The 45,161-nt window shown below is 56.5% G+C and carries 44 protein-coding genes, 3 tRNA genes and 1 pseudogene; 38 read left to right on the forward strand and 10 right to left on the reverse strand.

Going from position 1 to position 45,161, the window contains the following annotated elements; genetic code table 11:
• Positions 1-803, reverse strand: an 803-nt coding sequence (locus V7Q41_RS11425) for a CorA family divalent cation transporter (RefSeq protein WP_333845989.1), incomplete at its 3' end; no start/stop codon positions are given.
• A 149-nt stretch (positions 804-952) separates the two neighbouring features.
• Here V7Q41_RS11425 and hpf point away from each other — a divergent pair.
• From hpf to hprK, 3 genes are all read left to right on the forward strand, one after another.
• Positions 953-1,282, forward strand: coding sequence for a ribosome hibernation-promoting factor, HPF/YfiA family (gene hpf / locus V7Q41_RS11430; RefSeq protein WP_333845990.1), 330 nt, complete (start codon positions 953-955; stop codon positions 1,280-1,282).
• An 88-nt stretch (positions 1,283-1,370) separates the two neighbouring features.
• Positions 1,371-1,835, forward strand: coding sequence for a PTS sugar transporter subunit IIA (locus V7Q41_RS11435; protein WP_333845991.1), 465 nt, complete (start codon positions 1,371-1,373; stop codon positions 1,833-1,835).
• On the forward strand, positions 1,832-2,779 hold the full coding sequence (gene hprK, locus V7Q41_RS11440) for an HPr(Ser) kinase/phosphatase (protein WP_333846032.1): 948 nt from the start codon (positions 1,832-1,834) through the stop codon (positions 2,777-2,779). The genes V7Q41_RS11435 and hprK overlap by 4 nt, the downstream gene beginning before the upstream one ends.
• Before the next feature lie 3 nt (positions 2,780-2,782).
• Here the strand turns inward: hprK and fur are convergent, their stop codons facing one another.
• Complete coding sequence (gene fur / locus V7Q41_RS11445; protein ID WP_333845992.1) at positions 2,783-3,217, reverse strand: ferric iron uptake transcriptional regulator; 435 nt, start codon at positions 3,215-3,217, stop codon at positions 2,783-2,785.
• Between the two features lie 86 nt (positions 3,218-3,303).
• On the opposite strand from fur, the gene V7Q41_RS11450 reads away from it, so the two are divergent.
• The 11 genes from V7Q41_RS11450 (at position 3,304) to gshB (ending at position 15,723) form a co-directional block, all read left to right on the forward strand.
• Positions 3,304-3,846, forward strand: a complete 543-nt coding sequence (locus V7Q41_RS11450) for an outer membrane protein assembly factor BamE (protein ID WP_442918856.1) — start codon at positions 3,304-3,306, stop codon at positions 3,844-3,846.
• 22 nt (positions 3,847-3,868) lie between these two features.
• Positions 3,869-4,687: a 4-hydroxy-tetrahydrodipicolinate reductase gene (dapB, locus tag V7Q41_RS11455; protein ID WP_333845994.1), complete on the forward strand. Its 819-nt coding sequence runs from the start codon at positions 3,869-3,871 to the stop codon at positions 4,685-4,687.
• Between the two features lie 5 nt (positions 4,688-4,692).
• Positions 4,693-5,319, forward strand: a complete 627-nt coding sequence (locus V7Q41_RS11460) for a MotA/TolQ/ExbB proton channel family protein (RefSeq protein ID WP_333845995.1) — start codon at positions 4,693-4,695, stop codon at positions 5,317-5,319.
• Complete coding sequence (locus V7Q41_RS11465) at positions 5,319-5,762, forward strand: ExbD/TolR family protein (RefSeq protein ID WP_333845996.1); 444 nt, start codon at positions 5,319-5,321, stop codon at positions 5,760-5,762. The genes V7Q41_RS11460 and V7Q41_RS11465 overlap by 1 nt, the downstream gene beginning before the upstream one ends.
• Positions 5,763-5,857: 95 nt before the next feature.
• Entirely contained in the window at positions 5,858-8,632 is a 2,775-nt protein-coding gene (leuS, locus tag V7Q41_RS11470; protein ID WP_333845997.1) for a leucine--tRNA ligase, read from the forward strand.
• Between the two features lie 8 nt (positions 8,633-8,640).
• Positions 8,641-9,147, forward strand: a complete 507-nt coding sequence (locus tag V7Q41_RS11475) for an LPS-assembly lipoprotein LptE (protein WP_333845999.1) — start codon at positions 8,641-8,643, stop codon at positions 9,145-9,147.
• 2 nt (positions 9,148-9,149) lie between these two features.
• Complete coding sequence (holA, locus tag V7Q41_RS11480) at positions 9,150-10,220, forward strand: DNA polymerase III subunit delta (RefSeq protein WP_333846000.1); 1,071 nt, start codon at positions 9,150-9,152, stop codon at positions 10,218-10,220.
• A 14-nt stretch (positions 10,221-10,234) separates the two neighbouring features.
• Positions 10,235-11,515: a glutamate-5-semialdehyde dehydrogenase gene (locus V7Q41_RS11485; RefSeq protein ID WP_333846001.1), complete on the forward strand. Its 1,281-nt coding sequence runs from the start codon at positions 10,235-10,237 to the stop codon at positions 11,513-11,515.
• 80 nt (positions 11,516-11,595) lie between these two features.
• Complete coding sequence (gene gshA, locus V7Q41_RS11490; RefSeq protein ID WP_333846002.1) at positions 11,596-12,891, forward strand: glutamate--cysteine ligase; 1,296 nt, start codon at positions 11,596-11,598, stop codon at positions 12,889-12,891.
• Positions 12,892-12,899: 8 nt separating this feature from the next.
• A complete protein-coding gene (locus V7Q41_RS11495) occupies positions 12,900-14,771 on the forward strand; it encodes a potassium transporter Kup (protein ID WP_333846003.1) in 1,872 nt (623 codons plus the stop codon).
• Between the two features lie 4 nt (positions 14,772-14,775).
• Positions 14,776-15,723 (forward strand): glutathione synthase, encoded by a 948-nt coding sequence (gshB, locus tag V7Q41_RS11500; RefSeq protein WP_333846004.1) that lies wholly within the window; start codon positions 14,776-14,778, stop codon positions 15,721-15,723.
• On the opposite strand, the gene V7Q41_RS11505 is transcribed toward gshB, so the two are convergent.
• Positions 15,720-16,496 (reverse strand): class II glutamine amidotransferase, encoded by a 777-nt coding sequence (locus V7Q41_RS11505; protein WP_333846005.1) that lies wholly within the window; start codon positions 16,494-16,496, stop codon positions 15,720-15,722. The two genes, gshB and V7Q41_RS11505, sit on opposite strands and share 4 nt — an antisense overlap.
• A gap of 45 nt (positions 16,497-16,541) precedes the next feature.
• On the opposite strand from V7Q41_RS11505, the gene V7Q41_RS11510 reads away from it, so the two are divergent.
• Positions 16,542-17,744, forward strand: a complete 1,203-nt coding sequence (locus tag V7Q41_RS11510) for an FAD-binding domain-containing protein (RefSeq protein WP_333846006.1) — start codon at positions 16,542-16,544, stop codon at positions 17,742-17,744.
• A 17-nt stretch (positions 17,745-17,761) separates the two neighbouring features.
• Here the strand turns inward: V7Q41_RS11510 and V7Q41_RS11515 are convergent, their stop codons facing one another.
• The 3 genes from V7Q41_RS11515 to V7Q41_RS11525 all read right to left on the reverse strand — a co-directional run bounded on the left by V7Q41_RS11515 (position 17,762) and on the right by V7Q41_RS11525 (position 21,641).
• Positions 17,762-18,157 (reverse strand): hypothetical protein, encoded by a 396-nt coding sequence (locus V7Q41_RS11515; RefSeq protein WP_333846007.1) that lies wholly within the window; start codon positions 18,155-18,157, stop codon positions 17,762-17,764.
• 103 nt (positions 18,158-18,260) lie between these two features.
• The gene (locus V7Q41_RS11520; protein WP_333846008.1) at positions 18,261-20,480 is read right to left on the reverse strand and encodes a malate synthase G; all 2,220 of its coding nucleotides are present in this window, start codon (positions 20,478-20,480) and stop codon (positions 18,261-18,263) included.
• 132 nt (positions 20,481-20,612) lie between these two features.
• Positions 20,613-21,641, reverse strand: coding sequence for an SLAC1 anion channel family protein (locus V7Q41_RS11525; RefSeq protein WP_333846009.1), 1,029 nt, complete (start codon positions 21,639-21,641; stop codon positions 20,613-20,615).
• A 162-nt stretch (positions 21,642-21,803) separates the two neighbouring features.
• On the opposite strand from V7Q41_RS11525, the gene argS reads away from it, so the two are divergent.
• The 8 genes from argS to V7Q41_RS11565 all read left to right on the forward strand — a co-directional run bounded on the left by argS (position 21,804) and on the right by V7Q41_RS11565 (position 29,657).
• Positions 21,804-23,513: an arginine--tRNA ligase gene (argS, locus tag V7Q41_RS11530; RefSeq protein ID WP_333846010.1), complete on the forward strand. Its 1,710-nt coding sequence runs from the start codon at positions 21,804-21,806 to the stop codon at positions 23,511-23,513.
• Positions 23,514-23,530: 17 nt separating this feature from the next.
• Positions 23,531-24,166 (forward strand): SPOR domain-containing protein, encoded by a 636-nt coding sequence (locus V7Q41_RS11535; protein WP_333846011.1) that lies wholly within the window; start codon positions 23,531-23,533, stop codon positions 24,164-24,166.
• A 17-nt stretch (positions 24,167-24,183) separates the two neighbouring features.
• Positions 24,184-24,843 (forward strand): thiol:disulfide interchange protein DsbA/DsbL, encoded by a 660-nt coding sequence (locus V7Q41_RS11540; protein ID WP_333846012.1) that lies wholly within the window; start codon positions 24,184-24,186, stop codon positions 24,841-24,843.
• An 80-nt stretch (positions 24,844-24,923) separates the two neighbouring features.
• Complete coding sequence (gene lptA, locus V7Q41_RS11545) at positions 24,924-25,478, forward strand: lipopolysaccharide transport periplasmic protein LptA (protein WP_333846013.1); 555 nt, start codon at positions 24,924-24,926, stop codon at positions 25,476-25,478.
• Positions 25,475-26,257: an LPS export ABC transporter ATP-binding protein gene (gene lptB, locus V7Q41_RS11550; RefSeq protein WP_442918857.1), complete on the forward strand. Its 783-nt coding sequence runs from the start codon at positions 25,475-25,477 to the stop codon at positions 26,255-26,257. Before lptA ends, lptB begins: the two co-directional genes overlap by 4 nt.
• A gap of 6 nt (positions 26,258-26,263) precedes the next feature.
• A complete protein-coding gene (locus tag V7Q41_RS11555) occupies positions 26,264-27,835 on the forward strand; it encodes an RNA polymerase factor sigma-54 (RefSeq protein ID WP_333846015.1) in 1,572 nt (523 codons plus the stop codon).
• An 8-nt stretch (positions 27,836-27,843) separates the two neighbouring features.
• The gene (locus V7Q41_RS11560; RefSeq protein ID WP_333846016.1) at positions 27,844-29,232 is read left to right on the forward strand and encodes a THUMP domain-containing class I SAM-dependent RNA methyltransferase; all 1,389 of its coding nucleotides are present in this window, start codon (positions 27,844-27,846) and stop codon (positions 29,230-29,232) included.
• Positions 29,229-29,657, forward strand: coding sequence for a putative toxin-antitoxin system toxin component, PIN family (locus V7Q41_RS11565; protein WP_333846017.1), 429 nt, complete (start codon positions 29,229-29,231; stop codon positions 29,655-29,657). Before V7Q41_RS11560 ends, V7Q41_RS11565 begins: the two co-directional genes overlap by 4 nt.
• Before the next feature lie 46 nt (positions 29,658-29,703).
• Here the strand turns inward: V7Q41_RS11565 and V7Q41_RS11570 are convergent, their stop codons facing one another.
• Genes V7Q41_RS11570 through apaG form a run of 4 tightly spaced genes read right to left on the reverse strand, consistent with a single transcriptional unit; the run spans position 29,704 to position 32,120 of the window.
• Positions 29,704-30,219, reverse strand: a complete 516-nt coding sequence (locus tag V7Q41_RS11570) for a CinA family protein (protein WP_333846018.1) — start codon at positions 30,217-30,219, stop codon at positions 29,704-29,706.
• Complete coding sequence (locus V7Q41_RS11575) at positions 30,216-30,722, reverse strand: phosphatidylglycerophosphatase A family protein (protein WP_333846019.1); 507 nt, start codon at positions 30,720-30,722, stop codon at positions 30,216-30,218. Before V7Q41_RS11575 ends, V7Q41_RS11570 begins: the two co-directional genes overlap by 4 nt.
• Positions 30,723-30,735: 13 nt before the next feature.
• Positions 30,736-31,725, reverse strand: coding sequence for a thiamine-phosphate kinase (gene thiL / locus V7Q41_RS11580; RefSeq protein WP_333846020.1), 990 nt, complete (start codon positions 31,723-31,725; stop codon positions 30,736-30,738).
• 2 nt (positions 31,726-31,727) lie between these two features.
• Positions 31,728-32,120, reverse strand: coding sequence for a Co2+/Mg2+ efflux protein ApaG (apaG, locus tag V7Q41_RS11585; protein ID WP_333846021.1), 393 nt, complete (start codon positions 32,118-32,120; stop codon positions 31,728-31,730).
• A gap of 82 nt (positions 32,121-32,202) precedes the next feature.
• On the opposite strand from apaG, the gene V7Q41_RS11590 reads away from it, so the two are divergent.
• From V7Q41_RS11590 to V7Q41_RS11660, 15 genes and pseudogenes are all read left to right on the forward strand, one after another.
• On the forward strand, positions 32,203-34,932 hold the full coding sequence (locus V7Q41_RS11590) for a M16 family metallopeptidase (protein ID WP_333846022.1): 2,730 nt from the start codon (positions 32,203-32,205) through the stop codon (positions 34,930-34,932).
• A gap of 72 nt (positions 34,933-35,004) precedes the next feature.
• Positions 35,005-35,694, forward strand: a complete 690-nt coding sequence (rpe, locus tag V7Q41_RS11595; protein WP_442918858.1) for a ribulose-phosphate 3-epimerase — start codon at positions 35,005-35,007, stop codon at positions 35,692-35,694.
• A 142-nt stretch (positions 35,695-35,836) separates the two neighbouring features.
• Positions 35,837-36,973, forward strand: a complete 1,137-nt coding sequence (locus V7Q41_RS11600; protein WP_333846023.1) for a Re/Si-specific NAD(P)(+) transhydrogenase subunit alpha — start codon at positions 35,837-35,839, stop codon at positions 36,971-36,973.
• A gap of 17 nt (positions 36,974-36,990) precedes the next feature.
• Positions 36,991-37,320, forward strand: a complete 330-nt coding sequence (locus V7Q41_RS11605) for an NAD(P) transhydrogenase subunit alpha (protein WP_333846024.1) — start codon at positions 36,991-36,993, stop codon at positions 37,318-37,320.
• Positions 37,317-38,822, forward strand: coding sequence for an NAD(P)(+) transhydrogenase (Re/Si-specific) subunit beta (locus tag V7Q41_RS11610; RefSeq protein WP_333846025.1), 1,506 nt, complete (start codon positions 37,317-37,319; stop codon positions 38,820-38,822). The genes V7Q41_RS11605 and V7Q41_RS11610 overlap by 4 nt, the downstream gene beginning before the upstream one ends.
• 75 nt (positions 38,823-38,897) lie before the next feature.
• Positions 38,898-39,620, forward strand: coding sequence for a phosphoglycolate phosphatase (gene gph, locus V7Q41_RS11615; protein ID WP_333846026.1), 723 nt, complete (start codon positions 38,898-38,900; stop codon positions 39,618-39,620).
• A gap of 214 nt (positions 39,621-39,834) precedes the next feature.
• Positions 39,835-41,346, forward strand: a complete 1,512-nt coding sequence (locus V7Q41_RS11620) for an anthranilate synthase component I family protein (RefSeq protein ID WP_333846027.1) — start codon at positions 39,835-39,837, stop codon at positions 41,344-41,346.
• Positions 41,343-41,912, forward strand: coding sequence for an aminodeoxychorismate/anthranilate synthase component II (locus tag V7Q41_RS11625; protein ID WP_333846028.1), 570 nt, complete (start codon positions 41,343-41,345; stop codon positions 41,910-41,912). Before V7Q41_RS11620 ends, V7Q41_RS11625 begins: the two co-directional genes overlap by 4 nt.
• Positions 41,913-41,921: 9 nt before the next feature.
• A complete protein-coding gene (gene trpD / locus V7Q41_RS11630) occupies positions 41,922-43,001 on the forward strand; it encodes an anthranilate phosphoribosyltransferase (RefSeq protein WP_333846029.1) in 1,080 nt (359 codons plus the stop codon).
• A gap of 9 nt (positions 43,002-43,010) precedes the next feature.
• On the forward strand, positions 43,011-43,802 hold the full coding sequence (trpC, locus tag V7Q41_RS11635; RefSeq protein WP_333846030.1) for an indole-3-glycerol phosphate synthase TrpC: 792 nt from the start codon (positions 43,011-43,013) through the stop codon (positions 43,800-43,802).
• 2 nt (positions 43,803-43,804) lie between these two features.
• Positions 43,805-44,641, forward strand: coding sequence for a uracil-DNA glycosylase (locus V7Q41_RS11640; protein ID WP_333846031.1), 837 nt, complete (start codon positions 43,805-43,807; stop codon positions 44,639-44,641).
• Between the two features lie 60 nt (positions 44,642-44,701).
• A tRNA-Tyr gene (locus V7Q41_RS11645) sits at positions 44,702-44,787 on the forward strand.
• Between the two features lie 63 nt (positions 44,788-44,850).
• Positions 44,851-44,924 (forward strand) — tRNA-Gly (locus tag V7Q41_RS11650).
• A 39-nt stretch (positions 44,925-44,963) separates the two neighbouring features.
• Positions 44,964-45,038 (forward strand) — tRNA-Thr (locus V7Q41_RS11655).
• A 41-nt stretch (positions 45,039-45,079) separates the two neighbouring features.
• A pseudogene (locus V7Q41_RS11660) lies at positions 45,080-45,161 on the forward strand (GTP-binding protein); the annotation flags it as partial.

A 45,161-nucleotide genomic window follows, 5' to 3' on the forward strand; every position in this document is an offset into this window, starting at 1 on the left:
TTGATGATCTTGTTTTGGTTGATGTTGATGAAACCCACGGTCGCATCCATCAAGAAGTTGATCTTGTCAAACAGAAACGCCGTGTGGTTGTCGAGCGACTCGATGTCGCGCAAGATTTGCCGCGCTTCTTCAAATTGGTCGGCGTTGAGCATGCGAGAGCGCATCATGAAACTCACCGCGCGTCGGGTGTCCATCACGTTGCGACGAATGCGGCCGTTCAAGTCTTCTTGGCGTGCAATGGCGCCCAACACCTCGCCAGCCAGTTCGTCGGTCACGTCTTCCGACAACACCAACTTGCCAGCTTTTTCCAACTGGTCGTAAATGCCCTCAAGTGTGTCGGCTGAGTATTCGGCGTCAGCGTCGAAGAGTTTGAGTAAGACGTCTTTGTCATCTTCAATCAGACCAGGTGCACGGCGGGCACGCATGCGCAGCAGGCGGAACACGGGCACGTCTTCGTCGTGAATGGAGAACAACACGCCTCGGCTACGCAGCGAGGCGTTGTTTTGGTTCAAGATAAATGCCACGCGCACGGTACGGGGCTCGTCTTCGTCGGCAATCAAAAAGTCGCTGCGGATGTGGAGTTCGCCGTTGTCTTCTTCATAGAAGCGGGCTGACTCCTCAATGTCCTCGTCCATCGCATCTTCGGGAATGGAGAGTTCGTAATACTGCTTGATCCAGCGTTTCTCCTCAAGCGTGGGCGCTTCTAAGTCAACCCAGATGGGCTGAAATTTGGAGAGTTCTTCCAGCGATTCGATCTCTTCTTGAAAGAGTCGACCGTTGGCCAGCGTGAAGATATTGAGCATGGCAGTCCTGATTTGGGCTTAATTATGGCACCACCGCGGTGCGCCCTAAGGGTTTTCCGTAGTGTGTTTTTGAGGGGCTTTTGTGCAGACCCCATTGCCATTTCAAAGAAGAGGGCGCATAGTGAAATCGCAAACACAAAGGAGGTTTTATGAACTTGACGATCAGTGGGCATCATCTGGAAGTAACCCCCGCTCTGCGCACCTATGTGACAGGTAAGCTTGACCGTATCACCCGGCACTTTGACCAAGTGGTGGATGTGAGGGTGCTGCTGAGCATTGAAAACCAAACCGAGAAAGAACGTCGACAGAAAGCGGAATGCAACATTCATGTCAAGGGCAGCGACATGTTTGCCGAAAGTGCTCACCAAGACATGTATGCCGCGGTAGACGAGTTGGTCGACAAATTGGATCGCCAAGTGGTGCGCCATAAGGATCGGCTACAAAATCACCACCACGAGAGTCCCAAGCGCTTGATGTGATCTTCACAAGATTTTCAAAACCGCCAGATCAGGCGGTTTTGTTGTTTTGGAGCCTAAGGGTTTGTAGGTGCATAATCTGCGCAAAATCATGAACCGCTTAGCCTCCATCCTTCCTTCCGCACAAGTTCTTGTACGCGTCGAGGTCACCAGTAAAAAGCGCGCCTTTGAAGAGGCGGGCTTGTTGTTTGAGGGCTTACATGGCCTCAACCGCGCTTTGGTGGCTGAGAGCTTGTTTGCGCGCGAGCGCTTAGGCTCGACGGGGCTGGGCCACGGTGTTGCCATTCCGCATGGGCGCATCAAAGGTTTGAAGTTGCCGATGGCGGCGGTGTTTCAGCTGGACAAGGCAATTGGCTTTGATGCCCCAGACGAGTTGCCAGTGAATTTTCTTATCTTTTTGTTGGTGCCTGAGGCGTCCACCCAAAAACACCTTGAAATTTTGTCCGAGATAGCCGAGTTGCTCAGCGACAGCAGCTTGCGCGAAAAAATCAAATCATGTGATGACGCGACGGAGCTACACCGCATCATCTCTACTTGGAACGCGGTGCCGCTGTGAGGCCTTCCGTCATCAGTGCGGATGTTTTGTTTGAGGCTTTTCGCGGGCGGCTGCGTTGGGAGTGGATTGCGGGCCTAGGCGCCTCTGATCGACACTTTGACGAAGTGGCTGTGCGCAGCGCTCGCTCAGGTGCCGACTTGGTGGGGTACCTTAATTACATTCACCCTTATCGCGTGCAAGTGCTGGGCGAGCGAGAAGCCAATTACGTTGGCAAAGCAACAGCCGAAGACAGTGCACGACGAATTGCGCGCATCGTCACCTTAGAGCCGCCAGTGTTGGTCTTGGCTGATGGTCAGCAGCCAACACAAGCGCTGGTGTCCATGTGTGAGCGTGCACAAATTCCGCTCTTTTCAACGCACGAATCCGCAGCGTTTGTGATTGACTTGTTGCGCGCTTATTTGTCCAAGCACTTTGCTGACCGAACCACCATGCACGGCGTGTTCATGGACATTTTGGGTTTGGGCGTGATGATCACGGGCGAGTCTGGCTTGGGCAAAAGCGAGTTGGGCCTAGAGCTCATTTCACGTGGCAATGGCTTGGTGGCTGACGACGCGGTGGACCTCTACCGCATCAACCAAACCACCATCGAAGGCCGCTGCCCCGAATTGCTGCAAAACTTGCTGGAAGTGCGCGGCATTGGCTTGCTAGATATTCGCGCGATTTTTGGTGAAACAGCCGTGCGACGCAAGATGCGTCTCAAACTCATCGTGCACTTGGTGCGCAAAGAAACACTCGAGCGTGATTACGAACGTTTGCCCCATGAGCCTCTTTCGCAAGATGTGCTGGGTGTGCCTGTTCGCAAAGTAGTGATTCAAGTGGTGGCGGGTCGCAACATCGCGGTGCTGGTGGAAGCCGCGGTACGCAATTCAATTCTGCAGTTGCGTGGCGTGGACACTTACCAAGAATTCATCGTGCGCCATCAACGCGCTATGCAGCAGAGCTAAGCACTATTTGCCTGCAGGGCGGTGTTCGCAGCTCTTTTTGCGACAGTGAGCGTACAGACTGAGCGCGTGGTCTGCAATTTCAAATCCGTGTCGTTTGGCCACATTTACTTGCAGTGCTTCGATTTCCTCGTCATGAAACTCTTCCACGCGGCCGCAGTCTAAGCACACCAAATGGTCGTGGTGCTGGCCTTCATTGAGCTCGTAGACCGCACGTTCGCTCTCAAAATGGCTGCGTTTCAATATGTCCGCCTGCTCAAACTGCATCAGCACCCGGTAAACGGTTGCAATGCCGATGTCCATGTTTTGGAGCATCAAATGGCGGTACACATCTTCGGCCGTCATGTGCCGCTGGGTGCCTTGTTGGAACAGCTCCAAAATTTTCAGGCGAGGCGCGGTGGCTTTGAGGCCAATGCTTTTGAGGTCGTCTGGATGTGCCATTTTGTCCTTCACTTGGGCGGTGAAAATTGCCCCACCGCTACAATGGATGGATCATAGCCTTAGCGCCTTATTCGGCCTTTCACACCATGTTTGAATTCTGTCGAAATGCCTGTGTTTTATTGCCTCAGCCACGACGTTTGGTTGTGCTTGCTAGCGCGGTTGCGGGCCTCGTGCTCACAGCCTGTTCGAGCAACTTCATTTACAAACCCGAAGTTGTGCAGGGCAACTTTGTCTCGCGCGAGCAAGTGCAGGCCCTGCGTGCAGGCATGCCCCGTCAAGCGGTGCGCGATGTGCTGGGCACACCCTTGGTGACCAGCTTGTTCCATGCAGAGCGCTGGGACTACGCCTTCACCATTCGTCGCCAAGGTGCCGAGCCACAGCAGCGACGCTTCAGCGTGTTTTTCAAGGGTGACGCGCTAGACCGCATCGAAGGCGATGCCTTGCCCACCGAGGCAGAGTTTGCTGCCAAACTCGACAACCGTCGCCCCCCCACCAAGCTGCCCGTTCTCAAGGCCACCGAGTCTGACTTGGCCAAGTTTCCAGTCAAGCCAGACGCTGCATCTGTTCCAGCGCTGCCCGCAGCGCCCGGCGGCTCTGTTTCTTACCCGCCTCTCGAAGCGGCCCGTTGATCTTTGAAAGCGCCCACACACCATGGCCCATTCCCCAGACATTTTGAAAATAGCGATCGCTGGCGCTAGCGGCCGCATGGGCCACATGCTGATAGAGGCTGTGCGTAGCGATCCGACTTGCCAATTGGCAGGCGCATTGGATGTGCCGTCTAGCCCTGGCATTGGCAACGATGCCACTGGCTTTTTGGGTCAAGCCAGTGGCGTGAGTATTGAAGCTGATGTGCGCAAAGGCTTGCAAAACAGCCATGTGTTGATTGACTTCACGCGCCCAGAAGGCACGCTGGCGCATTTGAAAATTTGCCGCGAACTTGGTGTCAAACTGGTGATCGGCACCACCGGTTTTAACGACGCGCAAAAAGCAGAAATCGCACAAGCTGCGCAAGATATTGCGATTGTCATGGCTCCCAACATGAGCGTGGGCGTGAACGTGACCTTGAAACTTTTGCAAATGGCTGCGCAAGCCATGCCAACAGGCTACGACATTGAAATCATCGAAGCCCACCACCGCCACAAGGTGGATGCGCCTTCCGGTACCGCTTTGAAAATGGGCGAAGTGATTGCCGACGCCATCGGTCGCGACCTCAAAGACTGCGCCGTGTATGAGCGCTACGGCCATACGGGCGAGCGTGACCCCTCGACCATTGGCTTCTCCACCATCCGAGGTGGCGACATTGTGGGCGACCACACGGTGCTGTTTGCGGGCATCGGTGAGCGCATCGAAATCACGCACAAGTCATCCAGTCGCGCCACTTACGCACAAGGCGGTTTGCGCGCCGCCAGCTTTTTGGCGGGTAAGACCAAAGGCTTGTTCGACATGTTTGATGTGTTGAACCTGCGTTAAATCAAATGGACTTTTTTGCCATCATGTTTGAAGGCGACGCCCTGAGCATTGCCTTGGCGCTTGCTTTGTTGGCCATGTCAGTGGCGAGTTGGGCGGTGATTTTTTACAAAGCTTGGTTGCTGCACCGCGTGAGCCAAGATGTGGCTCATGGCAAAGCTGCCTTTTGGCAAGCGCGGGATGTGCAACAAGGCATTCAGGCCTTGGTGGCGGTTGACCGCGCCGCGGTCTTGCTGCCTTTGGCGCAAGCCAACCAGCAGCTCATGCCCAATACGCTAGGCGTGCAAGGCAATGCGTCGGCCCAGCGCACGCGTGTGTTGCGTGATGCTTTGCATGGTGTGTTGCATCGTTTGCAATCAGGTCAAGTGTTGTTAGCCACAGTCGGTTCTACGGCGCCGTTCGTGGGCTTGCTGGGCACGGTGTGGGGTATTTTTCACGCACTCGCTGGTATTGCTTCGGCAGGGCAGCTGACGATAGATCGTGTGTCTGGTCCAGTGGGCGAGGCCTTGGTCATGACGGCTGCAGGTTTGGCGGTGGCGCTGCCCGCTGTGCTGGCGTTTAACGTGATGGGACGCTTCATCCACCGCTTGGAGCAAGAGCTCGAAGGCTTTGCTCACGACTTGCGGGAGCTCTGATGGCCTTCGGACGTTTTGAGCGCACGCCGGGCCAAACACCCATGAGCGAGATCAACGTGACCCCCTTGGTCGATGTGATGATGGTCTTGCTGGTTATCTTCATCATCACCGCGCCATTGATGGTGAGTGCTTTGAAGCTTGATTTGCCCAAAACCGAAGATGCACAGGCCAGCAACGCCCCGCCGCGCTTTGTCAAACTCAGTATCGACGCCAAGGGGGTGGTCTATTTGGACGATCAAGCCATTGCGTTGGAGGCGCTCAAACGTACCCTTGCCGTCCAAGCCTTGACCGAGCCGCGCGGCGACATGCCCGAGGTACAGCTGCGTGCCGACGAGCGCGTGCCGTATGGCAAAGTGGTCGAAGTCATTGGCTTGGCGCAGCAAGCCGGCATGTACCGTATTGGCTTTGTGACCGAGCGCAAGCAACCCACGGCCAAGCCCTGATCTGTTTCCTAACCCAGCCTAAAATCACGGCTTGACGTGCCTTGGCTTTTTAAGGCGCTGCTCCCCGCACAAGACGGGGTTCTCTGACTGATCCCATGCAAGATAAATACAACCACACAGAGGTCGAACGCGCCGTTCAGGCCGCTTGGACCCAAGCCGACGCATACCGCGTGACTGAAGACGCGTCCAAGAAAAAGTTTTACGCCTGCTCCATGCTGCCTTACCCCAGTGGCAAGCTCCACATGGGCCATGTGCGCAACTACACCATCAACGACATGCTCACGCGCCACCTGCGCATGAAGGGCTTTAACGTTTTGATGCCCATGGGCTGGGACGCGTTTGGCTTGCCCGCTGAAAACGCGGCGCTGAAAAACGGTGTCCCACCTGCCAAGTGGACGCATGAAAACATTGCTTATATGAAAAAGCAAATGCAGGCCATGGGCTTGGCCATTGACTGGTCTCGCGAAGTGGCCACCTGTGACCCAACGTATTACAAGTGGAACCAGTGGTTGTTCTTGAAAATGCTTGAACAAGGCATTGCTTACCGCAAGACCCAAGTGGTGAATTGGGATCCAGTGGACCAAACCGTCTTGGCCAATGAGCAAGTGATTGACGGCAAAGGTTGGCGAACGGGCGCGCCGGTTGAGAAGCGCGAAATTCCTGGCTACTACCTGAACATCACCCAATATGCGCCCGAGTTGTTAGACCATGTACAAATCGGCAACGAAAAAGCCACTTTGAACGGCTGGCCCGACAAAGTGCGTTTGATGCAAGAAAACTGGATTGGCAAGTCCGAAGGTGTGCGCTTTGCGTTCACGCATGACATCCGTTGCGCCGATGGCTCGTTGATCGGATCATCGCAAAACCCACCTGAAGGTGAGTTGGGCAAGATGTATGTGTTCACCACCCGCGCAGACACCATCATGGGTGTGACGTTTTGTGCGGTGGCTGCTGAGCATCCGCTGGCGCTGCATGCGGCGGCGACGAACTCTGAGTTGGCTGCCTTCCTTGAGGAATGCAAAAGCGGCGGTATAACCGAGGCCGAGCTGGCCACGCAAGATAAAAAGGGCATGCCAACGGGCTTGTTCGTCACGCACCCATTGACTGGCGCCAAGCTTGAAGTGTGGGTGGGCAACTACGTGCTCATGTCTTATGGCGACGGTGCGGTGATGGGTGTGCCTGCACATGACGAGCGCGACTTCGCGTTTGCTCTGAAATACGACTTGCCTATTCGGCAGGTGGTGGCGCTTGGCGTTGAGGCTGCAGCGGCGGCCTCGACAGCTTCGCCGGGCACATCGTCTTCGTTCGATACAACGGCTTGGCAGGAGTGGTATGCCACGAAAGCTGGTGTGTGTGTGAACTCTGGCGAGCTCAATGGCTTGAAGCAAAAAGCCGCTGCCAACAAAGTGGCTGAGCTGCTGGCGGCCAAAGGCTTGGGCGAGAAAAAAACCACGTGGCGTTTGCGCGACTGGGGCATCAGCCGCCAGCGCTATTGGGGCACACCAATCCCCATCATTCATTGCGACGAGCACGGCGCGGTGCCGGTGCCCGAAAAAGACCTGCCTGTGGTGCTGCCGCAAGACTGCATCCCTGACGGTTCGGGCAATCCGCTGGTGAAGCACGAAGGTTTCCACGCGGCGAGTCCAGTAAGCGACAAGCGTGTCGCGTGCCCAGTGTGCGGCAAACCTGCGCGCCGCGAGACGGACACCATGGACACCTTTGTGGATTCGTCGTGGTATTTCATGCGCTATTGCGACCCGACCAACACCGACGCGATGGTCGCTGAGGGCGCGCATTACTGGGCTCCGATGGACCAATACATTGGTGGCATTGAGCACGCCATTTTGCATTTGCTCTACGCACGTTTTTGGACCAAGGTCATGCGCGACATGGGCTTGATCAATGTAGATGAGCCGTTCACCAAACTGCTCACACAAGGCATGGTGCTCAACCACATTTATTCGCGCCGCACTGCCAAAGGCGGTAAAGATTATTTTTGGCCACACGATGTCGAGCACGTGCTCGACGATGCTGGCAAGGTCATCGGTGCGAAGTTGAAAAACGCAGCTGACAGCAGCGATGGCAAATTGCCTGTAGGCACCGCCATTGACTACGAAGGCGTGGGCACCATGTCCAAGTCCAAGAACAACGGCGTGGATCCGCAAGATTTGATCGAGCGCTATGGCGCTGACACCGCGCGCTTGTACACCATGTTCACCGCGCCGCCCGAAGCCACGCTGGAGTGGAACGATGCGGCGGTGGAGGGCAGCTACCGCTTTTTGCGCCGCGTGTGGAACTTTGCGCACAAGCACGAAGCCACCATCAAAGCTGCGACTGCTGGCAATTTGAGTGCCGCCACGCCGCGCCCAGAGGCTGCCAATTTGCGCCGTGACATGCACCTGGTTTTGAAGCAGGTCAGCTACGACTTCGATCGCATGCAATACAACACCGTGGTGTCTGGCTGTATGAAGTTGCTCAATGCCTTGGAGGATTTCAAATCCGATGGCAGCGATGGCGACCATGCGGTGTTGTGCGAAGGCCTGTCGATATTGCTGCGCATGCTCTATCCAGCATGTCCACACATCAGTCAGAGCTTGTGGGTCGAATTAGGCTACGCTGCCACGGCGGGTAAGCTACTGGACACCGCATGGCCCGAGGTAGATGAGTTTGCATTGGTGCGCGATGAGTTGGAGCTGATGCTTCAAATCAACGGCAAATTGCGTGGCGCTGTGACCGTCAGCGCCTCGGCCAGCAAAGAGCAAATCGAGCAAGCTGCCTTGGCCACAGAAGCTTTCCTCAAGCAAGCCAACGGGGCGGCACCCAAGAAAGTCATCGTGGTGCCAGGTCGCTTGGTCAACATCGTTGTTTAAAGACTGATATGCACGCCACACGCCGCGCTTGGTTGATGTCCGCCGCCTCCTTAGCAGGGCTGGCGGGGTGTGGCTTTGAGCTGCGCAAGCCGCCGCGCTACAGCTTCAGTACGCTGTTCAGTAGCATTCCGATCGTGTCGCCTTTGGGGGTGAGGCTCAAGCGCAGCTTGGAGGCCTCGGGCCAAGTGGAAGTCATCACCGATCCACGTCAAATTGAGCGCGCCCAAGTGATCTTTGATCAGCTGTTTGAGCTGCGCGAGAAGGTGGTGGTGGGCCGAACCTCTACGGGTGCGATCCGTGAATTTCAGTTGCGCCTGCGCTACCGCTTTCGTGTGCGTTCGCGCAATGGCTTTGAGCTGATTCCCGAAACAGAAATCACGCTCAACCGCGATATCAACTTCAACGAAACTGGCGCTTTGTCTAAAGAATCGGAAGAAGCCTTGTTATACAAAGACATGGAAGACGACTTGGTGCTGCAAATTCAACGACGCTTGGCAGCGATCCGCCAAATCTAGCCATGCAAGTCGCCAGCGCCCAATTTGTCAATCACTTGCAAATGCAGGCCAGCAAAGGCTTGCGCAGCCTCTACACGTTTTATGGTGATGAGCCGTTGTTGCAGCAAGAGGCGCTGGATGCTTTGCGCAACACTGCGCGTGCGCAAGGTTTTACCGAGCGCCATGTGTTCGCTGTTGCGGGCGCCCACTTCGACTGGGGCGAAGTGTTGGCGACAGCTGGCGCGATGAGTTTATTTGCAGACAAACAGCTCATTGAAATCCGTATTCCTTCGGGCAAGCCTGGCAAAGAAGGCAGTGCGGCCTTGCAACAAATGGCAGAGCTGAGCGTGGGCAACGACAGCACACTCACCGTAGTGATGTTGCCTCGTCTGGACAAAGCCACCAAAAGTTCTGCCTGGTTCAGCGCCTTAGAAAACAACGGCATCAGCGTGCCGATCGACCCAATCGAGCGCCATGCTTTGTCCATGTGGATTGCGCAGCGCTTGGGTGCGCAGCAGCAACGGGTGGCCGCAGGAGAAGCGGGTCAACACACGTTGCAGTTTTTTGCCGAACGCGTAGAGGGCAACTTATTGGCAGCGCACCAAGAAATCCAAAAACTCGCACTCCTGTATCCACAAGGCGAGTTGAGCTTTGAGCAAGTGGAGCGTGCCGTGTTGAATGTGGCCCGCTATGACGTGTTCAAGCTCTCTGAGGCGGTTCTCAGTGGCCAGCCCCTGCGGGTGCAACGCATGTTGGACGGCTTAAAAGCCGAAGGCGAAGCCGAGGTGTTGGTGCATTACACATTGGCCGAAGAAATACGCGCCTTAAAGCGTGTCAAAGACGCGATTGCTGCGGGTAAGGCCTTGCCCATGGCTTTGCGCGAACAGCGTATTTGGGGCTCGCGTGAGCGCTTGTTTGAACGCGTGCTGCCGCGCTTGAGTGTGGGCATGCTGGAAAAATTATTGCTGTCGGCGCACCAAGTCGACGGCATTGTCAAAGGATTGAAAACGCCCGAATGGCCGGCAGATAACTGGCAAGCCCTTCACCGTTTGGCCATGCGTTTGTGCCGTGCTTGCATGCCGCGCAGCGCTTAATTAGGAACATACACATGACGACCCTCAACATTGACCAGCACATGCAAACCCTTGGCGCACAAGCCAAAGCCGCTTCGGCGCACATGGCCAAAGCCTCTGCCGCTGTCAAGAACAACGCCCTGCGCCAGCTGGCCGCTTTGCTGCGCGAGAACATGGATGCGCTCCAAATCGACAACGCCAAAGACATCGAGCGTGCCATCGCCGCTGGCTTAGACGCCCCCTTGGTGGACCGCTTAAAGCTCACCCCCAAAGTATTGGAAACCTGCGCACTGGGCTGCGAGCAACTCGCCGCCATGCCTGAAGTGATTGGCGAAATCACCGGCTTGAAAGAACAGCCCAGCGGTATTCGCGTCGGTCAAATGCGTGTGCCCTTGGGTGTGTTTGGCATGATTTTCGAGAGCCGCCCCAACGTCACAATTGAAGCTGCATCTTTGTCGATCAAAAGCGGCAACGCCTGCATCTTGCGTGGCGGCTCAGAAGCGATTGACTCCAACAAAGCATTGGCCAAGTTGGTGCAACAAGCGCTCAGCGAAAGTGGCTTGCCCACCGACGCTGTGCAATTGGTGCACACCACCGACCGCGAAGCTGTGGGCCACCTCATAGCCATGCCCGAGTTTGTGGATGTCATCATCCCGCGCGGTGGCAAGGGTCTGATCGAGCGCATCAGCCGTGAGGCCAAAGTGCCCGTCATCAAACACTTGGACGGCAACTGTCATACCTATGTGGACGATCCATGCGACATAGACATGGCCGTGACCGTGGCTGACAACGCCAAAACACAAAAGTACAGCCCCTGCAACGCCAGCGAAAGCTTGTTGGTGGCGCGGGGTGTGGCCGCCGATTTCCTGCCAAAAATTGGCGCGATTTACGCCGCCAAGTCGGTCGAGATGCGTTGTTGCCCTGAGGCCCAAACCATCCTCGCCAGTGTCAACGGAGCGAACCTCACAGCCGCTACCGAGCAAGACTGGTTTGAGGAGTATCTTGGCCCCATCATCAGCGTCAAAGTGGTGGACGACTTAGATGCGGCCATTGCCCACATCAACCACTACTCCAGCCATCACACCGATTGCATTCTCACGCGCGACCACATGCATGCGCAGCGTTTTTTGCGTGAGGTGGATTCATCCAGTGTGATGGTCAATGCCAGCACCCGCTTTGCGGATGGTTTTGAGTACGGTTTGGGGGCCGAAATAGGCATTTCCACCGACAAGTTCCATGCCCGAGGCCCTGTGGGCATTGAAGGCCTGACCTCCCTGAAATATGTGGTGTTGGGACAGGGCGAAATCCGCGTTTAGTGGCCAAGCGAAGATTTGTCAGCTGAGCCTGGCAATGTCATCGCAACATCCTAGAATTGCCATCCACACACAAGGACACCATGGTTCCCCACCTCATCACGGCCCTCAAGGGCCCCATCAACGAGCTTGAACAACGCATCCTTGACTCTATGCCTGCGATTGAGCGCTGGTTTCGCTTGGAATGGATGGAGCATACGCCGCCGTTCTACACCTCGGTGGACATTCGCAATGCAGGTTTCAAGCTTGCACCGGTCGACACCAACCTCTACCCCGGCGGCTGGAACAACCTCACGCCCGAGATGCTGCCGCTCGCCGTGCAAGCCGCGATGGCCGCAATTGAAAAGATCTGCCCCGAGGCCCGCAACCTGCTGCTGATTCCCGAGAACCACACGCGCAACATGTTCTATTTGTCGAACGTCTCGCAGTTGCAGCGCATCTTTCACATGGCAGGTTTGAATGTGCGTGTGGGCTCCATCAACCCAGAGATCAAAGAAAACACGACGATTGAACTGCCCAATGGCGACAGCGTCACGCTAGAGCCTGTCATCCGTGGCACACGTCGTTTGGGGTTGAAGGACTTTGACCCCTGCACCATTTTGCTCAACAACGATTTAAGCGCTGGTATTCCCGGCATTTTGGAAGACCTGCACGAGCAGCATTTGTTGCCGCCCTTGCACGCGGGCTGGAGCGTGCGCCGCAAGACCAAACACTTTGAATGCTATGAAGAGGTGTCCAAGCGTTTTGGCAAGTTGCTGGGCATCGACCCGTGGTTGATCAACCCCATGTTCAACCAATGCGGCGAAGTGAATTTCGCTGAGGGTACGGGCATGGAATGTTTGCAGACCAATGTGGACGCTCTGCTCACCAAAATCAAGCGCAAATACAAAGAGTACGGCATCAACGAAAAACCGTTCGTCGTGGTGAAAGCCGACAACGGCACGTATGGCATGGGCATCATGACAGTGCGCGATGTGAAAGACCTGGACCTAGTCAACCGCAAGACGCGTAACAAAATGAGCGTGATCAAAGATGGCCAAGAGGTCAACCAAGTCATCATTCAAGAAGGCGTGATCACGCACGAGCAGTTGAACGATGCCGTGGCCGAGCCCGTGGTCTACATGATGGACCGCTATGTGGTGGGGGGTTTCTACCGCGTGCACGCCGACCGAGGCATTGACGAGAACTTGAACGCCCCTGGCTCGAGCTTTGTGCCTTTGGCCTTCGAGCAAAGCGCGCACACGCCGCAGCCTGGTATGAAACCCGGTGCGAGCACGCCCAACCGGTTTTATATGTACGGCGTCATCGGACGCTTGGCCATGTTGGCTGCGAGTTACGAGCTCGAGGCCACCGATCCTGAAGCAGAAAACTACGACTGAGGCGAATCATGGAACAGCAAGGAAAGTCGTCGCTTGCGGCGCTCACCCTAGGCGCGATTGGCGTTGTTTACGGCGACATCGGCACCAGTGTGCTGTATGCGATGAAAGAGGTGTTTGGTTCGGGCCATGTGGAGTTCACGCCCGACAACATCTACGGCATCTTGTCGATCTTCTTTTGGACCTTGACCGTCATCGTCTCCGTTAAGTATGTGAGCTTGGTGTTGCGCGCCGATAACAACGGTGAAGGCGGTCTGGTGGCCATGCTGGCCTTGGCCTCCATGTCTGTCAAAGACCGGCCCGTGTTGCGCCAGCGCATGATGATGGTGGGCATCTTCGGCACCTGTTTGTTTTATGGGGACGGCGTGATCACGCCCGCCATTTCGGTGCTCTCGGCGGTGGAGGGCTTGGAGGTGGTGTCACCCGCATTTAAAAAGTATGTGATTCCGCTGACCATTGTGATTTTGTTTGGGCTGTTTGCCGTGCAAAAACGGGGCACTGCAGGCATTGGTCAATTTTTTGGGCCCATCACGGTGATTTGGTTTGCAGCCATTGCGGCTTTGGGCGTTTATCACATCGCTTCGCATCCCGAAATCATGTGGGCGATCAGTCCGCACTATGCTGTGATGTTCATGGTCAATGAGCCTGCCATCACCTTCCTTATCTTAGGTGCGGTGGTTTTGTGTGTGACTGGCGGCGAGGCGCTTTATGCTGATATGGGCCACTTCGGTAAAAAGCCCATACGCATCGCTTGGTTCATGGTGGTCATGCCGGCTCTGACGCTGAACTATTTTGGCCAAGGCGCTTTGTTGCTCAGCGATCCCTCGGCCGTCGCCAACCCGTTCTACAACATGGCGCCAGATTGGTTGCTCATACCCTTGGTTATTTTGGCCACGGCTGCCACGGTGATTGCATCCCAGGCCCTCATTTCTGGCGCGTTCAGTGTCACAAAGCAAGTCATCCAACTGGGCTTTTTGCCACGTTTGCAAGTTTTGCACACCAGCGTGAAAGACACGGGCCAAATCTACATACCAGTGGTGAACTGGGGCCTGTTTGTCGTCATCGTGTTGGCGGTGGTGATGTTCAAGTCGTCTAGCAACTTGGCAGCTGCTTATGGCATTGCGGTGTGTACAGACATGTTGATCACGACGGTGCTGACCTTTTTTGTCATTCACTACCGTTGGAAGTATCCGTTTTGGTGGTGTTTGGCCATCACAGGCTTCTTTTTTGTAGTGGACTTTGCATTCTGGGCATCCAACTTGTTAAAGCTGCTCGAAGGTGGTTGGTTCCCGTTGTTGATTGCTTCTGTCATCATGGTCTTTATGCTGACATGGCGTGATGGTCGCGCGTTGTTGAACCAAAAGCGCAATGAAGATGCCCTCGACTTGACCAGCTTTTTGGAGGCTGTTTTTCTGTCGCCTCCCGCTCGCGTGGAAGGTACGGCAGTGTTCTTGACGTCTAGCAAAGGCAATGTGCCCAACGCCATGCTGCACAACTTGAAACACAACAAAGTGCTGCATAAGCAAAACTTATTTGTGAATGTCCAAAACCATGAAGTGCCTTGGATAGAAGAAAAAGAGAGGCTTGAAATTACCGACATTGGCAACGGTTGTTGGCAAATCGTGATTCACTATGGCTTCAAGGATGACCCAGACGTGCCAAGCGCATTGGCTCATTTGAATGGCAGGGGTTGTGAGATCAGTGCGATGACGACCAGCTACTTCTTGTCGCGCGACAGCATCGTGCCCACAGTGGGCGGAGGCATGTCCCCGTGGCGCGAAAAACTCTTTGCTCAAATGCACCTCAACGCCAGTTCTGCTGCTGACTTCTTGAACTTGCCCAGCAACTCCGTGGTGGAGTTAGGCAGCAAAGTTGAAATCTAAACACATGCACATCCTGTTTGTTACAGACCCGTTGTCGTCTTTCAAAATTTACAAAGACAGCACGTTTGTCATGATGCGCGAGGCGCAGCGCAGAGGCCACCAAGTGCTGGCTTGCGAACCACAAGACATCATGTGGCAAAGCGGCCAGCCAATATCGGCACGCGTGCAACAGCTGTATCTGACGGGTGACAGCCAGGATTGGTTTGAGGTGCAACGCGTGGATGAGCACTACGCGCTCAAAAGTGCAGACGCCATCGTCATGCGCAAAGACCCGCCTTTTGACAGTGAGTATTTCTACGCCACCCACTTGCTAGAGCAAGCTGAGCGCGAGGGGGCCAAGGTGTTCAACCAACCAGCGGCTTTGCGTGATCACCCCGAGAAGTTGGCGATTTTGGAGTTTGCTCAATTCATCAGCCCCACATTGGTGACGCGCAGTGCGGATGCCATTCGCGCCTTTCATGCGCAGCACCGAGACATCATTTTGAAGCCATTGGATGGCATGGGCGGCATGGGTATTTTCCGCGTCAAAGACGATGGCTTGAACCTAGGCGCGATCACTGAAACCCTCAACCGCGACGGCGCACAAACCGTCATGGTGCAAAAGTTCATCCCTGCCATCGACCAAGGCGACAAGCGCGTGCTGGTCATTGGCGGCAAGGTCGTGCCCTATTGCTTGGCGCGCATTCCCCAAGGGGGTGAGGTGCGCGGCAATTTGGCTGCGGGCGGCAAAGGTGTGGCTCAGCCCATCTCTGTGCGGGATCAAGAAATCGCCCAAGCCCTGGGTCCCATCCTCGCCCAACGAGGTTTGTTGCTGGTAGGCTTGGATGTGATTGGTGACTGCCTGACTGAGGTAAATGTCACCAGCCCCACGTGCTTTCAAGAAATCTTTGACCAAACTGGTTTTGATGTGGCCGCGATGTTCATCGACGCGCTAGAGGCCGCTGCGGCTTAAGCACGCAGCTGCCCGTTGACAAAAAGTTTCAACTCTCCCGGTGCAAATGGCGTCCACACCTCATTGGTGGTGAGCGGGGCTGTGACCACCACCGCCACGCGGTCATCGGGCGTGGCGTAGTCTGCAAAATTGATGCTCAAGGCTTGGTCGCTCAGGGTGGCGGCGGCAAATGGGTGCTTGCGCTCGATGTACCACAGGTTGGTTGATGCATGTGACCACAATGCTTGGCCATTGGAGAGCAAAAAGTTAAATGTGCCAAATCTTGAGATTTGAGGAACCAACTCTTGCAAGGTGAGTGTGAGCTCTTGGAGGGTCGGCATGTTGGCATGTGATTTAGACATCTCTTGCATCAACCAACAAAAGGCTTGTTCGCTGTCGGTATGACCCACGGGCTTGAAGCTGCCATGCAAGCGCGGCGCATAGCTGTCCAAGTTGCCGTTGTGCGCAAACACCCAGTAGCGGCCCCACAGCTCGCGTACAAAGGGGTGACAATTTTCGAGCGACACGACGCCTTGGGTGGCTTTGCGAATGTGCGAAATGACGTTGCGGCTTTTGATGGGGTACTTGCGAATCAACTCGGCCACAGGTGAGGTGCTGGCGGGCAAGTGGTCAATGAAGTGGCGCAAACCGCGGTCATGTTCTGAGCCTTCAAAAAATGCAATGCCCCAGCCGTCGGCGTGGTGGTCGGTCACGCCCGCGCGTTGCGCAAAGCCACTGAAGCTGAAGGTGGCATCCGTGGGGTTTTTGCAGTTAAGGCCGAGTAGCTGACACATGGTTGAAAGTGTAGCGAAGTGAACAAGGCACAATCATAAAAATCTATGTACGAATTTCCACCCACTCCTGAAGCTGCGCAGCAGCGTCTAGACCACGTCAGTCCCAGAGACTATGCGCACTCACGCAATGCTTTGGATGGTGCGGTGACGCACTTGTCGCCCTACCTCACCCACGGTTTTCTCAGCGTGCCCGAAGTCGCTAGTGCGATGTACCACTTGCATCGTTTGGGTGTTCAGCACAAGCTGATTTACGAATTGGGATGGCGCGAGTATTTTCAGCACATGCACCAACATTTGGGTGCGGGCATCGCAGAGTCTTTGCACGAAGGTGTGTTGCCCGATACCCACTACAGCACCGAGATGCCCAAGGATGTGCGCTATGCGTGCACACGTGTGCCGGTGATCGACAATGCCATTCGCATGCTCTATGCCACTGGTTATTTGCACAACCACGCACGTCTGTGGTTGGCCAGCTACATCGTGCACTTGCGCAAGGTGCATTGGCGCGTGGCGGCTGATTGGATGTACAGCCATTTACTCGACGGCGATGTCGCTAGCAACTACCTCAGCTGGCAATGGGTAGCGGCCACTGGGAGCCAAAAACCCTATTTTTTCAACGCCGAGACGGTGGAGAAATTTGCACCTGATATTTGGCACAGTCGGGGCACATCCGTGGATGTGAGCTACGAGTTGATGGAGATTTTGGCCAGCAGTCAGGCCACTGTTGCGCAGATGCACACCAACGAATTAGCCTGGGATGAACCTCAGGTGTTCCAAGAACCACCTGCCGAATTAGGTTTTGCTCCACCTGTCGCAGCGGAGGTGGCTGGCAAGCATGTGTGGTTGGCGCATCCCTGGGTGCTGGCCAATTTGCCTGCTGACTTGCCAGCCGACGTGGTGTGTGTGGCGGTCGCGTTTGCTGAGCATACCCAAGCGCACCCTTGGAACGCCTTGCGTTGGCACTTTGTGGGTGAACGCATGGCAGCGCTCACGCCGCATCGTTGGTTTGGCTCGACCCAAGAGGTGGTGGCAGCTTTGGCAACAGCGCAGAGCGTGCAAACCGTGGCGCACTTGTGTTTGCCAGACCTATCGGCGAGCCATGTGCAATGCAGGGCTGCGCCACGCTTGTTCCGTCACATTGACAAGCCCTTGGACTCATTCAGCAAATGGTGGGTGCAGGTGAACAAGAATGTCCGTCATTTGCAGCAGTTGGTGTATCCGCTGCCAACCCGCACGCCCGCGGGTTGATTGCAAGCTTTCGCGTCTTATTCTCCGGGCGCAGGCAGCACTTTGGTGATGAAGTATTCGGTCTCACCAAAGCAAGTGGGCAAACCCTTGTGTTGTTCGTATTCGATCACGACTTTTTGCCCGATACGTGCATTGATCTGCTCAGCCACCGCATCGTCACGGACGGTAAAAGCAAACTTCTCAGGTACCGCAGGCAAAGTGGCCAAGGCACGGATTTGCTCGCCTTCCCATGTTTTACAGATCCAACCCTTGTAGGAGAGCTTTTGCACAAAGCCCACACTCTCCCCTTTGGAGTAAGTGAAGTGATAAGTGAACAGCAGATACAAGCCAACGCCAATGATCACGGTCAGCACCAAACCAATGACAGTGCGCAGGGCAAAGCGAATCAATGTGCTGATGAAATTGGGGGTCATGGTGGGCTTTCAAAAGAAGTGCAATGTCACGAATCATAGTGACATCATGTGACGAAAACGGCTCCCGAAGGAGCCGTTGTTCATGGTGCGATTGGCGAGGAAATCAAACCGTCCCTGCTTTGACCTTCAAGCGCCAAGCGTGCAGCAAGGGCTCGGTATAGCCACTGGGTTGCTCTTTGCCTTTGAACACCAAGTCGAGGGCAGCTTGGTAAGCGGGGGCTTTGGCATAGCGGCCCGCCATTTTTTGGTAGTGCGCATCGCCTGCGTTTTGCTTGTCCACCACGGATGCCATCCGCTTGAAGGTGGCTTTGACTTCGGCCGCTGTCACCACGCCGTGGTGTAACCAGTTGGCGATGTGTTGGCTAGAAATGCGCAAGGTGGCACGGTCTTCCATCAGGCCCACATTGTGGATATCGGGAACTTTTGAGCAGCCGACGCCTTGGTCAATCCAGCGCACCACGTAGCCCAATATGCCTTGGACGTTGTTGTCCAATTCTTGTTGCTTGTCTGCTGGTGTCCAGTTGGGCTTGGGGGAGACGGGGACTTGCAACAGGTCATTCAAGAGGCTGTCGCGCACTTTGTTGTAGTTGACCTTTTCCAATTCTTTTTGGATGTCCATGACTTTGACTTGGTGGTAATGCAGGGCATGCAACACAGCGGCGGTCGGGCTTGGAACCCAGGCGGTGTTAGCGCCAGCTTTGGGGTGCCCAATTTTTTGCTTCAACATCTCGGCCATCAGGTCGGGCATGGCCCACATGCCCTTGCCGATTTGGGCCTTGCCGCGTAAGCCGCAGGACAAGCCAGCCAGCACGTTGTTTTTCTCGTAAGCCTGAATCCAAGCGCTGGACTTCATGTCGCCTTTGCGCAGCATGGGGCCTGCTTGCATGGCGGTGTGCATCTCGTCGCCAGTGCGATCCAAGAAGCCAGTGTTGATAAAGGCCACACGGCTAGATGCGACGGCGATGCAGGCTTTTAAGTTCGCGCTGGTGCGACGCTCTTCGTCCATGATGCCTAACTTGACCGTGCTGTCTTTGAGGCCCAGAACTTTTTCAACGCGCGCAAACAACTCGCAAGCAAATGCCACTTCAGCGGGGCCGTGCATTTTGGGTTTGACGATATAGACCGAACCCGTGCGTGAGTTGCGAATGCCATTTTTACCGTGGCCTTGCAAGTCGTGCAAAGCGATGGTTGTGGTGACCACCGCGTCCAAGATGCCTTCTGGAATTTCGTGCGTGGCACCGTCCTTGCCTTGGTAAAGAATGGCTGGGTTGGTCATCAAGTGACCCACGTTGCGAAGGAACAGCAACGAGCGGCCGTGCAGCTTGACAGTTTTGCCATGTTTGCCGATGTACTCACGGTCGGCGTTCAAGCCACGGGTGAAGGTCTTGCCATTTTTCTCGACCGCCTCCGTCAGGCTGCCTTTGACAATGCCCAACCAGTTGCCGTAGGCCAGCACTTTGTCGTCTGCATCCACCACCGCCACAGAGTCTTCCAAGTCGAGGATGGTGGACAAGGCGGCTTCCACAATCAGGTCGCTCACGCCCGCAGGGTCGCTGGCGCCGATGGCCGTGTTGCGGTCGATTTGCAAATCAAGGTGCAGGCCGTTGTGCACAAACAGCACAGAAGAAGGGTGAGACGCCTGACCTTGGAAGCCCACCCACTGCGAAGCTTTGGCCAAATGGGTGGTCTTGCCGCCCTTGAGGGTGATAAGCAAATCACCTTTTTCTACCGCGTAGCTGATGGCATCAAGGTGTGAACCCTTTTTCAAAGGCACGGTGCGGTCCAGCACATGGCGGGCGTATTCAATCACTTGGGCGCCGCGTACAGGGTTGTAGCCCTTGCCTTTTTCAGCGCCGTGGGTTTCGGGCAGTGCATCGGTGCCGTACAAGGCGTCATACAACGAACCCCAACGGGCGTTGGCGGCATTCAAGGCATAGCGGGCATTGAGCACGGGCACCACCAGTTGGGGGCCCGCTTGCAAAGCCAATTCAACATCGACGTTCTTGGTGGTGGCCTTCACCTTGTCAGGCTGCGGCACAAGGTAGCCAATCTTTTCTAAGAATTTGCGGTAGGCCTTCATGTTCTTGATAGGGCCTGGATGGGCGCTGTGCCAGCTATCCATTTCAGTTTGCAGCCGATCACGCTCGGCCAACAAGGCGATATTTTTAGGAGCCAAGTCCTGCACGATGGCATCAAAGCCTTTCCAAAATTTCTCGCTGCTCACGCCAGTGTGGGGTAACACTTGGGTTTCTATGAATTGGTACAAGTTGGTGGCAACTTGCAAGCTATGTTTTTGCGTGCGTTGTGGGGCGGCTTGGCTCATGGTCAGGTCTCTCTGGATAAATCAAAAAAGGGGAAACAGGTGGAATCTTATTGGATAGTGTGACAACCCTTGGATCGCCAACTTGACAGCTGTTGTGACAAAAAGAAGGGTAATTCAGGCCAGCTATGCGCTTTAAGCGTCGGCCACCAGCAAGTGGCCGTGCTGCAAGCTGCGCCAAGTCCCCAGGGTTAGCCCCAAAATGAGCAGGGAGGTGAGGGCCAGCAGCAAGATGGCAGGCGTCTGCATCCAGCCGCCATCAGGGGCCTGTGACATGCGCAAGGACAAAGCGGTGAAGGCTGCCAGAGGAAAGCTCATGCCCCAGTGCGCCATGCTGAAGGGTTGTTCACGGATGACGGACATCTCTCTGAGTGCAAGCAACAAGAAAAAGGCGGCAATGCCCCACAGCATCCATGCAACGGCCATCGGTGCGTCGAGTTGAAGCAGACTCAAGCCCCCGATGGACGGGGGCACAACGGTGATGAACAAACTAGGTGCCATGCGCGCGGGCATCGGGCCTGCTTGTGCCAAGCGAACAAAGAAAAGTGTTTGCATCACCATCCACAAAAACAAGCCCACCCCAAACTGCGCTGTGGCCCATGCTTGCAAACCAATGCCGACGCCGCCCAACGGTGCCAACACATTGCCCACCACAGGAATGAAAAAAACCGGCGTGAAGCTGGCCCATTGAATGCCACCGTTTTGCGCTGGCTTGAACCAACGGCTGATGACCCACACGGTGGCTGCAATCTCCAACACGGAGCCCACGCACCACCCAAGTGTCAGGGCCGAGTCAAGCAGCCGGTCCTGGCCCCAAAACAATTGGATCCCCAAACTTGCCAGCAGCAAAATAGAAATAGGCAATGTCGCCATGTAGGCATGGCGAATGGGGTGTCGCATGTCTGCGGCCACTGCACCAGGGTGCGCTTGCAAGCGCAGCAAGCTCGCCAAGCACAGCACAACAAAAAGCAACAGCGCAAACGCACCCGCCACAAGGCCGATGCCATACGCGGTATTTCCCAACCCATCGGTCGCTCGCAGCCATGCCTGTGCTAAGCCGCACCAGCCCATCACCATGGCAAACCACACCGGGGTGAGGTGCTCCAAAAGCGCAACGCCATCTTTGATTCGGCTGGGGAGATGGCTGGCGTTTGGGATATTCATACGACAGATTTTAGGTGGGGGTCTTTGCAGCCCCCTTCGGGGGTGTTTGTGCCGACTGTGCGCAGCGCTACCACTGGCCCTGGCGCGTGCGCGCATGGCTTTGACATTCTCAAAGACCATGGGCGAAGGACAAGCGGCTGGGGCGGCCCGTAAAATCCAGACATGCTTCAAGTTAAACAAGAATTGCTGGCCGCCCTGAGCCAAGCCTTAGATGGGCTGTTGCCCGGTTGCGGCGACACAGCCGCGTTTGAATCCCCCAAGGTGGCTGCGCATGGCGACTTTGCCATCACGGCGGCCATGCAGCTGGCGAAACCGCTCAAGCTCAACCCACGTCAGCTTGGCGAGCAGCTGCGCGATGCGCTGCTGGCCGCGCCCGCTTACCAGCTGTGGGTGCAAGACATCGAGATTGCAGGCCCGGGCTTCATCAACATCCGTTTGAAGCCGGCTGCGAAACAGCAAATTGTGCGCGAGGTGCTGGCCGCCAAAGCGCAATTCGGTTTCCAATCAGACAACGGCCAGCGCGTGCTCGTCGAGTTTGTGTCTGCCAATCCCACGGGCCCGCTCCATGTAGGCCACGGTCGCCAAGCGGCCCTGGGTGACGCGATTTGCAACTTGTTTGCCACACAAGGCTTTCAGGTCTTGCGCGAGTTTTATTACAACGACGCGGGGGTGCAAATCAACACCTTGGCCAAGAGCACACACATGCGCGCCCAAGGCCTCAAGCCTGGTGACGAAGGCTGGCCAGTGGACCCTGAGAACCCACTGAGCAAAGCGTTTTACAACGGCGACTACATCCAAGACATTGCCACCGATTTTTTGGCGGGCAAAACTGTCAAGTCGGACGACCGAGAGTTCACCGCCAGCGGCAATATGAACGATGTGGACGGCATGCGGGAGTTTGCCGTGGCCTATTTGCGACACGAGCAAGACTTGGACTTGAAAGCCTTTGACGTCAAGTTCGACAATTACTATTTGGAAAGCAGCCTCTACACCAGCGGCAAAGTGGCCGACGCCGTGAGCCGCTTGCAAGCGGCGGGCAAAACCTACGAGCAAGACGGTGCCCTGTGGCTCAAGTCCACCGACTACGGCGACGACAAAGACCGCGTCATGAAAAAGACAGACGGCACCTACACCTACTTTGTGCCCGATGTGGCCTACCACATCACCAAATGGGAGCGCGGTTTTACCCGTGTCGTCAACATCCAAGGCACAGACCACCACGGCACCATCGCCCGGGTGCGCGCAGGCTTGCAAGCTGCAAATGTAGGCATTCCCGTGGGCTACCCCGACTACGTGTTGCACACCATGGTGCGTGTGATGCGAGGCGGCGAGGAGGTGAAGATTTCCAAGCGCGCAGGCAGCTACGTCACGCTGCGCGACTTGATTGAGTGGACCAGCAAAGACGCAGTGCGTTTCTTTTTACTCAGTCGCAAGCCCGACACCGAGTACACCTTTGACGTGGACTTGGCCGTGCAAAAAAACAACGACAACCCCGTGTATTACGTGCAATACGCACACGCGCGCATTTGCTCGGTGCTGCGCGCTTGGGCTGACAAAGAGGGTGGCAACGTGGCGGCACTGCAAAACGTGGACTTGTCAGCGCTGCAAAGCCCCCAAGCCCAAGCCCTCATGCTGCAACTGGCCAAATACCCAGCTATGCTCAGCGCCGCATCAGCGGACTTTGCGCCGCACGATGTGACCTTTTACCTGCGAGATCTTGCGGCCAACTATCACAGCTATTACGATGCAGAGCGTATCTTGGTGGACGACGACGTGGTGAAAAAAGCCCGCTTGGCCCTGGTGGCTGCCACCGCGCAGGTTCTGCACAATGGATTGGCGGTTTTAGGTGTGTCAGCGCCCGCCAGCATGTAAACGAGACGAGGATTTTGATGCAGATGAATCAGCAGCGCGGTGGTACTTTGGTGGGCTTCATCATCGGTTTGGTGGTGGGTTTGGCCGTGGCGCTTGGGGTGGCCATCTACGTCACCAAAATGCCCATTCCTTTTTTAAGCAAAGGCCAAACCCGCTCTGCAGATTCTGATGCGGCAGAAGCCGAAAAAAACAAAGACTGGGATCCGAACGCCCCCCTTTACGGCAAGAAAGGGGCCAAGCCCAGTGACAAAGTAGACGAGTCCAAGGTCGAGGCCAAGCCAGAACCCAAGCCAGATGCAGCGGTCAAAGTAGACCCCAAGAGTGCAGACCCATTGGGCGACTTGGCCAAAGTGAAATCGGCTGAGCCTAAGGTGGCCGAGACCAAGCCTGTTGAACCCCCTAAGGCTGAGAAAACCGACCCATTCATTTATTTTGTGCAAGCGGGTGCATACCGTAGCAATGACGAAGCTGAGACTCAGCGTGCCAAAACCGTGATGCTTGGGTTGGACGCCAAAATCAGCGAACGCGATCAAGGCGGGCGTACGGTCTACCGTGTGCGCATTGGTCCCATCGACAAAGTAGAAGCAGAGCGCGTGCGTGCCAAGCTAGACGCCGCGCATATCGATTCCGCCATGGTGCGGGTGCAACGTTAAACACCAAGAGGTAACCCATGAAACGTCGTGATTTTTCTTTGGCCGCTGTTGGCGCAGCCACTGTGGCCGGCCTGCCATTGACTGCGCAATCACAGGGCGCTGCGCCCGCAAAGAAGCCTACTGAAGGCAATGACTATCTATCGCTTGACAAACGCGTGCCCACCGATCTGGGCGCAGGCAAGATTGAGCTGATCGAGTTCTTTTGGTACAGCTGTCCGCATTGCAACTCCTTCGAGCCGCAGTTTGCGGCTTGGATAAAAACTGCGCCCAAAGATGTGGTGGTGCAGCGCGTCCCCGTGCGTTTTCGTGACGACTTTGAAGCGCAGCAACGCGCTTACTACGTATTTGAGTCGCTCAACTTGCTAGACACCCTGCACGGCAAGTTGTTTCATGCCATTCACGCCGAGCGCCAACAGCTCAATACGGCTCAAGCCTTGGCCACGTGGGCCAATAAAAATGGCTTGCCTGAGAAAAAGTTTTTGGACACGTTCAACAGCTTTGGTGTTTCAACCAAGGCACGTCGTGCCACGCAACTACAAGAATCGTTCAAGGTCCAAGGTGTGCCAGCATTGGGCATCGCGGGTCGTTTCTACACCGATGGCTCGCTCACCCAAACCATGGAGCGAGCCCTGCAAGTGGCCGAGTACCTGATTGGCGAAGTTCGCCGCGGGCGTTAATTAGCCGCATTTAGTCAGCACCGAAATTGTGTTGGTTGATGGTTAGAATGCCATCAACTCAAATTAGCAATAATCGTGCCTTGACTCCATTTGCTTCTTTCTCACTTGCGCTTGTGTTGGCCATCGTGCCGGTAGCGGCGTCGGCGGAAAAAGCAGATCGCGACAAACCCACCCACATCGAAGCTGACAGCTTGTTGCATGACGAGCTCAAACAGGTCAGCATTTTCACGGGTCGTGCCGTTTTGACGCGAGGCACGATGGTGATGCGCGGCGCTCGCATTGAGATGCGCCAAGATGCAGACGGTTACCAATATGGCGTCATCCTTCCTGAGCCCAACAAACGCGCCTTCTTTCGCCAAAAGCGCGAAGGCAATGACGACTTCATGGAAGGCGAAGCTTTGCGCATCGAGTTTGATGGCAAAGCAGATCGCGTCAGTCTGATCGATAACGCCGAAGTGCGGCGCTTCCGTGGCGCCGTGTTGAATGACACCATGAGCGGCAAGCTCATCATTTATGAAAACCTCACCGATGTGTTCAGCATCGATGGCCAGCGCAACGCTGAAGGCGGCAAGCTAGGCGGTGGTCGGGTCAGGGCTGTGCTGGCGCCGCGTTCAAACAGCTTGGACAAGCCGTGACCGAGTCGCATTCCCCTTTGATCACACCAGACACGTCGCAGAGCCGATTGGAAGCGCGTCATTTGCAAAAAGCCTATGGCAGTCGCAAAGTGGTGCACGATGTGTCCATCTCAGTGAAGAAGGGAGAAGTGGTCGGTTTGCTCGGCCCCAACGGCGCGGGTAAGACCACATCGTTCTACATGATCGTGGGATTGGTACGCGCGGATGGAGGCAGCATCACGATTGATGGTCAGCCCGTGGCGCATTTGCCCATTCACCGCCGCTCGCGTTTGGGTTTGAGCTATTTGCCACAAGAGGCGTCGATTTTTCGCAAGCTCAATGTGGAAGAGAACGTGCGTGCGGTGTTGGAGCTGCAACGTTCTGAAGCTGGCAATGCCCTAGCGCCCGCTGAGATTGAAGAACGATTGACGTCGCTCTTGCAAGAGTTGCGTGTCGACCATTTGCGTGAGTCGCCTGCATTGGCTTTGTCTGGCGGCGAGCGGCGCCGTGTGGAGATTGCCCGTGCCTTGGCCACCAACCCGCGCTTTATTTTGTTGGACGAACCTTTTGCTGGCATCGACCCGATTGCGGTGATTGAAATTCAACGCATCATTGGTTTTTTGAAGGCACGTGGCATGGGTGTGTTGATCACCGACCACAATGTGCGCGAAACGCTGGGTATTTGCGACCATGCCTGCATCATCAGCGACGGCCGTGTGTTGGCGCAGGGCACGCCGCGTGAAATCATCGAGAACGCTGATGTACGCCGTGTGTATCTGGGCGAACATTTCCGAATGTGATCAGGCATGAAACAAGGCTTATCACTTCGTGTTTCGCAACATCTGGCGCTGACGCCCCAGTTGCAGCAGTCGATTCGGTTGTTGCAGTTGTCGACCCTGGAGTTGAGCCAAGAGATTGAGCAAATGCTGGACGAGAACCCGTTTCTCGACAAAGACTTTGAAGAAGCCCAGCGCGAAGAGTTTGGCCTCGACAAAGCCGACGCACCCAGCCGCGACGAAGAGCCAGAGCCTGTGCGTGAGGTGCCGTCGATGGATGGCGGCATGTCTGAAATCAGCGTCGACAACACCGCCAGCGACACCGAGCCCAGCGTTGACGGCGTCGCCGAAAGCTGGGACGGCGACGGCAGCGTGGAGTTCTCACCCGACGACTCCGAATGGGGCGGCGACGCACCTGCCAGCAATCACAACAACACCGCAGACACCGACACCGCAGACGCCACCGAGCTGGCGCGCATGCAAGAGTCGCTCACCTCGTTTTTGCACCGCCAAGCGCTGTCGCTGCGTTTGAGCCCCACCGACACGGCCGCGCTGCGCTACCTGATTGAAAACCTGAATGACGACGGTTACCTCGAAGACACGCTGCGAAGCTTGGCCGAAGGTTTGGGCAATGACGACGAAGAACAAATTGAAGAGCTCGAGCACCGATTCCAAGTCGCCCTGTCGCTGCTGCAAAGCCTAGAACCGGTGGGCGTGGGCGCGCGCGATTTGGCCGAGTGCTTGACGCTGCAACTCAAAGCCTTGGCACCCAAGGGTGAGGAGGCGCTGCAAGTGCGGGACACGGCTGTTTTGATGTGCAAACAGCCCATGGAGATGTTGGCCAAGCGAGACTTCAAACGTTTGGCTGTGATCGTGGGCGACAGCGAAGCCAATGTCAAAGTGGCCATCGCCCTGATCGGCCGCTTAGAGCCCAAGCCGGGACGCCGCTTTGCCGATGTGGAGCGCCATGTGGTGGTGCCCGATGTATTGGTGACGCGCGTGGGCAAGTCCACCCTTGCGCCCAAGTTCAAAGTGGCGCTCAACCCCGACGTCATGCCCCGATTGCGTGTGCACGACATCTATGCCAATGCCCTCAAAGGCGGCAAGGGCGACAACCATGCGGGTCTACAACAGCGTTTGCAAGAGGCGCGTTGGTTCATCAAAAACATTCAGCAACGTTTTGACACCATCTTGCGTGTCAGTAACTCGATTGCTGAGCGCCAAAAAAACTTCTTTATCCATGGCGAACTCGCCATGCGCCCCATGGTGCTGCGCGAGATTGCCGAAGAGCTAGGGCTGCACGAATCCACCATCAGCCGCGTGACCACCAACAAATACATGAGCACGCCCTTTGGCACCTTTGAGCTCAAGTACTTCTTTGGCTCGGGGCTTGAGACAGACAGCGGCAACAACGCTTCCAGCACAGCGGTGCGCGCGCTCATCAAGCAATTTGTGGCCAGCGAAAACCCCAAAAAGCCACTGTCGGATAATCAGCTCTCTGAAATGCTCAAAGAGCAAGGCATCGAGTGCGCTCGCCGCACCGTCGCCAAATACCGTGAGGCGCTGCGTATTGCGCCCACGACTCTGCGCAAAGCGCTGTAAAGAACTCTATGAATCAATTGCACCTCTTCTTGCCCTGTGCGGCAGGCGTCGAATCCTATTTGGCCGAGGAAGTGCGTCGCATCACGGGCGTGGGCGACGATGACATTCGTGCGTTTCGTGCGGGTGTGATGGTGCGCACCTCATGGCGCGATGTGTTGCAGCTTAACTTGCACAGCCGTTTGGCCCAACGCGTGTTGGTCGAGTTATCGCACACGCCATACCGACAAGAAGAAGACCTCTACCGCGCTGCGGGCGAAGTGGCGTGGGAGCTGTGGTTCTCGCCCAAAGAAACCTTCAAGATTGAAATCACCGCCCAGCACAGCCCCTTGAAGAGCTTGAACTTTGCGGCGCTCAAAATCAAAGACGCGGTGGCCGACCGCTTTCGCCACAAGTTTGGCGTGCGCCCCGATGTCAACACACAGTGGCCCGACGCGCGCATCTACGCGCACTTGACCACCGAGAGCTGCACGCTCTACATCGACACCTCGGGCGAGCCTTTGTTCAAGCGCGGCTGGCGTGCAGACAAAGGCGATGCGCCGTTGAAAGAAACCCTCGCTGCCGCCATGTTGGCCGCAAGCGGCTGGAGCCAAGGTGACGGCACGCCAGCCAACCCCGATGGCCTGGTGGCGCAAGGCGTGCCGCTGTATGACCCGTGTTGCGGCAGCGGCACCATCGCGATTGAAGCGGCACAAATTGCCTGCAACATCGCGCCGGGCTCTTTGCGCAAATTTGGTTTCCAAAAACTCATTCCCTACCAAGAGCATGTGTGGCATGGCTTGGTCGACCACGCCCGCGCCCAAGAGTGCGCGCCGCGAGCCGAAGTGTTTGGCAGCGATGTGGCCTTTCGTATGGTCGATTTTGCACAACGCAACGCCGAGCGTGCAGGCGTGGCCCACGCCGTGCAGCTGCGCGGTGGCGATGCCCTGCAGCGCATGCCCCCCAGCGAAGCGCCGGGCGTGATGTTGGTCAATCCGCCGTATGGCGAGCGTATCGAAGCCGCAGGTATTGCGGGTGCGGCACGCCGAGCACGTTATTCGCCTCCCACCGACTATGTGTCTCCTTACGAAGATGTGAATCAAAACGGCGATGCGGGTTTTGATGACGAAGCGTTTGGCAGCAATGGCAATGAACATGGCATGGTGCGCGACGATGTGCCACGCTTTGGCGCCCGTGACATTGCACAAACCGAAGATGGCGGCGACTTCTTTGCTCAGTTGGCCAGCCATTGGAAAAAGAACTACGCTGGCTGGACTGCTTGGATGTTGACGCCTGACCTCAAGCTGCCAAGCCGCATGCGATTCAAAGAGTCACGCCGCGTGCCCATGTGGAACGGCCCGATTGAGTGCCGCATGTTCCGCTTTGACTTGCGTGCAGGCTCGATGCGCAACAAGCCATGATGCCCGTGCGCGTGGTGCTCGACACCAACATCGTGCTCGACCTGTGGCTCTACAAAGACAAGGCCACCCCCGCGCTAAGAGATGCGCTCGAAACCAAAACCGTGCAATGGTTGGCCACGTCAGTCATGCGTGAAGAATTGGCCCGTGTGTTGGCTTACCCCCACATCGCCCAGCGCCTGGGGTTGAGTCAGCGCAGCGCGCAAGACATCTTGGCGCAGTTTGATGCGCATGCGCAGCTCATGCCCATTGCAGCAAAAGCGCTGTATGTGTGCAAAGACGGGGATGACCAAAAGTTCATCGACCTCGCGGCAGAGCACAAAACCCAACTCATCAGCAAAGACAAGGCGGTGTTGACCATGCGCAACCGCATGGCGCGCTTGGGCGTTGCGGTGGGGAAGGTATTTCCAGCGGCCCTGCCAGCCTAAGACGCCGCCAACACTTGGAAGCGTCGTTCCATTAAAAAAAGGGTTGTCAGTGTTGCTGCAGCAAATCCAGCAAAGTTTTCAGCGCATGTTGCGCCGTGGCTTCACGCACCGCAGCGCGGTCGCCGTTGAAGTGCATCAGCTCAGTTTTGACCCAAGCCGTTTCAACACCCAGCGTCGGGCCTGCGTCGCTGGGCGTGGCCCATGCAAACCACACCGTGCCCACGGGTTTGTCAGCCGAGCCACCTGAGGGGCCTGCCACACCGGTCACGGCCAAAGTCACTTGCGCGTTGGATCGGCGCATCGCGCCTAGCGCCATGGCTTGCGCCACGGCTTCGCTGACCGCGCCATGCTGGGCGATGAGGGATGAATCTACGCCCAGCATGTCGTGCTTGGCCTCGTTGGAGTAGGTCACAAAGCCACGTTCAAACCAGTTGCTCGAGCCTGCTAAATCTGTGCAGTTGGCGGCAATCATGCCGCCGGTGCAGCTTTCTGCGGTCGCCAGCAACCAGCCGTGCTGTTGCAGCACCTCGGCAAGTTGTTCAGTCCATGTATGCGCGCTCATAACGACCTCCAAATGGCAATGACCAGCAAGGTGCAAAACGCAGCCACCAAGTCATCAAAGATAATGCCCCAACCGCCGCGCCAGCCAAACCCTTTGAACAAATTGTCAGCCCAGCGCACAGGCCCAGGCTTGGCAATGTCAAAGTAGCGAAACAAAACAAACGCGCCAAGTTGGCCCCAAAACGTGGTGGGCGTGACCAGCCACAGCACCAACCAAAACGCAATCACCTCGTCCCACACAATCGCGCCAGGGTCTGCCACGCCCATGTGCTGCGCGGTCACGGTGCAAGCCCACCAGCCGATCAAGGTGGACACGGCAATCAGCACACCCATTTGTAGCGGAGTCAACCAAATTTGCAAGAGCAAAAACACCGCCCATGCCCACAAGGTGCCTGCCGTGCCAGGCGCAGCGCGAGACAGGCCAGAGCCCGCGCCCAGCGCAATGAAATGCGCGGGGTGGGAGAGTAAAAAGCGGCGGTTCAGTGGCACTACGAAGTCAGTCATGGCGGCTGGGGCTTTAGGCAAAGTGATCAAACGACGCAAAGCGTTTGGCAATCGGTTGGCCTTGTGGGTCAAGTACCACCAAGCCCTGCTCTTGTGTGATGCGCCCAATGCGTGTGACGGGTGTGTGGGTTTCCCAGGCAGCGGCATGCACCAACTCGCGTTGATTGACAGGGGCGGTGAAGCACAGTTCGTAGTCGTCGCCACCCGACAGCGCAAACTCTAGGCGTTTGTTCCAAGGCAGTTCAGCCAGAACCGATGTGATGCCCGCGGGCAAGCGTGCGTCGCCAAAGTTGCCTGCGGCCTGCAGCCAGCCGGTGTCAATCTGTGCGCCCACACCTGAGCGTTGGAGGATGTGGCCCAAGTCGCCCAGCAAACCATCGCTCACGTCAATCGCTGCGTTAGCCACAGCGCGCAGCGCAGTGCCAAGCGCAACGCGCGGGCTGGGTTGCTCCATGCGCAAGCGGGCTTGTTCAAGTGCTTCACCTGAAATGATCTGTGTGCCGCGAAATACTTCAAGCGCCAAGCGGGCATCGCCCACTGTGCCGCTGATGTAGATGTCGTCGCCCACTTGCGCGTTTTGGCGCAGCAGGGCATCGCCTGGCGGCACTTCGCCAAACACCGTGATGCAAATGTTCAGCGGGCCTTGGGTGGTGTCGCCGCCCACCAGTTCGCAGCCGTGGGCATCGGCCAAGCGCAAGAGACCGCTTGAAAAGCCGGCCAGCCATGTTTCGTCTACGCGGGGCAAAGCAAGTGCCAAGGTAAAGCCCAAAGGCTCAGCGCCCATGGCGGCCAAGTCGCTCAGGTTCACGGCCAGGGCTTTGTGGCCCAAGCGGGCGGGGTCGACGGTGCTTAAAAAGTGGCGGCCTTCCACCAACATGTCACTGGACACGGCAATTTGCATGCCTTCGGTGGGTTTGAGCAAGGCGCCATCGTCGCCCACGCCAAGCGCCGCCTTGTGGGTGGGGCGTTTGAAGTAACGCTCGATCAGGTCGAATTCGCCCATGGTCAGTGCATATGGCGTTTGCCAGGGGTGTCGCTGAGCGCGTCCAGCACAAACATGGGGATGTCCACATCAAACTTTTCGCCGTCTTCGGCCACGCAAAAGTAGCTGCCATGCATGGTGCCTGTGGGTGTGCGCAGACGCGTGCCGCTGGTGTATTCAAACTGCTCGCCTGGCTGCAGCAAGGGCTGGTGGCCCACCACGCCTAGGCCTTTGATTTTTTCGTGCGTGCCATTGGCGTCGTTCACATTCCAAGTGCGCGAGATGAGCTGTGCCGCCACATGGCCCACGTTCGTGATGGTGATGGTGTATGCAAACATGAACAAGCCGCCGTTTGGGTCGGATTGCTCTGGCAGGTATTGGGGAAGAACGTCGACTTGGAATTTGTAACGGAGCATGGCTTGATTTTGACCTAAGTCGCAGATGGGGGCTTCGCTACACTCGATTGAGCTTGGGGCTTGTTTCGGATGGAGGTTGGCGATGGTTTGGTCACGCAATTTGGTTTTCTTTTTGGCATGCTGGGCAGTATGCGCCGTGCATGCGCAAGTGCTGATGCGCAGCATGGAGGGTGTCAGCGAATACCGATTGGACAATGGCTTGCAGGTGCTGCTGGCCCCCAATGATTTGCAGCCGCGTAATTACGTCAACTTGGTGGTCAAAGCGGGCAGCGCGGTGGAGGGGTTTGGAGAGGGCGGGATGGCGCATTTGTTGGAGCACATGATCTTCAAGGGATCCCCCAGCACGCGCGATCCAATGAAGGCGTTTGCCGATCGTTCGCTTCAGTTCAACGGCACAACCAACCAGGACCGCACCAACTATTTTGCGAGCATGAATCCAGACCCCGAGAACTTGCATTGGTATTTGGGCTGGTTGGCGGATGCTGCGACGAACAGCTTCATTGCCAAGGCAGATTTAGACAAAGAAATGACGGTGGTGCGCAACGAATTTGAGCGAGGTGGCGCGAGTCCTGAGCGTGCGATGTACCAAGCACGTATGGCCTTGGCATTTCCTACACACGGCTACGGACGCCCGACCATTGGCAACCGTGCCGATATTGAAAATGTCAACATTGAGCGGCTGCAACTCTTTTACAAAACATGGTATCGCCCGGACAACATGGTGCTTGTGGTGACGGGGCGGTTCGACGCCAACGCCACGCTCGCCCACATCCAATCGGTATTTGGTGTGCTGAAAAACCCCAACACGCCATTGGCCGTGATGTACACCCGCGAGCCTGCGCAAGACGGAGTACGTGAAGCGCTGATTCGCCGTGTCGGCACAGAGACCGGCGTGTTGATTGGCTGGCGAGGGGTGCCGCGAGCGCACCGCGATGATGTGGCCTTGGATGTGGTTGCGAGTGCGCTGACGCACGAGGGCAGTGGCCGTTTTAAAACCGACATCGAAAAGAAAGGGCTGGGCACGCGCGTCAGCGCGGGGCATCACGCGATGCGGCATGACGGCCTGTTTGATGTGGCCCTGCGCGTCAATGACCCCTCGCAGCGAGATGCGGTGCAAGCCTTGTTGCTAGACCATGTAGCTGCCATCGCCCAGTCGGGTGTGACCACTGAAGAGCTCAAACGCGCCCAAGCCGCGTTGCTCGCTGATGCGGTGGACAGCAAGCAAACCGCAGAAAATTTTGGGGCCCAGTTGGCAGAAAATGCCGCAGCTGGGGACTGGCGTTTGTTGTTTTGGGCGCAAGACCATGTGCGCACTGTCACGGTTGCTGACACCCAGCGCGTGGCTCAAAACTATTTGGTAGATGCCAATCGTGTGCGGGTTACTTTTTTGCCTGAGGCCAAACCTGTTCGCGCCAATCACCCGCAACCTCAAGACTTGGGGAGCTATGTTGCCCAAACTGTGGTTTCAAACGCCGCGAGCCCAGTGCCGCCTCTTGCGGCCTTTGAGCCGACGCTGCAGCAGATTGAAAAAAACACCGTTCGCACCCAACTCAAAGGCGGCACGCACATCGCGCTGCTACCTCGCCCTGCAGTGGGCGAGGCGATGGTGGGCACCCTGCGCATTCACTGGGGTCAGCTCGACACCATGCGCGGCCAAGGGGCAGCTCCTTTTGTCGGGAGCTTGTTGCTCAAAGGCACTCAGTCACGCAATGAAGCGCAATTGAATGATGAGCTCAATCAACTGCAAAGCAACCTCTCCATTCACAGCAATGTGCATGGTTTAGCTGTCAACTTCAAAACCACACGCCAACACTGGCCAGCTTTTTCCCGCCTTCTGCAAGACACATTGCGTCGTCCAGCATTCGATCCGGTGAGCTTCAAAACATGGCAAAACGAGATTGTTGCGTCGATCGTCAAGCAATTGGATAGCCCTGAGGCCAAAGCAAGTAATGCGCTCAGTCGCGCCATGCAACCGCCCTATGACAGCCAAGACCCACGTTATGTTCTCAGCCTCGAAGAAAATCTTGCACGCTGGCAAGCGCTTAGCCTAGAGGATGTGAAGCGGTTTTGGGCGCAATTCTCAGGTGCCAGCGTGGCCGAGTTTGCCGCTGCTGGCGCTCTAGATGTGGCACAAGTGCAGCAGGATGTGGCACAGATGTTGGACGATTGGCACACACCTGGTGGCCCTGCCAGTTTCGTGCGCATTCCTCGGCCTTTGTTTGTGCATCCAGCCCAAAACCTAGCCTTGGCGACGCCCGACAAGCCCAATGCCTTGTTGTATGCCGCGCACAGCCTGAGCGCTGATCCATGGTCGCGCGAAGGCATTGCGATGCGCGTGGCAAACGGTATTTTTGGCGGAAGCTCCTCCTCGCGCTTGTTCACCCGCTTGCGCAAAGACAACGGGCTGTCTTACGGGGTCGGCAGTTATTTGAACGCCAACGAAGACGACCAGACCTTGACGTTTGGACTCTACGGCTCATTTGCACCAGACAACAAAAGCAAATTTGAAAGCACCTTACGTGAGGTGATAGACGACGTCGTCTCGAACGGCTTGAGTTCGGTGGAGTTGTTTTTTGCCAAACGCATGGCGGCAGACCTTGTCAAACGTGGTTTGAACAGTGATGCCTATATGGCTGGCGAAATCGCGCATGCCGAATTCAAGGGGCGCATGGGCGCCCCGCGCGACGCTGCTTGGTATGAAGAAAAGCAACGCATTTTGCAAAGCCTGACCATCGAAGAGGTCGATGCGGCTGCGAAAAAACTACTTGTGCAGTCACGGCTTGTTCGCGTGACGGCAGGGGACTTCAAATAACATCGATGACTTAGTTGGCAGCCGGTGTGGCCGATTGCGAGGACAATTTGCTCAAACTCTGATTTTTGTTTTATGACCCAATTGCGCCCCTCCTACCAAATTGCCCCCTCCATTTTGTCTGCCGACTTCGCTCGCCTCGGCGACGAGGTGAAAAACGTCCTCGCCGCTGGTGCGGATTGGATTCACTTTGACGTGATGGACAACCACTATGTGCCCAACCTCACGTTTGGCCCCATGATTTGCCAAGCCTTGAAGCCGCATGCCAAAACGCCTGCTGGCGTGGCCGTGCCGATTGATGTGCACCTGATGGTTTCGCCCGTGGATGCTTTGGCGGCGTCGTTTGCCGAAGCGGGTGCGGACTTCATCAGCTTTCACCCCGACGCCAGCGCCCATGTGCACCGCAGCATCCAAGCCATCAAAAGCAAAGGTGTCAAAGCGGGCTTGGTGTTCAACCCCGCCGAGTCGCTAGACGTGTTGGCGTGGACGATTGACGAGATTGACCTCATCCTCATCATGAGCGTCAACCCCGGCTTTGGCGGCCAAAGCTTCATTGACTCGGCGCTGCGCAAGGTCGCGCTGGCTCGCCAATGGATTGAGCGCAGCGGCAAAGACATTCGCCTAGAAGTCGACGGGGGCATCAAGCCCGACAATATCCGCCAAGTGGCTAATGCAGGCGCAGACACCTTTGTGGCGGGCAGTGCTATTTTTGGCCAACCAGACTACAAAATGGTGATCGACCAAATGCGAAAGGCTTTGGCTTAAACCTTGGCCGTGCCTTGCGTCTCGACGTGCGGCTAGGGTTAACCAAACTGGTCGGCCAAGGCGGAATAAGGTTTAATGTCGCAGTCATTTAAAGTTCAAGCTTGTACAGCTGAAGCATTCATCAAAAAAAGGTAGAAGTCGAATGTCACTCACGATGGGTATTCCCGCCGAAACAACGTCAGGCGAGGCTCGAGTAGCCGTGACGCCTGAAACGGCCAAAAAACTAATTTCACAAGGCCATACCGTCCGTGTGCAAGCAGGTGCAGGTGTTGCAGCCAGCTTGCCAGATGCGTCTTTCGAGGCGGTTGGCGCCCACATCGTGGATGCTGCGGGTGCTTGGTCCTCAGACGTGGTGCTCAAAGTTCGCGCGCCCGAGGCTGCTGAGGCTTCGTTCATCAAATCGGGCAGCACGGTCATTGGCATGTTGGAGCCCTTCAATGCAGAGGGCTTGCAGCGCTTGGCCGCAGCAAGTGCGACTGGCTTTGCACTAGAAGCTGCGCCGCGCACGACCCGCGCGCAAAGCATGGATGTGTTGTCCTCCCAGGCCAACATTGCAGGCTACAAGGCGGTCATGTTGGCCGCAGACAAATACCAACGTTTCTTCCCCATGCTTATGACCGCAGCGGGCACCGTGAAGGCTGCACGTGTGGTCATCCTCGGCGTGGGCGTGGCGGGCTTGCAAGCCATTGCCACTGCCAAGCGTTTGGGGGCCGTGATTGAAGCCACCGACGTGCGACCCAGTGTGAAAGAGCAAGTCGAGTCGCTCGGCGCCAAGTTCATCGACGTGCCGTTTGAAAGCCAAGACGAAAAAGACGCCGCCGAAGGCGTGGGCGGCTACGCCCGTCCCATGCCACAAAGCTGGTTGGATCGCCAAAAGGTGGAAGTAGCCAAGCGTGTGGCGCTGGCTGACATCGTCATCACCACGGCCCTTATTCCCGGGCGCGCCGCCCCTGTGTTGGTGACCGAAGACATGGTCAAGGCCATGAAGCCTGGCGCCGTCATCATCGACATCGCTGCGGGCAAAGGCGCCGATGGTGTGAGCGGCAACTGCCCGCTGACCGAAGCTGGCAAGACCGTCATCAAGCACGGTGTGACGCTGGTGGGCGAGACCAACTTGCCCGCCTTGGTGGCCGCCGATGCGAGTGCGCTCTACGCCCGCAACGTGCTTGACTTTTTGAAGCTCGTCATCAACAAAGAAGGTGCTTTGCACATTGACCTTGAAGACGATATCGTGGCCGCGTGCCTTGTCACCCGCGATGGTGCGGTGGTGAAGAAATAAAACGAGGAATACAAAAAATGGATGCAGTCTCCCCCACCCTCGTCAACCTGATTGTTTTTGTGTTGGCCATCTACGTGGGCTACCACGTGGTGTGGACCGTCACGCCCGCCTTGCACACGCCGCTGATGGCGGTGACCAACGCCATCTCTGCCATCGTCATTGTGGGCGCCATGTTGGCCGCTGCGATGACCGAAACCACTTTGGGCAGAACCATGGGCGTGCTGTCTGTGGCACTTGCTGCCGTCAACGTGTTTGGTGGCTTCATGGTCACGCGCCGCATGCTTGAAATGTTCCGCAAAAAAGACAAGCCCGCGAAAGCTGTGGCTGCTTCAGGAGACAAAGCATGAACATGGACTTTGTTTCAATGAACCTCGTCACCATGATGTACTTGGTGGCAAGCGTGTGTTTCATTCAAGCGCTCAAAGGCTTGAGCCATCCCACCACCTCGATTCGCGGCAACGTGTTTGGTATGACGGGCATGACCATTGCGGTCATCACGACAGCTGCTTTGATCGTCAAGCTATCTGGCTCTGGCGTGGGCATGAGCTGGGTGCTGTTGGGTTTGGTCGTCGGTGGCGGTGCTGGCACGATCATGGCGCAACGCGTGGAGATGACCAAGATGCCCGAGCTGGTGGCCTTCATGCACAGCATGATTGGTTTGGCGGCGGTGTTCATTGGTGTGGCCGCAGTGGCTGAGCCTTGGGCGTTTGGCATCACAGCGGCGCCACAAGAGGTGATCACCAGAGTGCAAACGGCTTCTGGCATCGTCATCACTGAGATGATGCAGCGCTCTCCCATTCCAGCAGGTAACCGTTTGGAGTTGTTCCTCGGAGCAGCCATTGGCGCCATCACCTTCAGCGGCTCGGTCATTGCTTTTGGCAAGCTTTCGGGCAAATACAAATTCCGTTTGTTCCAAGGCGCGCCTGTGAGCTTTGCTGGCCAACACATGCTCAATCTCGTGTTGGGTTTGGTCACTGTCGGGCTCGGTTTGATCTTTGTGGTGACCGAGGACTGGACCGCCTTCTTGGCCATGTTGGCCTTGGCGTTTGTGATGGGTGTGCTCATCATCATCCCGATTGGCGGGGCTGATATGCCGGTGGTGGTGTCCATGCTCAACAGCTATTCGGGCTGGGCAGCAGCGGGCATTGGCTTTTCGCTCAACAACAGCATGCTCATCATTGCCGGCTCTTTGGTGGGGAGTTCGGGCGCGATTTTGAGCTACATCATGTGCAAGGCCATGAACCGCTCGTTCTTTAGCGTCATCTTGGGCGGCTTTGGTGCAGAGGCCGTCACAGCCGTTGGCGGTGCACAAGAGCAGCGCCCTGTGAAGAGCGGCAGCGCAGACGATGCGGCCTACATCTTGGCCAACGCCGAGACGGTGGTGATCGTGCCCGGCTATGGCTTGGCCGTGGCGCGCGCGCAGCATGCGGTGAACGAGCTGGCCGAAAAGCTGATGCACAAAGGCATCAGCGTGAAGTACGCCATCCATCCTGTGGCGGGCCGCATGCCTGGCCACATGAACGTGCTGTTGGCCGAAGCTGAAGTGCCCTACGACCAGGTTTTTGAGATGGAAGACATCAACGGCGAGTTTGGCCAAGTCGACGTGGCCATCGTCTTAGGCGCCAACGACGTGGTGAACCCCGCCGCATTGGAAAAAGGCAGTGCGATTTATGGCATGCCTATTTTGGAAGCCTACAAAGCCAAGACCGTGATCGTCAACAAGCGAAGCATGGCCTCTGGCTATGCTGGCTTGGACAACGAATTGTTCTACATGGACAAAACCATGATGGTGTTTGGCGATGCCAAAAAGGTGGTGGAAGACATGGTCAAAGCGGTGGATCAGTCTTAAGGCCCACTGATTTGATCTGAGGGGCGTCATGGACGCCCCTTCTTTTTTGCGTCAACTGCAGGTTCGCATCTAGATATGATTTTTTCATTCACGCATTTTCAAGCCGCCATCGTTGACCTCGACGGCACAATGGTCGACACCTTGGGCGACTTTGAGGTGGCGCTCAATCGCGCACTTGACGACTTAGATTTGCCACCTGTCACACGGGCTTTGGTCGAGCGCACTGTGGGCAAAGGCTCTGAGCATTTGATCCGTTCGGTGCTCGCGCATCAACTGGCCTTGCCTGAGGTGAAAAACCAAGTTCTTGTGTGCGCTTCTCGCGGCATGGAAGATGTGTATGAGGCAGCGTGGCTGCGTTACCAGCATCACTACCTCGCCATCAACGGCCAGTTTGCTGCGGTCTATCCGGGCGTGGTGGAAGGCTTGCAGCAAATGCGCGACACGGGCTTGCAATTGGTGTGCTTGACCAACAAGCCTTTGTCGTTTGCCAGACCCTTGTTACAAGCCAAAGGGCTAGACCACTTTTTTACCCATGTGTTTGGGGGGGATAGTTTTGAGCGCAAAAAACCTGACCCGTTGCCCTTGCTCAAAACCTGTGAGGTTTTGGGTGTCAAACCCGCGCAGACCCTCATGGTGGGTGACTCCACCAATGACGCCCAAGCCGCTCGTGCCGCAGGTTGCCCGGTTGTCTTGGTGCGCTATGGCTACAACCATGGTGAACCCGTGGACGGCGTGGATGCCGATGGGCATGTGGACAGCTTGGTCGACATCGCCCAAGCCCTTGGCAAGGCTGCCTGAGCCTTTGATAAACTGAGGCCATGTTCATTCACCGCAGCATCGTCACAGGTTGTCACGACCGGGGAGCTTGGCCCTGGCGTACGCCGTCGTTTGCGCTTGTCTAAAAGCACGCTCAGGTTCACTGTGCCGTGCCCGCGCTGAAACACCTGAGCTGTTCAGCACTTGTCCGAATGAACGCCCCAACTCCAAGGGGGCCGAGCTGTGGAGGCTCACAATGACTGAAAACGAATTCAAACAATTGGCCCAAGAGGGCTACAACCGTATCCCTTTGGTGGCCGAGGCTTTTGCCGACCTAGAAACCCCACTTTCTTTGTATCTCAAGCTGGCCCATGTGCAAAACAAGGGTGAGCGCAGCTTTTTGCTGGAGTCGGTGGTGGGTGGCGAGCGTTTTGGGCGCTACAGCTTCATTGGTTTGCCTGCTCGCACCTTGTTGCGAGCCAGCGGTTTTGGCGATGCTGCCAAGACCGAAGTGGTGACCGATGGCGTGGTGGTCGAAACCCATGCGGGTAATCCGCTCGACTTTGTGGCCGAATACCAAAAGCGTTTCAAGGTGGCCTTGCGTCAAGGCTTGCCGCGTTTTTGTGGCGGCTTGGCGGGCTACTTTGGTTACGACACGGTGCGTCACATCGAAAAGAAGTTGGTCCATTCCTGTCCGCCCGATGACTTAGGCATGCCCGATATCTTGCTGCTGCAAACCGAAGAGTTGGCGGTGATTGATAACCTCTCTGGCAAGCTCTCGCTGATTGTGTATGCCGACCCGGCACAGCCTGATGCCTACCCACAAGCGCAGGCGCGTTTGCTTGAATTGAAGCTGCGCCTGCGAGAGCCAGCACAGGCGCCTTCGATTGCGCCGTGTGTCAGCCACCCCACTGAACGCAGTTTTTCGAAAGACGATTACTTGGCTGCTGTGCTGCGCGCCAAAGACTTGATTGCGGCAGGCGACTTCATGCAAGTGCAAGTGGGCCAGCGCATCCAAAAGAAGTTCACGGCTAGCCCGTTGTCGCTGTACCGAGCGCTGCGTTCGCTCAATCCGAGCCCGTACATGTACTACTACAACCTCGGCGACGCTTATGTGGTGGGCGCTTCGCCCGAGATTTTGGTGCGCCAAGAGTCCACGCCCGAGGGGCAAAAAGTCATCATCCGCCCACTGGCCGGCACGCGCCCACGCGGTGCCACGCCCGAGGCCGACAAGGCCGCCGAAGTGGATCTGATCAACGATCCTAAAGAACGCGCCGAGCACGTGATGTTGATTGACCTCGCGCGCAACGACATTGGCCGCATTGCCAAAACAGGCAGCGTCCAAGTCACCGAGGCTTTTGTGGTGGAGCGCTACAGCCATGTCATGCACATCGTCAGCAACGTAGAAGGCTTGTTGCTCGACGGCCCCCACGGCGAGCCGCTCACCAGCATGGATGTGCTCAAGGCCACCTTCCCTGCAGGGACGTTGACCGGTGCGCCTAAAGTGCACGCGATGGAGTTAATTGACCAACTCGAACCCACCAAGCGAGGTCTGTATGGCGGCGCTTGTGGTTACCTGAGTTTTGCAGGCGACATGGATGTGGCGATTGCTATTCGCACTGGCATCATTAAAAACGACACGCTTTATGTGCAGGCCGCTGCGGGTGTGGTGGCCGATTCAGTGCCTGAGTTGGAGTGGAGAGAAACTGAGCACAAGGCCCGTGCCTTGTTGCGTGCCAGCGAGTTGGTAGAGGAGGGTTTGGAATGAGCAAGATCAAACTCCTCATGGTGGACAACTACGACAGCTTCACCTTCAACATCGTTCAATACTTTGGCGAGTTGGGTGCAGAGGTGGAGGTGTTTCGCAACGATGAAATCACGCTCGAGGGCATTGCCGCACGCAAGCCTGACCGTTTGGTGATCTCCCCCGGCCCTTGCTCACCTGCTGAAGCGGGTATTTCGGTGGCGGCGATTCAGCACTTTGCGGGCAAGCTCCCAATTTTGGGCGTGTGCTTGGGCCATCAAAGCATTGGCGCTGCGTTTGGCGGCAAGATCATCCGTGCCCAAACCTTGATGCATGGCAAAACCAGCCTCATCACCACCACGCAAGAGGGTGTGTTTGGCGGATTGCCCGACAAGTTCACCGTCAACCGTTATCACTCGCTCGCGATTGAGCGTGCGTCTTGCCCGCCATGTCTGAAGGTCACGGCTTGGACGGACGATGGCGAAATCATGGGCGTGCGCCATGAAGAGCTGGCTATTCAAGGCGTGCAGTTTCATCCTGAATCCATCCTCACTGAGCATGGTCATGCCATGCTGAAGAACTTTTTATAAAGGCTAGCGATGACAAGCGCCACACACATCAACACAAATGCCATCACGCCCCAAGAGGCGTTGCAACGCGTCATCGAACACCGAGAAATTTTCCATGACGAGATGCTGCACATCATGCGTCTCATCATGTCGGGGGAAATGCCGCCTGTTTGGATGGCAGCCTTTATTGCCGCTTTGCGCGTGAAAAAAGAAACCATTGGCGAAATCACTGCCGCTGCCCAAGTGATGCGCGAGTTCTCCACCAAGGTCGATGTGCTCGACCGCACGCACATGGTGGACATTGTGGGCACGGGTGGCGATGGTTCGCACACCTTCAACATCTCGACGTGTTCAATGTTTGTGGTGGCCGCAGCTGGCGGTAAGGTCAGCAAGCACGGTGGCCGCAGTGTGAGCAGCAAAAGCGGCAGCGCTGATGTGCTGGAGAGTTTGGGCGTCAACATCAACCTCACGCCCGCGCAAATTGCCCAATGCATTGACCATGTGGGCATTGGTTTCATGTTTGCGCCCAACCATCACCCCGCCATGAAAAACGTGGCGCCCGTTCGCAAAGAGCTGGGCGTGCGCACCATCTTCAACATTCTTGGGCCTCTCACCAATCCGGCCCATGCGCCCCATATTTTGATGGGCGTTTTCCACCCCGACTTGGTGGGCATTCAGGTGCGCGCCTTAGAGCGCTTGGGCGCTGAGCATGCGTTGGTGGTGTATGGCCGTGATGGATTGGACGAGGTGTCTTTGGGTGCATCCACCTTGGTGGGCGAGTTGAAAGACGGCCAAGTGCGCGAATATGAAATTCATCCCGAAGACTTTGGCTTTGCCATGAGCAGCAACCGCGCCTTGCGCGTAGAAACACCCGAGCAATCTCGCGCCATGTTGCTGGGCGTGCTGGACAATCAAGCAGGGCCGGCACGCGACATCGTGGTGCTCAATGCGGGCGCGGCTTTGTATGCCGCAAACGTGGCAGACAGCATCGAGACTGGCGTCGCTTTGGCGCGAGAGGCTTTGGCCTCGGGCGCCGCCAAAACTAAACTCGATCAATGGATTGCCACGGTCAATCAACTTGCTGCCGCTTCAGTTTGCGCTGGTCGCTAGAAAGAACATATGTCTGACATCCTGAACCAAATCGTCGCTGTGAAACACCAAGAGGTCGCTGCGGCGCTGCAGCGCAAATCCTTGCAGGCCATGCGAGCCGATGCTGAGAGTCGTGTGCTCACCCGTGACTTTGTGGGCGCTTTGCGCGCCAAGATTGCCGCTGGCTTGCCTGCGGTGATTGCCGAGATCAAAAAAGCCAGCCCCTCCAAAGGGGTGATTCGAGAAGACTTCATTCCCGCAGACATTGCCCAAAGCTATGCCGAACACGGTGCAGCGTGCTTGTCGGTGTTGACGGACAAAGACTTCTTCCAAGGCCAAGTGGACTACCTCAAGCAAGCGCGTGCCTCGTGCGACTTGCCCGTGTTGCGCAAAGACTTCATGATCGACCCTTACCAGGTGTACGAATCGCGCGTGATGGGCGCAGATTGCATCTTGCTCATCGCCGCATGTTTGACCGATACGCAAATGGCCGAGATGGAAGCCATTGCGCGCAATCTCGACATGGCAGTGTTGGTGGAGGTGCATGACGCAGCCGAGCTGCAGCGTGCGCTCAAACTTCAAACGCCTTTGGTGGGCATCAACAACCGCGACCTGCGCACCTTTGAGGTATCGCTCGACACCACGATTGGCATGCTTCAAGATGTGCCCGCTGACCGTTTGCTGATCACTGAGAGCGGCATCTTGCAGCCAGCAGATGTGCAAAAAATGCGCACTGCGCATGTGCATGCCTTCTTGGTGGGCGAGGCATTCATGCGCGCAGCTGACCCAGGGGTGGCATTGGCTGAGCTGTTTGCCGCTTGATCATGCAGGGCGGTATCCCGGGCGATTTGTTTGACGACGTCGCGCCTGCGCATGTGAGGGCAACCGCTTGCCTAGCCTTTGATGCACCCCGCTTGAGTCGGTGGTCGCCGCAGGACTGGCCGGTTCAGCCTGACTGGCAGCCCACGTTGGATGCGTTTTGGCGCAGCCAGTCAGGTGCGTCTTTGGCCCATTTTGTGCAGTCGCGTCTGCAAGCTGGCGCGGTGGTGTATCCCAAACATCCTCTGTGGGCTTTGCAGCTTACAAGTTTGTCGCAGGTGAAGGTGGTCATCCTGGGTCAAGACCCTTATCACGGACCGCATCAGGCGCAGGGCTTGTCTTTCTCTGTGGCGCCAGGTGTCAAGGCGCCGCCGTCGTTGCGCAACATCTTCAAAGAACTGCAGCGCGACCTCCATCAGCCTGTCCCCCAAAGCGGCTCACTGGAGGCATGGGCAAAGCGCGGCATCTTGTTGCTCAACACGTGCCTGACGGTGGAAGACGGCCAACCAGCCAGCCATGCCAAACGTGGCTGGGAGCAACTGACCGATGCACTGTTGGCTGAAGTGGCGCAAACCGTACCTGCCTGTGTGTACATGCTGTGGGGCGCACACGCTCAGGCCAAGGCTGAGCTCATTGCGCACGCCACCCGAGCGCAGTCATCGAGTTTTGTCGGTTTGCGCGAAGCCGGTTTGCGCCCGCGCGAGGCCTTGGTGCTCAAGGCCAACCACCCGTCGCCCTTGTCGGCTTTGCGCCCGCCGCAGCCTTTCATTGGCTGCTGTCACTTTTCTCAGGCAAGCGCTTGGTTGGCGCAAAAAGAGCTGAGTTTGGATTGGCGTTTGTGAGTCATTTGGACTGCAAAACTAGCGATAGCACCAAAAATCTGCTATAGTTCGCGATTCGCCGGAGGGGTGCCCGAGTGGCTAAAGGGGGCAGACTGTAAATCTGTTGGCTTACGCCTACACTGGTTCGAATCCAGTCCCCTCCACCAGCGAAAACCAACAAGTAGATGCGCCGGTAGGCCTGCAACTGTGACGATCTGATCCGATCAGATGCGGGAGTAGTTCAATGGTAGAACCCTAGCCTTCCAAGCTAATGACGCGGGTTCGATTCCCGTCTCCCGCTCCACCTGTGGTTTTCGATGGACTGATCAGCGATCAATGATTTGCCCTTGTGGCTCAGTGGTAGAGCACTCCCTTGGTAAGGGAGAGGTCGCGGGTCCGATTCCCGCCAAGGGCACCAGATTTTTTTGTGATTGACCTATTTTTTTTCGGAGTCGAGAAATGGCAAAAGGTAAGTTCGAACGTACAAAGCCGCACGTGAACGTGGGCACCATTGGTCACGTTGACCATGGCAAAACAACTT

This window comes from Limnohabitans sp. (assembly GCF_036804465.1).
Classification (GTDB): Bacteria; Pseudomonadota; Gammaproteobacteria; order Burkholderiales; family Burkholderiaceae_C; genus Limnohabitans.

What these genes read in the sequence shown, in the direction of transcription:
- hpf (WP_333845990.1), top strand. Translation starts at nt 953, where the DNA reads ATGAACTTGACGATCAGTGGGCATCATCTGGAAGTAACCCCCGCTCTG.
- V7Q41_RS11435 (WP_333845991.1), top strand. Translation starts at nt 1,371, where the DNA reads ATGAACCGCTTAGCCTCCATCCTTCCTTCCGCACAAGTTCTTGTACGC.
- fur (WP_333845992.1), bottom strand. Translation starts at nt 3,217, where the DNA reads ATGGCACATCCAGACGACCTCAAAAGCATTGGCCTCAAAGCCACCGCG.
- V7Q41_RS11450 (WP_442918856.1), top strand. Translation starts at nt 3,304, where the DNA reads ATGTTTGAATTCTGTCGAAATGCCTGTGTTTTATTGCCTCAGCCACGA.
- dapB (WP_333845994.1), top strand. Translation starts at nt 3,869, where the DNA reads ATGGCCCATTCCCCAGACATTTTGAAAATAGCGATCGCTGGCGCTAGC.
- V7Q41_RS11460 (WP_333845995.1), top strand. Translation starts at nt 4,693, where the DNA reads ATGGACTTTTTTGCCATCATGTTTGAAGGCGACGCCCTGAGCATTGCC.
- V7Q41_RS11465 (WP_333845996.1), top strand. Translation starts at nt 5,319, where the DNA reads ATGGCCTTCGGACGTTTTGAGCGCACGCCGGGCCAAACACCCATGAGC.
- leuS (WP_333845997.1), top strand. Translation starts at nt 5,858, where the DNA reads ATGCAAGATAAATACAACCACACAGAGGTCGAACGCGCCGTTCAGGCC.
- V7Q41_RS11475 (WP_333845999.1), top strand. Translation starts at nt 8,641, where the DNA reads ATGCACGCCACACGCCGCGCTTGGTTGATGTCCGCCGCCTCCTTAGCA.
- holA (WP_333846000.1), top strand. Translation starts at nt 9,150, where the DNA reads ATGCAAGTCGCCAGCGCCCAATTTGTCAATCACTTGCAAATGCAGGCC.
- V7Q41_RS11485 (WP_333846001.1), top strand. Translation starts at nt 10,235, where the DNA reads ATGACGACCCTCAACATTGACCAGCACATGCAAACCCTTGGCGCACAA.
- gshA (WP_333846002.1), top strand. Translation starts at nt 11,596, where the DNA reads ATGGTTCCCCACCTCATCACGGCCCTCAAGGGCCCCATCAACGAGCTT.
- V7Q41_RS11495 (WP_333846003.1), top strand. Translation starts at nt 12,900, where the DNA reads ATGGAACAGCAAGGAAAGTCGTCGCTTGCGGCGCTCACCCTAGGCGCG.
- gshB (WP_333846004.1), top strand. Translation starts at nt 14,776, where the DNA reads ATGCACATCCTGTTTGTTACAGACCCGTTGTCGTCTTTCAAAATTTAC.
- V7Q41_RS11505 (WP_333846005.1), bottom strand. Translation starts at nt 16,496, where the DNA reads ATGTGTCAGCTACTCGGCCTTAACTGCAAAAACCCCACGGATGCCACC.
- V7Q41_RS11510 (WP_333846006.1), top strand. Translation starts at nt 16,542, where the DNA reads ATGTACGAATTTCCACCCACTCCTGAAGCTGCGCAGCAGCGTCTAGAC.
- V7Q41_RS11515 (WP_333846007.1), bottom strand. Translation starts at nt 18,157, where the DNA reads ATGACCCCCAATTTCATCAGCACATTGATTCGCTTTGCCCTGCGCACT.
- V7Q41_RS11520 (WP_333846008.1), bottom strand. Translation starts at nt 20,480, where the DNA reads ATGAGCCAAGCCGCCCCACAACGCACGCAAAAACATAGCTTGCAAGTT.
- V7Q41_RS11525 (WP_333846009.1), bottom strand. Translation starts at nt 21,641, where the DNA reads ATGAATATCCCAAACGCCAGCCATCTCCCCAGCCGAATCAAAGATGGC.
- argS (WP_333846010.1), top strand. Translation starts at nt 21,804, where the DNA reads ATGCTTCAAGTTAAACAAGAATTGCTGGCCGCCCTGAGCCAAGCCTTA.
- V7Q41_RS11535 (WP_333846011.1), top strand. Translation starts at nt 23,531, where the DNA reads ATGCAGATGAATCAGCAGCGCGGTGGTACTTTGGTGGGCTTCATCATC.
- V7Q41_RS11540 (WP_333846012.1), top strand. Translation starts at nt 24,184, where the DNA reads ATGAAACGTCGTGATTTTTCTTTGGCCGCTGTTGGCGCAGCCACTGTG.
- V7Q41_RS11555 (WP_333846015.1), top strand. Translation starts at nt 26,264, where the DNA reads ATGAAACAAGGCTTATCACTTCGTGTTTCGCAACATCTGGCGCTGACG.
- V7Q41_RS11560 (WP_333846016.1), top strand. Translation starts at nt 27,844, where the DNA reads ATGAATCAATTGCACCTCTTCTTGCCCTGTGCGGCAGGCGTCGAATCC.
- V7Q41_RS11565 (WP_333846017.1), top strand. Translation starts at nt 29,229, where the DNA reads ATGATGCCCGTGCGCGTGGTGCTCGACACCAACATCGTGCTCGACCTG.
- V7Q41_RS11570 (WP_333846018.1), bottom strand. Translation starts at nt 30,219, where the DNA reads ATGAGCGCGCATACATGGACTGAACAACTTGCCGAGGTGCTGCAACAG.
- V7Q41_RS11575 (WP_333846019.1), bottom strand. Translation starts at nt 30,722, where the DNA reads ATGACTGACTTCGTAGTGCCACTGAACCGCCGCTTTTTACTCTCCCAC.
- thiL (WP_333846020.1), bottom strand. Translation starts at nt 31,725, where the DNA reads ATGGGCGAATTCGACCTGATCGAGCGTTACTTCAAACGCCCCACCCAC.
- apaG (WP_333846021.1), bottom strand. Translation starts at nt 32,120, where the DNA reads ATGCTCCGTTACAAATTCCAAGTCGACGTTCTTCCCCAATACCTGCCA.
- V7Q41_RS11590 (WP_333846022.1), top strand. Translation starts at nt 32,203, where the DNA reads ATGGTTTGGTCACGCAATTTGGTTTTCTTTTTGGCATGCTGGGCAGTA.
- rpe (WP_442918858.1), top strand. Translation starts at nt 35,005, where the DNA reads ATGACCCAATTGCGCCCCTCCTACCAAATTGCCCCCTCCATTTTGTCT.
- V7Q41_RS11600 (WP_333846023.1), top strand. Translation starts at nt 35,837, where the DNA reads ATGTCACTCACGATGGGTATTCCCGCCGAAACAACGTCAGGCGAGGCT.
- V7Q41_RS11605 (WP_333846024.1), top strand. Translation starts at nt 36,991, where the DNA reads ATGGATGCAGTCTCCCCCACCCTCGTCAACCTGATTGTTTTTGTGTTG.
- V7Q41_RS11610 (WP_333846025.1), top strand. Translation starts at nt 37,317, where the DNA reads ATGAACATGGACTTTGTTTCAATGAACCTCGTCACCATGATGTACTTG.
- gph (WP_333846026.1), top strand. Translation starts at nt 38,898, where the DNA reads ATGATTTTTTCATTCACGCATTTTCAAGCCGCCATCGTTGACCTCGAC.
- V7Q41_RS11620 (WP_333846027.1), top strand. Translation starts at nt 39,835, where the DNA reads ATGACTGAAAACGAATTCAAACAATTGGCCCAAGAGGGCTACAACCGT.
- V7Q41_RS11625 (WP_333846028.1), top strand. Translation starts at nt 41,343, where the DNA reads ATGAGCAAGATCAAACTCCTCATGGTGGACAACTACGACAGCTTCACC.
- trpD (WP_333846029.1), top strand. Translation starts at nt 41,922, where the DNA reads ATGACAAGCGCCACACACATCAACACAAATGCCATCACGCCCCAAGAG.
- trpC (WP_333846030.1), top strand. Translation starts at nt 43,011, where the DNA reads ATGTCTGACATCCTGAACCAAATCGTCGCTGTGAAACACCAAGAGGTC.
- V7Q41_RS11640 (WP_333846031.1), top strand. Translation starts at nt 43,805, where the DNA reads ATGCAGGGCGGTATCCCGGGCGATTTGTTTGACGACGTCGCGCCTGCG.